At 67.5% G+C, this 56,035-nt stretch carries 54 protein-coding genes (1 of these 54 cut by a window edge); 27 read left to right on the top strand and 27 right to left on the bottom strand.

What is annotated here, in order from left to right; genetic code table 11:
* The 4 genes from gcvT to lipA form a co-directional block, all read left to right on the top strand.
* Positions 1-988, top strand: partial view of a glycine cleavage system aminomethyltransferase GcvT gene (gene gcvT, locus ACFVVC_RS14085; RefSeq protein WP_387454282.1) — the 3' portion only. 161 nt of this gene lie to the left of the window's left edge; the window shows 988 of its 1,149 coding nt (coding positions 162-1,149); its start codon lies beyond the left edge, outside the window; the stop codon is at positions 986-988.
* Positions 989-1,036: 48 nt separating this feature from the next.
* Positions 1,037-1,420: a glycine cleavage system protein GcvH gene (gene gcvH / locus ACFVVC_RS14080; RefSeq protein WP_387454279.1), complete on the top strand. Its 384-nt coding sequence runs from the start codon at positions 1,037-1,039 to the stop codon at positions 1,418-1,420.
* Positions 1,417-2,739, top strand: a complete 1,323-nt coding sequence (glyA, locus tag ACFVVC_RS14075; RefSeq protein ID WP_387454276.1) for a serine hydroxymethyltransferase — start codon at positions 1,417-1,419, stop codon at positions 2,737-2,739. The genes gcvH and glyA overlap by 4 nt, the downstream gene beginning before the upstream one ends.
* Positions 2,740-2,812: 73 nt before the next feature.
* Positions 2,813-3,826, top strand: a complete 1,014-nt coding sequence (gene lipA, locus ACFVVC_RS14070; RefSeq protein ID WP_387454273.1) for a lipoyl synthase — start codon at positions 2,813-2,815, stop codon at positions 3,824-3,826.
* 81 nt (positions 3,827-3,907) lie between these two features.
* Here the strand turns inward: lipA and ACFVVC_RS14065 are convergent, their stop codons facing one another.
* The 3 genes from ACFVVC_RS14065 to ACFVVC_RS14055 form a co-directional block, all read right to left on the bottom strand.
* Positions 3,908-6,253 carry a glycoside hydrolase family 65 protein gene (locus ACFVVC_RS14065; RefSeq protein ID WP_387454270.1) on the bottom strand — a complete coding sequence of 782 codons (2,346 nt, stop codon included), beginning with the start codon at positions 6,251-6,253 and terminating at the stop codon, positions 3,908-3,910.
* A 138-nt stretch (positions 6,254-6,391) separates the two neighbouring features.
* Positions 6,392-7,129 carry an HAD family hydrolase gene (locus tag ACFVVC_RS14060; protein ID WP_387454267.1) on the bottom strand — a complete coding sequence of 246 codons (738 nt, stop codon included), beginning with the start codon at positions 7,127-7,129 and terminating at the stop codon, positions 6,392-6,394.
* A 198-nt stretch (positions 7,130-7,327) separates the two neighbouring features.
* On the bottom strand, positions 7,328-7,945 hold the full coding sequence (locus ACFVVC_RS14055; RefSeq protein WP_387454264.1) for an alpha/beta hydrolase: 618 nt from the start codon (positions 7,943-7,945) through the stop codon (positions 7,328-7,330).
* A 174-nt stretch (positions 7,946-8,119) separates the two neighbouring features.
* Between ACFVVC_RS14055 and ACFVVC_RS14050 the strand changes: the two genes are divergently transcribed.
* The 5 genes from ACFVVC_RS14050 (at position 8,120) to ACFVVC_RS14030 (ending at position 12,848) form a co-directional block, all read left to right on the top strand.
* On the top strand, positions 8,120-8,377 hold the full coding sequence (locus ACFVVC_RS14050) for a DUF6458 family protein (RefSeq protein WP_387454261.1): 258 nt from the start codon (positions 8,120-8,122) through the stop codon (positions 8,375-8,377).
* 221 nt (positions 8,378-8,598) lie between these two features.
* Complete coding sequence (locus tag ACFVVC_RS14045) at positions 8,599-9,405, top strand: DeoR/GlpR family DNA-binding transcription regulator (RefSeq protein WP_387454258.1); 807 nt, start codon at positions 8,599-8,601, stop codon at positions 9,403-9,405.
* Positions 9,402-10,421 (top strand): 1-phosphofructokinase family hexose kinase, encoded by a 1,020-nt coding sequence (locus ACFVVC_RS14040; RefSeq protein ID WP_387454255.1) that lies wholly within the window; start codon positions 9,402-9,404, stop codon positions 10,419-10,421. Before ACFVVC_RS14045 ends, ACFVVC_RS14040 begins: the two co-directional genes overlap by 4 nt.
* 2 nt (positions 10,422-10,423) lie before the next feature.
* Positions 10,424-12,502 (top strand): fructose-specific PTS transporter subunit EIIC, encoded by a 2,079-nt coding sequence (locus ACFVVC_RS14035; protein ID WP_387454252.1) that lies wholly within the window; start codon positions 10,424-10,426, stop codon positions 12,500-12,502.
* A 67-nt stretch (positions 12,503-12,569) separates the two neighbouring features.
* Complete coding sequence (locus ACFVVC_RS14030) at positions 12,570-12,848, top strand: HPr family phosphocarrier protein (RefSeq protein ID WP_018763716.1); 279 nt, start codon at positions 12,570-12,572, stop codon at positions 12,846-12,848.
* A 172-nt stretch (positions 12,849-13,020) separates the two neighbouring features.
* Here the strand turns inward: ACFVVC_RS14030 and ACFVVC_RS14025 are convergent, their stop codons facing one another.
* The 3 genes from ACFVVC_RS14025 to ACFVVC_RS14015 all read right to left on the bottom strand — a co-directional run bounded on the left by ACFVVC_RS14025 (position 13,021) and on the right by ACFVVC_RS14015 (position 15,543).
* Positions 13,021-13,449, bottom strand: coding sequence for an SRPBCC domain-containing protein (locus ACFVVC_RS14025; protein WP_387454249.1), 429 nt, complete (start codon positions 13,447-13,449; stop codon positions 13,021-13,023).
* Positions 13,450-13,451: 2 nt separating this feature from the next.
* Entirely contained in the window at positions 13,452-14,291 is an 840-nt protein-coding gene (locus tag ACFVVC_RS14020) for a class I SAM-dependent methyltransferase (RefSeq protein ID WP_387454246.1), read from the bottom strand.
* Between the two features lie 148 nt (positions 14,292-14,439).
* The gene (locus ACFVVC_RS14015) at positions 14,440-15,543 is read right to left on the bottom strand and encodes a Ku protein (protein WP_387454243.1); all 1,104 of its coding nucleotides are present in this window, start codon (positions 15,541-15,543) and stop codon (positions 14,440-14,442) included.
* 40 nt (positions 15,544-15,583) lie between these two features.
* On the opposite strand from ACFVVC_RS14015, the gene ACFVVC_RS14010 reads away from it, so the two are divergent.
* Positions 15,584-18,091, top strand: coding sequence for an ATP-dependent DNA ligase (locus tag ACFVVC_RS14010; protein ID WP_387454240.1), 2,508 nt, complete (start codon positions 15,584-15,586; stop codon positions 18,089-18,091).
* A gap of 117 nt (positions 18,092-18,208) precedes the next feature.
* Here ACFVVC_RS14010 and ACFVVC_RS14005 read toward each other — a convergent pair whose 3' ends face one another.
* Entirely contained in the window at positions 18,209-18,466 is a 258-nt protein-coding gene (locus ACFVVC_RS14005; RefSeq protein ID WP_387454237.1) for a hypothetical protein, read from the bottom strand.
* A 433-nt stretch (positions 18,467-18,899) separates the two neighbouring features.
* On the opposite strand from ACFVVC_RS14005, the gene ACFVVC_RS14000 reads away from it, so the two are divergent.
* Entirely contained in the window at positions 18,900-20,486 is a 1,587-nt protein-coding gene (locus ACFVVC_RS14000; RefSeq protein WP_387454234.1) for an MFS transporter, read from the top strand.
* 221 nt (positions 20,487-20,707) lie between these two features.
* On the top strand, positions 20,708-21,850 hold the full coding sequence (locus tag ACFVVC_RS13995; protein ID WP_387454231.1) for an FUSC family protein: 1,143 nt from the start codon (positions 20,708-20,710) through the stop codon (positions 21,848-21,850).
* Here the strand turns inward: ACFVVC_RS13995 and ACFVVC_RS13990 are convergent.
* Genes ACFVVC_RS13990 through ACFVVC_RS13970 form a run of 5 tightly spaced genes read right to left on the bottom strand, consistent with a single transcriptional unit; the run spans position 21,800 to position 28,003 of the window.
* On the bottom strand, positions 21,800-22,579 hold the full coding sequence (locus ACFVVC_RS13990; RefSeq protein WP_387454228.1) for an SDR family NAD(P)-dependent oxidoreductase: 780 nt from the start codon (positions 22,577-22,579) through the stop codon (positions 21,800-21,802). The genes ACFVVC_RS13995 and ACFVVC_RS13990 overlap by 51 nt on opposite strands.
* A 9-nt stretch (positions 22,580-22,588) precedes the next feature.
* Entirely contained in the window at positions 22,589-24,469 is a 1,881-nt protein-coding gene (locus ACFVVC_RS13985; protein WP_387454225.1) for an IucA/IucC family protein, read from the bottom strand.
* Positions 24,466-25,053 carry a GNAT family N-acetyltransferase gene (locus ACFVVC_RS13980; RefSeq protein ID WP_387454222.1) on the bottom strand — a complete coding sequence of 196 codons (588 nt, stop codon included), beginning with the start codon at positions 25,051-25,053 and terminating at the stop codon, positions 24,466-24,468. The genes ACFVVC_RS13985 and ACFVVC_RS13980 overlap by 4 nt, the downstream gene beginning before the upstream one ends.
* Positions 25,050-26,390, bottom strand: coding sequence for a lysine N(6)-hydroxylase/L-ornithine N(5)-oxygenase family protein (locus ACFVVC_RS13975; RefSeq protein ID WP_387454219.1), 1,341 nt, complete (start codon positions 26,388-26,390; stop codon positions 25,050-25,052). Before ACFVVC_RS13975 ends, ACFVVC_RS13980 begins: the two co-directional genes overlap by 4 nt.
* The gene (locus ACFVVC_RS13970) at positions 26,387-28,003 is read right to left on the bottom strand and encodes a pyridoxal phosphate-dependent decarboxylase family protein (RefSeq protein ID WP_387454216.1); all 1,617 of its coding nucleotides are present in this window, start codon (positions 28,001-28,003) and stop codon (positions 26,387-26,389) included. The genes ACFVVC_RS13975 and ACFVVC_RS13970 overlap by 4 nt, the downstream gene beginning before the upstream one ends.
* Positions 28,004-28,459: 456 nt before the next feature.
* On the opposite strand from ACFVVC_RS13970, the gene ACFVVC_RS13965 reads away from it, so the two are divergent.
* Positions 28,460-28,780 (top strand): hypothetical protein, encoded by a 321-nt coding sequence (locus ACFVVC_RS13965; RefSeq protein ID WP_387454213.1) that lies wholly within the window; start codon positions 28,460-28,462, stop codon positions 28,778-28,780.
* 45 nt (positions 28,781-28,825) lie between these two features.
* Here ACFVVC_RS13965 and ACFVVC_RS13960 read toward each other — a convergent pair whose 3' ends face one another.
* From ACFVVC_RS13960 to ACFVVC_RS13930, 7 genes are all read right to left on the bottom strand, one after another.
* Positions 28,826-29,155 carry a GNAT family N-acetyltransferase gene (locus ACFVVC_RS13960; protein ID WP_387454210.1) on the bottom strand — a complete coding sequence of 110 codons (330 nt, stop codon included), beginning with the start codon at positions 29,153-29,155 and terminating at the stop codon, positions 28,826-28,828.
* A 15-nt stretch (positions 29,156-29,170) separates the two neighbouring features.
* The gene (locus ACFVVC_RS13955) at positions 29,171-30,526 is read right to left on the bottom strand and encodes an acyltransferase (protein WP_387454208.1); all 1,356 of its coding nucleotides are present in this window, start codon (positions 30,524-30,526) and stop codon (positions 29,171-29,173) included.
* Positions 30,527-30,635: 109 nt separating this feature from the next.
* Entirely contained in the window at positions 30,636-31,034 is a 399-nt protein-coding gene (locus ACFVVC_RS13950) for a DUF1304 domain-containing protein (RefSeq protein ID WP_387454205.1), read from the bottom strand.
* Positions 31,035-31,070: 36 nt separating this feature from the next.
* Complete coding sequence (locus tag ACFVVC_RS13945; protein WP_387454202.1) at positions 31,071-31,922, bottom strand: class II fructose-bisphosphate aldolase; 852 nt, start codon at positions 31,920-31,922, stop codon at positions 31,071-31,073.
* Positions 31,922-33,388, bottom strand: coding sequence for a GntP family transporter (locus tag ACFVVC_RS13940; RefSeq protein ID WP_387454199.1), 1,467 nt, complete (start codon positions 33,386-33,388; stop codon positions 31,922-31,924). Before ACFVVC_RS13940 ends, ACFVVC_RS13945 begins: the two co-directional genes overlap by 1 nt.
* A gap of 153 nt (positions 33,389-33,541) precedes the next feature.
* Positions 33,542-34,441, bottom strand: coding sequence for an NAD(P)-dependent oxidoreductase (locus tag ACFVVC_RS13935; protein WP_387454197.1), 900 nt, complete (start codon positions 34,439-34,441; stop codon positions 33,542-33,544).
* A gap of 93 nt (positions 34,442-34,534) precedes the next feature.
* Entirely contained in the window at positions 34,535-36,034 is a 1,500-nt protein-coding gene (locus ACFVVC_RS13930) for a four-carbon acid sugar kinase family protein (RefSeq protein ID WP_387454194.1), read from the bottom strand.
* A 173-nt stretch (positions 36,035-36,207) separates the two neighbouring features.
* Between ACFVVC_RS13930 and ACFVVC_RS13925 the strand changes: the two genes are divergently transcribed.
* The gene (locus ACFVVC_RS13925; protein ID WP_018763733.1) at positions 36,208-36,912 is read left to right on the top strand and encodes a FadR/GntR family transcriptional regulator; all 705 of its coding nucleotides are present in this window, start codon (positions 36,208-36,210) and stop codon (positions 36,910-36,912) included.
* A gap of 114 nt (positions 36,913-37,026) precedes the next feature.
* Positions 37,027-37,239: a dodecin gene (locus ACFVVC_RS13920; RefSeq protein WP_018763734.1), complete on the top strand. Its 213-nt coding sequence runs from the start codon at positions 37,027-37,029 to the stop codon at positions 37,237-37,239.
* A gap of 86 nt (positions 37,240-37,325) precedes the next feature.
* On the opposite strand, the gene ACFVVC_RS13915 is transcribed toward ACFVVC_RS13920, so the two are convergent.
* Both ACFVVC_RS13915 and ACFVVC_RS13910 read right to left on the bottom strand, forming a co-directional pair.
* Complete coding sequence (locus ACFVVC_RS13915) at positions 37,326-37,532, bottom strand: hypothetical protein (RefSeq protein ID WP_387454190.1); 207 nt, start codon at positions 37,530-37,532, stop codon at positions 37,326-37,328.
* Positions 37,533-37,682: 150 nt separating this feature from the next.
* Positions 37,683-38,600, bottom strand: a complete 918-nt coding sequence (locus tag ACFVVC_RS13910; RefSeq protein WP_387454187.1) for a helix-turn-helix domain-containing protein — start codon at positions 38,598-38,600, stop codon at positions 37,683-37,685.
* A 197-nt stretch (positions 38,601-38,797) separates the two neighbouring features.
* Here ACFVVC_RS13910 and ACFVVC_RS13905 point away from each other — a divergent pair, with 197 nt between their 5' ends.
* The 10 genes from ACFVVC_RS13905 (at position 38,798) to ACFVVC_RS13860 (ending at position 48,481) form a co-directional block, all read left to right on the top strand.
* Positions 38,798-39,619: an aldo/keto reductase gene (locus tag ACFVVC_RS13905; protein WP_387454184.1), complete on the top strand. Its 822-nt coding sequence runs from the start codon at positions 38,798-38,800 to the stop codon at positions 39,617-39,619.
* 56 nt (positions 39,620-39,675) lie between these two features.
* Complete coding sequence (locus ACFVVC_RS13900; protein WP_387454181.1) at positions 39,676-40,647, top strand: aldo/keto reductase; 972 nt, start codon at positions 39,676-39,678, stop codon at positions 40,645-40,647.
* Positions 40,641-41,663, top strand: coding sequence for an NAD-dependent epimerase/dehydratase family protein (locus tag ACFVVC_RS13895; RefSeq protein ID WP_387454178.1), 1,023 nt, complete (start codon positions 40,641-40,643; stop codon positions 41,661-41,663). The genes ACFVVC_RS13900 and ACFVVC_RS13895 overlap by 7 nt, the downstream gene beginning before the upstream one ends.
* 81 nt (positions 41,664-41,744) lie before the next feature.
* Positions 41,745-42,467, top strand: a complete 723-nt coding sequence (locus ACFVVC_RS13890; RefSeq protein ID WP_387454176.1) for a TetR/AcrR family transcriptional regulator — start codon at positions 41,745-41,747, stop codon at positions 42,465-42,467.
* 128 nt (positions 42,468-42,595) lie between these two features.
* Complete coding sequence (locus tag ACFVVC_RS13885) at positions 42,596-43,852, top strand: acyl-CoA dehydrogenase family protein (protein ID WP_387454173.1); 1,257 nt, start codon at positions 42,596-42,598, stop codon at positions 43,850-43,852.
* 48 nt (positions 43,853-43,900) lie between these two features.
* A complete protein-coding gene (locus ACFVVC_RS13880; RefSeq protein WP_387454170.1) occupies positions 43,901-45,097 on the top strand; it encodes an acetyl-CoA C-acetyltransferase in 1,197 nt (398 codons plus the stop codon).
* 40 nt (positions 45,098-45,137) lie between these two features.
* Positions 45,138-46,712, top strand: coding sequence for a long-chain fatty acid--CoA ligase (locus tag ACFVVC_RS13875; protein WP_387454167.1), 1,575 nt, complete (start codon positions 45,138-45,140; stop codon positions 46,710-46,712).
* 17 nt (positions 46,713-46,729) lie between these two features.
* Positions 46,730-47,563, top strand: coding sequence for an aldo/keto reductase (locus tag ACFVVC_RS13870; protein ID WP_387454165.1), 834 nt, complete (start codon positions 46,730-46,732; stop codon positions 47,561-47,563).
* 129 nt (positions 47,564-47,692) lie between these two features.
* The gene (locus tag ACFVVC_RS13865; protein ID WP_018763745.1) at positions 47,693-47,956 is read left to right on the top strand and encodes a GlsB/YeaQ/YmgE family stress response membrane protein; all 264 of its coding nucleotides are present in this window, start codon (positions 47,693-47,695) and stop codon (positions 47,954-47,956) included.
* A 123-nt stretch (positions 47,957-48,079) separates the two neighbouring features.
* Positions 48,080-48,481 carry a YtxH domain-containing protein gene (locus ACFVVC_RS13860; protein WP_387454162.1) on the top strand — a complete coding sequence of 134 codons (402 nt, stop codon included), beginning with the start codon at positions 48,080-48,082 and terminating at the stop codon, positions 48,479-48,481.
* 180 nt (positions 48,482-48,661) lie between these two features.
* On the opposite strand, the gene ACFVVC_RS13855 is transcribed toward ACFVVC_RS13860, so the two are convergent.
* The gene (locus tag ACFVVC_RS13855; protein ID WP_387454159.1) at positions 48,662-49,504 is read right to left on the bottom strand and encodes a putative protein N(5)-glutamine methyltransferase; all 843 of its coding nucleotides are present in this window, start codon (positions 49,502-49,504) and stop codon (positions 48,662-48,664) included.
* Positions 49,505-49,567: 63 nt separating this feature from the next.
* Entirely contained in the window at positions 49,568-51,778 is a 2,211-nt protein-coding gene (gene malQ / locus ACFVVC_RS13850; RefSeq protein ID WP_387454156.1) for a 4-alpha-glucanotransferase, read from the bottom strand.
* Between the two features lie 285 nt (positions 51,779-52,063).
* Between malQ and ACFVVC_RS13845 the strand changes: the two genes are divergently transcribed.
* Both ACFVVC_RS13845 and ACFVVC_RS13840 read left to right on the top strand, forming a co-directional pair.
* Positions 52,064-53,110 (top strand): aldo/keto reductase, encoded by a 1,047-nt coding sequence (locus ACFVVC_RS13845; RefSeq protein WP_387454153.1) that lies wholly within the window; start codon positions 52,064-52,066, stop codon positions 53,108-53,110.
* A 148-nt stretch (positions 53,111-53,258) separates the two neighbouring features.
* A complete protein-coding gene (locus ACFVVC_RS13840; RefSeq protein WP_387454150.1) occupies positions 53,259-53,555 on the top strand; it encodes a DUF3040 domain-containing protein in 297 nt (98 codons plus the stop codon).
* On the opposite strand, the gene ACFVVC_RS13835 is transcribed toward ACFVVC_RS13840, so the two are convergent.
* From ACFVVC_RS13835 to ACFVVC_RS13820, 4 genes are all read right to left on the bottom strand, one after another.
* A complete protein-coding gene (locus ACFVVC_RS13835) occupies positions 53,466-54,494 on the bottom strand; it encodes a DMT family transporter (RefSeq protein WP_387454147.1) in 1,029 nt (342 codons plus the stop codon). The two genes, ACFVVC_RS13840 and ACFVVC_RS13835, sit on opposite strands and share 90 nt — an antisense overlap.
* Positions 54,491-55,087 carry a TetR/AcrR family transcriptional regulator gene (locus tag ACFVVC_RS13830; protein WP_387454144.1) on the bottom strand — a complete coding sequence of 199 codons (597 nt, stop codon included), beginning with the start codon at positions 55,085-55,087 and terminating at the stop codon, positions 54,491-54,493. The genes ACFVVC_RS13835 and ACFVVC_RS13830 overlap by 4 nt, the downstream gene beginning before the upstream one ends.
* Before the next feature lie 71 nt (positions 55,088-55,158).
* Positions 55,159-55,701, bottom strand: coding sequence for a gluconokinase (locus tag ACFVVC_RS13825; protein WP_387454141.1), 543 nt, complete (start codon positions 55,699-55,701; stop codon positions 55,159-55,161).
* Positions 55,698-56,035: zinc-binding dehydrogenase (locus ACFVVC_RS13820; RefSeq protein WP_387454138.1), on the bottom strand; the 338-nt coding region annotated here is incomplete at its 5' end. The genes ACFVVC_RS13825 and ACFVVC_RS13820, both read right to left, overlap by 4 nt.

The raw sequence follows: 56,035 nt of genomic DNA, 5'->3' as shown, positions 1-56,035 counted from the left end.
TGAGGTCTGGGTGACCGGCCCCGACGCCGCCGCCTTCCTGGACTACGCCTTGGCCGGCAAACTGTCCGCGGTCGCCGTCGGAAAAGCAAAGTACTCGTTGATCTGCAACGCCGATGGCGGCATCATTGACGACCTCATCACCTACCGCCGACCGTCCCCCGAAGAGGGCGTGGACAGGTACCTGGTGGTGCCCAACGCGGGCAACGCCGCAGTGGTGGCGAAGGAACTCCTGAAACGCTCCGCCGCCTTCGACGTCACTGTGGAGGACGCCTCGGCAGAGACCTCGCTGATCGCCGTGCAGGGACCGAATTCCGAGGCGATCCTCCTCGCGCTGGTCCCGGCCGAACAGCACGCCCTGCTCACCGAGCTCAAGTACTACGCCGCCGTGGAGGTGGGCATCGCCGTCAACGGTACGGTCCAGGACCTGCTCGTGGCCCGGACCGGCTACACCGGCGAGGACGGGTTCGAGATCTACGTCCCCAACCTGGACGCCCCCGCACTGTGGGAGGCACTGCTCCAGGCCGGCGAAGGCTCCGGGCTGGTTCCCGCCGGACTGGCTGCACGCGACTCGCTCCGCCTCGAAGCCGGGATGCCGCTCTACGGCAACGAACTCTCCCGCCACGTCAACGCCTTCGCCGCCGGCCTGGGCCCGGTGGTGTCGCTGGCCAAGGAGAGCGACTTCGTAGGCAAGGATGCCCTGGCCGCCATCAAGGCCGCCGGAGTTGGTTCAACCATCGGGCAGAAGCTGGTGGGACTCAAGGGTGCCGGACGCCGCGCCGCCCGCGCCCACTACCCCGTCCTCAAGGACGGCAACCTGGTGGGCGAAGTGACCTCCGGCCAGCCCTCCCCCACGCTCGGATACCCCGTCGCCATGGCCTATGTCGACGTCGACTTCGCTGAGATCGGCACCGTCCTCGAGGTGGACCTCCGCGGCAAGCCCGAGCGCTTCGAAGTCGTCCCCCTCCCCTTTTACAAGCGCCAGAAGTAATTCGATTTCGCCCACCCACGACACGTTTTAAGAGAAAGAAAGTAGACAATGAGCAAGGTTGTTTCTGAACTGAAGTACTCCGCCGAGCACGAATGGGTTGCCGTTGACGGGTCCGGTCCTGCGGGGATCGGGATTTCCGCCGTGGCTGCCGATGCCCTGGGCGACATCGTCTACGTGGACCTCCCTGAGGTGGGGTCCACCGTGACGGCCGGCGAAACCTGCGGCGAGGTGGAATCCACCAAGTCCGTCTCCGACCTCTATGCCCCGGTCACCGGCGAGGTCACCGAGATCAACGATGGTGTGGTCTCGGACCCCGCCCTGATCAACAGCGATCCCTATGGAGCCGGCTGGCTCTTCAAGGTGGCCGTCACCGCAGAAGGCCCGCTCATGTCCGCCGAGGAATACGCAGCAGCAAACGGCGGCGAGCTGTGAGCGCCCCCGCAGAAGTGGGCGCCTTCACGCAGGTGGCCTCACCCAGCCTGAACGCGGACCTGTCCGCACTGGACCCCGAGATCGCCGCCACGATCGATGCGGAACTGGGCCGCCAGCGCGACGGCTTGGAAATGATCGCCTCCGAAAACCACACCGCCGCAGCTGTGATGCAGGCCCAGGGTTCGGTCCTGACCAACAAGTACGCCGAAGGCTACCCGGGCAAGCGCTACTACGGCGGCTGCGAACACGTCGACGTGATCGAGCAACTGGCGATCGACCGTGTGAAGGCCCTGTTCGGCGCGGAATACGCCAACGTCCAGCCGCACTCCGGAGCCCAAGCCAACGCCTCCGTGATGCACGCGCTGATCAAGCCCGGCGACACCATCATGGGACTGAACCTGGCACACGGCGGGCACCTGACGCACGGCATGCGCATCAACTTCTCCGGCAAGCTCTACAACGTGGTGCCCTACCAGGTCCGGGAAGATAGTCACACCATTGACATGGCAGAGGTGGAGCGCCTGGCCCAGGAGCACAAGCCGCAGCTCATCGTGGCCGGCTGGTCCGCCTACGCCCGCCAGCTGGACTTCGCCGAGTTCCGCCGGATTGCCGATTCCGTGGGCGCTTACCTGATGGTGGACATGGCGCACTTCGCGGGGTTGGTGGCCGCCGGGCTCCACCCCTCGCCGGTTCCGCACGCGCACGTCACCACCTCCACCACGCACAAGACCCTCGCCGGTCCGCGCGGCGGGATCATCCTGAGCAACGACGCCGACATCGCCAAGAAGATCAACTCGGCAGTGTTCCCGGGCCAGCAGGGCGGACCGCTCGAGCACGTCATCGCCGGCAAGGCTGTGGCCTTCAAGATCGCCGCCACCGAAGAGTTCCGCGAACGCCAGGAGCGCGTCCTTGCCGGCGCGCGCCTCCTGGCAGAACGCCTGGTCCAGCCGGACGTCACCGCGAAGGGCATCAGTGTGGTCTCCGGCGGCACCGACGTGCACCTGGTCCTCGTCGACCTGCGCAACTGCGAACTTGACGGACAGCAGGCCGAGGACCGCCTCGCCGCTATCGACATCACCGTCAACCGCAACGCCGTGCCCTTCGACCCCCGGCCGCCCATGGTCACCTCAGGCCTGCGCATCGGCACGCCCGCGCTGGCCACCCGCGGGTTCGGCGAGGACGCCTTCCGCGAGGTTGCGGACATCATCGCCGAGGCATTGACGGCCGACGCCGGCGCGGACCTTTCCGGGCTCCGTCACCGCGTCGAGGCCCTCGCCAAAGCCCACCCGCTCTACCCAGGCATCGCGCCCCTGTCCTGACCCTGGCTTCGACAGGCTCAACCACCGGTCGTTGGGCCTGTCGAAACCCTTCGAGCAAACAAAGGAAGCAACCATGACATTGGCACCTGAAGGCCGGAAGATGCTGCGGATCGAGCAGCGCAATGCTGCCGTTCCGGTGGAGCGGAAACCGGAGTGGATCAAGGCCAAAGTCCAGATGGGCCCGGAGTTCGTCGGGCTGAAGAACCTGGTCAAAAAAGAAGGCCTGCACACCGTCTGCAAAGAAGCCGGCTGCCCCAACATCTTCGAATGCTGGGAAGACAAGGAGGCCACCTTCCTGATCGGCGGCTCCGAATGCACCCGCCGCTGCGACTTCTGCCAGATCGACACCGGCAAACCCTCCCCCGTGGACGTCTTCGAACCCACCAAGGTGGCCCGCTCCGTCCAGTCCATGCAACTGCGCTACGCCACCGTCACCGGCGTCGCCCGCGACGACCTCGCAGACGAAGGCGTCTGGCTCTACGCCGAAACGGTCCGCAAGATCCACGAACTGAACCCCGGCACCGGCGTCGAGCTGCTGATCCCCGACTTCTCCGGCAACCCCGAGCACATCAAAGCGATCTGCGACTCCGCCCCCGAAGTCTTCGCCCACAACGTCGAAACCGTGCCCCGGATCTTCAAACGGATCCGGCCCGCGTTCCGCTACGACCGCTCCCTGGACGTCATCACCCAGGGCCGGAACCTGGGCATGGTCACCAAATCCAACCTCATCCTGGGCATGGGCGAAACCCGCGAGGAAATCTCCGAAGCCCTCCGCGACCTCCACGCCGCCGGCTGCGACCTGATCACCATCACCCAATACCTCCGCCCGAGTGAACGCCACCTTCCCGTGGACCGCTGGGTCAAACCCCAGGAATTCGTGGACCTCCAGCACGAAGCCCAGGAAATCGGCTTCCTCGGCGTCATGTCCGGCCCCCTGGTCCGCTCCTCCTACCGCGCCGGCCGCCTCTGGGCCACCGCCATGCGCAAAAAAGGCCGCGACATCCCCGCCGAACTCGCCCACATCGCCGACGGCATCCAAGACTCCGGCACCACCCGCCAGGAAGCCAGCACCCTCCTCGGAGGCTAGGACCGCTGGAACGCATAACGGCGGTAGGAGGCTTAGGCGGGCCGGCAACCGAAGCTGCCGGCCCGCCGTCGGACGCGTTGCCTAGCTGTTGCCGCGCACCACCGGGATGCTCGCCGTCGGCAGGCCGCTGGGGAAGACTGTAGGTTCGGGTACCGCGACCGGTTCCAGCGGTACCTGCACCGCTTGCGCCGCCACGAGGACGCGCTGGCCCCGGACGTCAATTTCCAGGGGTTCGCCCTCCTGCACGGTCAGGGTGATGGAACCGGACGCGAGCTGGACCAGCAGCAGGCGGCCCCTGATCTTCAGGTGGAAGGCCAGCGAATCCCATTCGGCCGGCAGGCGAGGATCGAAGAACGGGACCGGCCCCTGGTCCCGCATGCCCGCGAAGCCGCACACCAGGGAGGACCACACGCCGCCCGTGGAGGCGATATGGACGCCGTCGATCGTGTTGCCGTGGGTGTCATCCAGGTCGATGAACGCGGCACTGGTGAAGTGGTCCAGGGCTTCCTTCGAATACCCCACCTCGGCCGCCATGATCCCCTGCACGCAGGCGGACAGGGTGGAGTCGCCGGTGGTGATGGGATCGTAGAAGTCGAAGGCCCGCTGCTTCTCCTGCGCCGTGAAGTCCTGCCACTGGAGGAACATGGCCAGGACCGTGTCCGCCTGCTTGAGGACCTGGTGGCGGTAGATCACCAGCGGGTGGAAGTGCAGCAGCAGGGGGTACTTGGACCGCGGGGTGGTCCAGTCCCAGGCTTCCAGTGTCATGAAGTCGTTGTCCTGGGAGTGCACCTGCATCCGGGTGTCGAACGGCAACTGCATGAGGTTCGCCGCAGCCTCCCACAGCTGGCGCTCCTCCTGCGTGATTTCGGCATGCTCCAGCGCCGCGGCGGCGCGCAGGTTGAAGCGTGCCATCACGTTCGTATAGAGGTTGTCGTTCACCACGGCCGTGTATTCGTCGGGGCCGGTGACGCCGTGGATGTGGAAGAGGCCGTCCTTGCCGAAGAAGCCCAGGGAGATCCACATCCGGGCCGTCTCGATAAGCAGTTGGGCGCCCATTCCGTCCCGGAAGGCGGCATCGCCGGTGGCCCAGAGGTACCTGTTGGTGGCGAAGGCGATCGCGGCCGCGATGTGGAACTGGGCCGTTCCGGCAGCGTAGTAGGCGCTTGCTTCGAGTCCGTTGATGGTTCGCCACGGGAAGAGCGCACCGTCCACGCTCAGTTCCTTGGCACGGATCTTTGCCTCGGGCAGCATGCCGTGGCGGAACTCGAGCACCTGCCGCGCGCCGTCGGGGTTGGTGTAGGTGAGGTAGGGCAGCAGGTACACCTCCTGGTCCCAGAAGTAGTGCCCCTCGTAGCCGGAGCCGGTCACGCCCTTGGCGGGAATGCCGGCAACATCGGCGCGGGCCGTCGCCTGGGCCAGCTGGAAGAGGTTCCACCGGATGGCCTGCTGCAGGCCGGGGCTGCCGCCGCCCACCACAATGTCGGACGTGGCCCAGTAGCCGCGGTAGTGGGCCATGCTCTCGGCGAAGATCTCGTTCACCGGGCGGAGGGCTTCCTCGGCCACCGCGGCTGCATCGACGTCCGGGTCCTGGACGCGGCGGCCGGCGGCGTAGCTGACGCTCTTTTCCAGCCGGAAGGGTTCGTCCGGGTCCACTGCCAGGACATACCGGACACTGCTGTCGTCCTGGTCCACCAGGGTTTCGAAGGGCTGGTGCCCCGCAGAGGTCCAGTGGTCCACTGCCAGGCCCACCCGTTGCTTGGATTCCGCGGCCTCCCACGAGAGGCGCAGCGATCCGTCGCCGCCGTCGAGGCGTACGGGCAGCAGCACCCGCCCGGCGTGGCGGCCGGACCGGCGGGGATCGTGCACGGAGTGGTCCTCCACCGGCTGGTCCTGGCGGTTGATGACCTGGGAGGTAACGTCCAGCGAGACCTGCCGGTCCGTGGCCACTTCCAGCGAGATGCCGAGGCAGCCGCGGGATTCGAAGCCTACGGCGCGCCGTTCGGTGGTGGTCACGGCGGCCCCGGACCGGCACTGCCAGGTGATGCGGCATTCGTAGATTCCGGTGGAGAAGTCAACGGCGCGCCGGTATTCCAGGACCTCGGACTCGGCCAGGCTGAGGGTTTCGCCGTCCACCACCACCGCGAAGTTGTTGGCGTCCGGAATGTAGAGGATGCGCTGCCCGGTCCGGGCGAACCCGAAGGCGTTTTCCGCGTGCTTGATGTCCCAGATTTCATGCAACCCGTTGATGAAGCTGCCGGGCAGGCCGCCATCCGCCGCCGCCCAGTGGGCGCCGCGGATGCCCAGGTGCCCGTTTCCCAGGGCAAACAGTGTTTCTAGGGTTCCCGCGACACCTGCCTCGTGGCGGGTTTCAACGAGTTGCCAGGGGGTGTCGGGGAACCGTTCGCGGTCCGCGGTAATGACTGCCATGGTGGGGATCCTTTGGCCTTGCTGGGTGCCGCCGTGGGGCGGGCACGAGGTATTCGGGGAAAATGCGCTGCTCGGAAGGGTGCCGCGGTGGGGGGGGTTAGCGGCACCGGTTGCCCGGGGGGATCGGGCATCACCGGTTTAGGGGATGAGTTCCTGAAGGTCATTGACCACCAAGGTGGCACCGGCATCCAGGAGCGTCTGCCGACCGGCGCCCCGGTCCACCCCGATGACGGAGTGGAACGATCCGGCCCGTCCGGCCTGCACGCCGGACACGGCGTCTTCCACCACCACGCACTCAGCGCTGGAGAGGTCCAGGAGTTTCGCGGCGTATTCGTAGGTGGCAGGGCTCGGTTTGCCGGGCAGGCCCTGTTCGGCGGCAACCACCCCGTCCACCACAACGGGGAAGTGGTGGCTGAGCCCGGCCGCCTGCAGGACGGCGGGCGCGTTCCGGGAGGACGAGACGACGGCGACTTTGAGTCCCTGCGCCAGCACCGCTTCGAGGAACCGCACCGAGCCGTCAAAGGGTTCGACGCCGGCGCTGACGATGTCGTTGAAGAGCCTGTTCTTCCGGTTGCCCAGGCCTTGGACCGTTTCGTGGGCGGGGTCGTCGTCGAGCGGGCCTTCGGGCAGGCTGATACCGCGGGATGAAAGGAAGTCCCGCACCCCGTCGAAGCGGGGCTTGCCGTCAATATGGTCGAAGTAGTCGCTTTCGCGGTACCCGGGAACGTCGGGATGCGAGGCCAGGTAGCTGTCGAACAGTTCCTGCCACGCGCGCTCATGCACTGTGGCCGTGGGCGTCAGTACTCCGTCGAGGTCGAACAGGATTGCGGCGGCGCCGGTCCAGTCGGTGGTCCGGGGTGACGTGGGGTGTGTCATCAGCGGTGCGGTGTCCTTTCAGTCTGCGGACAGCCGGCCCCGCCGGTGCGGCCACAGGAGGCTCCGGCGCTTAAGCGCACGGCAGCATCTCCGTGTCCGCCCACTGCAGGACCGATCATGGCCACAGACGAGTGTAAGCGCTTGCAAATTTGACTGGCAACTGTTTTTTCCCGCGTCCCGGCAGCGCCTGCCCGCGGTTTAGCGCAGCACGTAGTGGCGCAGGAAGGCGCTGACGTCCACCATCTCGGCCTTGGACATGGCGTGCCCCATGCCCGGATAGGTCCGGGCCGTCAGCAACGTGTTCTCCGCCAGCCATTCGGCGGTGTAGGCGGTGGCGTCCTCGTTGATCACCAGGTCCGCCTTGTCCCGCCCCCAGAAGAACGGCCGCCTGGTGTCGAAGGAGTCCATGGTGGACAGGAGTTCGTTGTTGAGCACGAAGCCGGACAGCCCGACCACTGCCTTGTAGTCATCGGGGTGCAGCCGCAGGAGCGTGCTCGCCATCGCCATCCCCTGGGAATACCCCATCAGGGTGACGCTGCTGTGCTGGTCCTTGACCGAACCGATCCAGGCCCGCACGGAGGTGGCCGCGGAGATGACGTCCGCGAAGTCGTTGGCCAGGAAGTAGTCCAGCAGGAACCATCCCCAGCGGTCCCCGACAGGCATGGGAGCGCGCAGTGCGGCGCAGGTGAACTCCTGGGGCAGATACTCGAAGAGGCGCACCATCCGGGACTCGTCCGTGCCGTAGCCGTGCATCATCACCAGCAATGGGGTGCCGGCACGCAGTTCTTCCGGCTTGGACCACACAACAGTTTCCACCGGACCAGCGTAGCGAGGCATGCACGCCGCCCCGGCGCGGTGATTGAATCCGGAATCGCCGGGAGGTAGCGTGTCGCCTGACAGACAGCATGCTTAGCAATGGCACCATACGCACCACCATCACCGCAAATGCCCTACCAGCGCCGCGCAGGACGCGGCTATAAGGAGCACGTCATGAGAATTGGCTCGTCAATCTTCCTCATCGCCCTCGGCGCCATCCTTGCCTGGGCCGTGACTCCCGGGCTGATCCCGTTCGTGGACCAGCAGCTGGTGGGCTACATCCTGATCGCCGTGGGCGTCATTGGTTTGATCGCCTCGCTGATCCTGGCCTCCCCCGGCCGGAGCCGCCGCGTCAGCGAGTCCCGCTCGGTCATCGATCCCAACACGGGCGAGCGCATCACCAGGCATGAAACCCGCGACGGCGGCATCTAGCCACAGCGGAACCCGGGCGGAGCCCGGATCAAGCCACGAACCCGAAAGCCGGGCTGGACCACCACATCCAGCCCGGCTTTCGCGCGTCCGCAGGCACTTCTTCTGCCGGATTTTGTTTCGTGTGGGTTTCCATTGACAAACCAACACAAGCAAAGATAAAGTCAAGTAACTCAACATCAATGTGATGCCAGTCACGCAGGAACCTACGCAACGGAGGGTACGTGTTCGCCGAAGAGCGCCAGCAGAAGATTGCCGAGCTTGTCGCCGGCAACGGCCGGGTCAGCGTGACCCTGCTGGCAGAGCGCTTCCGCATCACCACCGAAACCGTGCGCAGGGACCTTGCCGCCCTGGAGAACGCGGGCACCGTCCGCCGGGTCCACGGCGGCGCCGTGGCTGCCGACCGCTTCAGCACCACCGAAGAAAGCGTCACCGAGCGCGCCATCCAGCGGCCGGACCAGAAGGTCCGCATCGCGGAGGCAGCACTCGCGCTGATTCCACGGAACTCGCCGGCCAGCGTCCTCATGGACGGCGGCACCACCACCGAGGTGCTCGCGGACATGCTGGCGCGCCGTACCGCCGTCGAGCCTTCCGACGGAACCGGCCCGCACCACGAACTGGTGGTCATCACCCACGCTGTTCCCATCGCCAGCAAGCTCTCCAACGTTTCCGGCGTAGCCCTGCAGATCCTGGGCGGACGCGTCCGCGGCATTACGCAGGTGGCCGTGGGGCAGGCGACGGTGGACGCCGCCGCCCGCATCCGCCCGGACATAGCGTTCATTGGCACTAACGGCATCCACGCCACCTTTGGCGTCAGCACTCCCGATCCTGAAGAAGCGGCCGTCAAGGCAGCCTTCGTCCAGTCGGCACGCCGCATTGTGGTGTTGGCCGACTCCTCCAAGCTGGACACAGAAACCCTGGTCCAGTTCGCCTCCCTGAAAGACCTGGACACCTTGATCACAGACAGTGAACCCGGGCCGGAACTCGCGGCCGCCCTGGAAGACGCCGGCGTCGACGTGGTGATCGCATGATCGTCACCTTCACGGCCAACCCAAGCCTTGACCGCACCGTTGCCCTCCCCGGCCCGCTGGCCCGCGGCGAGGTGCAGCGCGCCGTCTCCGTCCGCCAGGAGTCCGGCGGCAAGGGAGTCAACGTCTCCCGCGCCCTGGTGGCGTCCGGCCTTGATTCCCTGGCGGTCCTGCCCGGAGCGGACGGCGATCCCGTCCTGGCCGGACTGCGCGAGCAGGGGGTGCCTTTCGTCTCCCTGCCCATCGACGAGCCGCTGCGTACCAATGTGGCGCTCACCGAACCCGGCGGCGTCACCACGAAGATCAACGAACCCGGGCCGGTCCTGGCCGCAGACCAGCAGGAAGCCCTCATCAAGTTGCTGCTGGAAAGCTCACGCGGCGCCAGCTGGGTGGTCCTGGCCGGCTCGCTGCCCCCCGGATTCCCGGAAAACTTCTACGCCATGGTGGCCCGGCGGATCCGGGAGGCGGGCAACGGCACTGCGCCGCTGATCGCCGTCGACTCCTCCGGGGCTCCCCTGGCCGCTTCCCTGACCGACGCCGGAAGCTCCGACGACGGTACGGGCAGCGGCGCAACCCCAGGTTCCGGGAAACCGGACCTCCTCAAACCCAACGCCGAAGAACTGGCTGAGCTGGCAGCAGCCGCCGGTTTTGCCCCGGCCACCGGAGACGAGTTGGAAGCGGACCCGGCTGCTGCCGCAGCCGCCGCGGCCGCCGTCGTTCGTTCCGGTGTGGGTGCTGTGCTGGCAACTCTCGGTTCCAAGGGAGCTGTCCTTGTAACGGCCGACGGCGCGTGGCTGGCCACGCACCCGCCGGTCGCCGCAGTGAGCACGGTGGGCGCGGGCGACTCCGCGCTGGCCGGCTACCTGCTCGCCCACGGCCGGGGATCCGCCCCGGCCGACTGCCTTCGTCAGGCGGTGGCCCACGGTGCCGCCGCTGCCTCCCTGCCGGGTTCCACTGTTCCGGCAGTACACCAAACCACCCCGGATGCCGTAACCATCACGGCCCTTCGAAAGGATTGACAGTGACCCAGCTCATCACCACGGAACTGGTCGAGCTCGACCAGAACCTGGGTAACTCGCCCGAAGCGGTGATCCGGCATCTGGCAAGCAAGGTAGCTGCCACCGGACGTGCCTCAGAAGTCGAGGGCCTCTTCGCCGACGCCTTCGCCCGCGAGCAGAAGACCGCCACCGGCATCCCCGGCGGCATCGCCATCCCGCACTGCCGCTCGGCGGCCGTCACGGTGCCCACCCTGGCCATGGCCCGCCTGAACCCCAAGGTGGACTTCGGCGCCAAGGACGGCCCGGCGGACCTGGTGTTCTTCATCGCCGCCCCGGACGGCGCGGACCAGGAGCACCTGAAGCTGCTCTCCAAGCTGGCCCGCTCCCTGATCAAGAAGGACTTCACCGCAGCGCTGCGCAACGCCTCCTCCGAGGCCGAGATCGTGGAACTCGTTGAAGGCGCCCTGGCGGACAAGCCCGCCGCGCACGCTGCCGCCCCGGCGGACGCGGTACCGGTGGGTGCCACCGTTGGCGCAAGTGCCGCGGGCTCCGCAGCCGGTGCGGCCGGTTCCGGCGGACGCGGCCCCAAGCGCCTGGTAGCCGTAACGGCCTGCCCCACCGGCATCGCGCACACCTACATGGCGGCCGATTCCCTCGTGGCAGCCGCCCGGGAAGTGGGCGTGGACCTGCAGGTGGAGACCCAAGGCTCATCGGGCGCCAAGGCATTGGACCCCGCCGTCATCGCCGCCGCGGACGCCGTCATCTTCGCGGTGGACGTGGATGTGCGCGGCAAGGAGCGTTTTGCCGGCAAGCCCGTGATCAACGCCCCCGTGAAGCGCGGCATCGACGAGCCGGACAAGATGGTCCAGGAAGCGCTCGCCGCAGCCGACAACCCCCACGCCCGCCGCGTCCCGCACTTCGGTGCCGAGGAGCAGGCCGAGCACGAGGCTGAGGAGAAGGGCGAACACATCGGGCAGAAGCTCAAGAAGGCCCTGCTCACCGGTGTCAGCTACATGATTCCGTTCGTGGCAGGTGGCGGCCTCCTGATCGCCCTCGGCTTCCTCATGGGCGGCTACCTGATCACCAAGTACGCGGACAACATCGTGGTCCAGAACAGCCTGTTCAACCTGCCCACCGAGTTCCCTGACAACGCGTGGGGTCCGCTGGGCGCCTACCTGGGTGCGGTGCTGTTCAAGATCGGTGCGCTCTCGCTGGGCTTCCTGGTCCCGGCGCTGGCCGGCTACATCGCCTACGCGATCGCCGACCGCCCAGGCATCGCCCCCGGCTTCGTCGCCGGTGCCGTGGCCGGGTTCATGGGAGCCGGCTTCCTCGGCGGCATCGTCGGTGGCCTGCTGGCCGGTTACATCGCCCACGTGGTGGGCCGCCTGCAGGTAGCCCGCTGGCTGCGTGGCCTGATGCCCGTGGTGATCATCCCGCTGCTGGCATCGCTGGTGGCGTCCGGCCTGATGTTCCTGATCCTGGGCGGCCCGATCGTGGCCATCACCAAGGGCCTGAACGGCTGGTTGTCCGGCCTGACCGGCGCCGGTGCCATCGCGCTCGGCGTGATCCTGGGCCTGATGATGTGCTTCGACCTCGGCGGCCCGGTCAACAAGGTTGCCTACTCCTTCGCCGTCGCCGGCCTGGGTGCAGCAACCATCGACAACCAGGCGCCCTGGCAGATCATGGCCGCGGTCATGGCCTCCGGCATGGTTCCACCGCTGGCCATGGCACTGGCCTCCACCGTCCTGAACAAGAAGCTGTTCAGCCTCGCGGAGCAGGAAAACGGCAAGGCTGCCTGGCTGCTGGGGGCGTCCTTCATCTCCGAAGGTGCCATCCCGTTCGCCGCGGCAGACCCCCTGCGCGTCATCCCCGCCAGTATGCTGGGCGGCGCGGTGACCGGAGCCATCTCGATGGCGGCGGGCGTCGGATCCAAGGCACCGCACGGCGGCATCTTCGTCTTCTTCGCCATTGACAACTTCGTGATGTTCGTCGTCTCGATCGTCGTCGGTACGGTAGTTACGGCCCTGTCCGTGATCGCCCTCAAACGCTGGGCAGTCAAGAAGACCGTTGATACGGTTGAACCGGTTCCCGTAACCGTCTAAGCCGGCCCCGACCCACCTATCCTCCCGGCGCTGAACCGTCAGCACGCCGAACGCCTAAGGAGCAACAATGCCAGAACGCACCGCAACCGTCGCCAGCCGAGTGGGCCTGCACGCACGCCCCGCCGCCATCTTCGCTGAGGCGGCAGGCGAGTTCGACCTGGAGATCACCATCGCCCGTGAAGGGGAGCCTGCCGACGAGGCAATGGATGCCGCCAGCATCCTGTCCCTCATGAGCCTGGGGGCCTCGCACGGCGACGTTGTGGTCCTCCGCGCCGAGGGCGCGGGTGCGGACGACGCCCTGGAGCGCCTGGTGCAGATCCTGGAAACGGATCACGACGCCGAGTAGCAGCCTCGCTGCCCGGCAGCACACAGCCGGCGGCCGCCGTCGGGCTTCCCCAAAGAGGGGGCCCGACGGCGGCCGCTTGGCTTTAAGCTCCACCCCACCCAAGTAGGTCGCAGTTGTTGTCGTTTTGGACGCTCAAAACGACAACAATTGCGACCCAGTTGGGAGGCGGGAGTCAGCCGCGTTCGGCGATGGCCTTCACGTCCGCCACCAGCTTGTCCCACATCGCCTGGGAGTGGGCCGCGGCTTCTTCGCTGGGGTTGTTGTCCTGGGCCAGGGTCAGCCGGGTGGTGCCGCCCTGGCCCTCCAGGGTCCATTCGAGCGTGTGGTAGTTTCCGGGCTCGTCCGGCTGGCCGGACAGCGGACTGAAGTGGGTGTGGACCAATTTCCGCCCCGGTTCAACGGCCAGGATCTCGCCCTTGTCCTGGTACGGTTTCCCTTCCCACTCGCCTTCCCAGATAATCGGGCTGCCAACGTTCCAGTCCGTCTGCAGGGCGGCCCCGAACATGAACTCCTTCACCGCCGCGGGGTCGGTGATGACCTCCCACACACGGTCCGGCGGGGCGTCGATGGTGGTGACGGACGTTGCCACGTGATCGGTCATGCTCAATCCTTCCTCGCGGTAAAGACCAGGTATTCCCATTCCATCTGGAACGGGATGTCGCCGTGCGCGTCCCCGTAGGAGTCCGCCAGGTCCGTGAGGGCCTTGTCCAGGGCTTTGACCTTGTCCGGGTCATCGGCCAGTGATTTGTACACGGAGATCATGGGGCCATAATGCGATTTGAAGTACCTGACGAAGTCCGCCGGCTGGTGGAAGCTCCGGACGGCCAGGTTCTGCTTCCGGGTGCGGATACCGGCCGCCCTGTCGCCCAGGAGTTCGCGGAGGTGTTCCTCGCTCCCCCACAGCGTGGCGGGCTGCGCGCCCGGCGGGGGCGGCGGCGCGTACGGACCCAGGGCGGCAAACAGCTGTCCGATGAATCCTTCCGGGGTCCAGCAGAGCAGCCCGATGGTGCCGCCACGTTTGCAGACCCGGAGCAGTTCGTCGGCGGCAGCCTGGTGGTGGGGTGCGAACATCACTCCGATGCAGCTCATCACGGTGTCGAACTCCTCGTCCCCAAAGGGCAGGGCTTCGGCGTCGGCCTCCTGCCAGTCGAGGGTGACGCCCCGGTTCGCTGCCTCTTTCCGGCCTGCGTCGAAGAGTTCGGGGGTGAGGTCGCTGGCCACTACCTTGGCGCCCATCATGGCGGCGGGGATGGCTGCGTTGCCGGTCCCGGCCGCAACATCGAGGACCCGCTGCCGCGGGTTGATGCCGCACGCCTCCACCAGGACGGCACCCAGCTCCAGGAGCATTTCGTCCGCGAGCGCCGGGTAGTCTCCCGACGCCCACATGGCCCGGTGTTTTGCCTTGAGTTGCCGGTCCGCCTCCGCTGCTGCCTGGTCGTTCATGTCCGCGCCCCTTTACGTGTCGGTTCCCACGGATCCGTTCCGAATGGGTGACAGCGCGCTGTTGCCACAGCGGAGGCTGCGATGCGACTCATTGTGGACGCCATGGCAGCCCCTGTAAAGGCGCAGCAACTGTTCCGGGCGGGCAGGCTCAGGCAGGCTTGCGGGTCCTCGTGCTGGTCTTCGCGGCCGGTTTGCCCTCAGCTGTGCCGGTGGATTTGGTGACGGTGGATTTGGTGCCCGAGGTCTTGGCGGCGGTTGTGGCCGCCGGCTTCGCGGCAGCCTTGGTGGCAGTGGCCTTGCCGGCCTGCCTTGCGGTGGCGGACTTTGCGTCGTCGGTACCCGTCTTGGCGGCGGCTGTCCTGGTGCCGGACGCCTTGGTGCCGGCGGCCTTGCGTGCGGGCTTGGCAGGTTCTTCGTCCCCCGCGTCCGCGCCGCCGTCGGAATCCCCGCCCGCGGCGGCACCGCCGCCGCGCTTCCGGTCCAGGCTCCGCTTCAGGGCTTCCATCAGGTCGATGACCTCGCCCTTGCCGCCCTCTCCGGGCTCGATGCCGAAAGTCTCCTCCGTATCCAGCGATTCGCCTTGTTCGAGTTTTGCCTCGATGAGCTGGCGGAGCTGCACCTGGTACTCGTCGGTGAAGGACGTGGGGTCGAAATCAGCAGCCATGGACTCCACCAGGGCCGCGGACATGTCCCGTTCCTGCGCCGAGATCCTGATGTCTGCTTCCAGGGACGGGAAGCTGGCCTCCCGCACCTCGTCCGGCCAGAGGAGCGACTGCAGCACCAGCACGTCGTCCTTGATCCGCAGGGCCCCCAGCCGGGTCTTCTCCCGCAGCGCGAACTGGACCACCGCCACCCGGTCCGTGTCCTCCAGGGCCCGGCGCAGCAGCACGTAGGCCTTGGGCGACTTGGAATCCGGTTCCAGGTAGTAGCTCTTCTCGAACATCATGGGTTCAAGCTGCTCGGACGGCACGAACTGCACCACTTCGATCTCGTGGCTGTTCTCGGCCGGAATGGACTTGAGCTCTTCCTTGGACAGCACCACGGTCCGGCCGTCCTCCTCGAACGCCTTCTCAATGTCCGAGTAGTCCACCACCTCCCCGCAGACCTCGCACCGGCGCTGGTAGCGGATCCTTCCGCCGTCGGCGTTGTGGACCTGGTGCAGACTGATGTCATGATCCTCAGTGGCGCTGTAGACCTTCACGGGCACGTTGACCAGCCCGAACGCGATGGCACCCTTCCAGATGGCTCTCATCCATACAGTCAACATCAGAGCGGGCCGGAGGTGAAGACCCGTGGCCGGCGGTAGGGAGCGTGTCCGGGTGGCGGGACGCGAATTGTCGCTCACCAACCTGGACAAGATCATCTATCCGGAGACCGGCACCACCAAGGCCGACGTGCTGGCCTACTATGCCGCGGTGGCCCACGTCCTGATCCCCGCCGCCGCCAACCGCCCGGCCACCCGCAAGCGGTGGGTGAACGGGGTGGGCACGGCGGACAAGCCCGGTGAGGTGTTCTTCCAAAAGGACCTGGAAGACTCGGCCCCCGGCTGGCTGCCGCGGGCCGCGATCACCCACAAGGACCGGACCATCCACTACCCCCTGGTCAATGACGCCGCCACGCTGGCCTGGTTCGGGCAGATCAACTCACTCGAAATCCACGTGCCGCAGTGGCGGGTGGACGCGCACGGCAACCAGCTGAACCCGGACCGGCTGGTATTGGACCTGGACCCGGGCGAGGGGGCGGGCCTGCCGGAATGCCGTGAGGTGGCACTCCTGGCGCGGTCCATCCTGGAGGACGTGGGCCTGGACCCCGTGCCGGTCACCAGCGGCAGCAAGGGGATCCACCTCTACGCCGCCCTCGACGGTTCGCAGACGTCGGACCAGATCTCCGCTTTCGCCCGCGAACTGGCACGGGCGCTCGAAGCCGACCACCCCGACCTCGCCGTCAGCGACATGAAGAAGACACTCCGCAGGGGCAAGGTGCTGGTGGACTGGAGCCAGAACAACGCGGCAAAAACCACGGTGGTCCCCTACTCGCTGCGCGGCCGGCCCACGCCCATGGTGGCCGCGCCGCGCACGTGGCGGGAAATCGGGTCTCCACGGCTGAAGCACCTGGACTACCAGGAAGTGCTGCGCCGGGTGCGGGACGGCAAGGACCCGTTCGCCGTCGTCGTCAATGCTGCGGCCCGCGGGGAGCAGCTGGAGGACGGGCACGACGGCGACCCCCGCCTGGGCGCGTACCGCTCCATGCGGGATCCCCAGGCAACGCCGGAGCCTTTCGCCGGCATCCCGACGGGCGGGACCGCGTTCGTCATCCAGGAACACCACGCCAGCCGGCTGCACTGGGACCTGCGCCTGGAGCACGAGGGCGTCATGACGTCCTGGGCGTTGCCCAAAGGGGTCCCCGAATCCGGCGGCAAGAACCATCTGGCTGTCCAGACCGAGGACCATCCCATGGACTACCTCACCTTCCACGGGACCATCCCCAAGGGGCAGTACGGGGCCGGTGAAATGACCATCTGGGACACCGGCACCTACGAGCTGCACAAATGGATCAATGGCAAGGAAGTCATCGTCACCCTGACCGGGTCGGAGGGCGGCGGCCTGGGCGGCCCCACGAAACTCGCCCTCATCCACACCGGCCGGGGCCAGGGCAAGGACGCGGAAAAACAGTGGCTCATCCACCTGATGGAGCCGGAACATGCGGGCGGACCATCGCCGCACGCGGCGCAGGCAGCAGCAGAGCCTTCGCCGGAACGGGGCGAAGAAGCCGGCGCGGGTGACACGGCGACTGCGCCGGACACGCCTGCCCGGACCGCTGCCACCGCGACGTACACGCCTGCAGACCCCGAGGCGCACCGGCCGATGATGGCGACGGCGGGCACCGAGGCCGACCTGCGCGGCAGCACGTGGCAGTACGAACTCAAATGGGATGGGGTCCGGGCCATTCTGGTGGCAGACAGGGAGAAGATTCGGATCCTGAGCCGCAACGGCAACGACGTCACCAGGACCTACCCTGAGCTCACGGACCGTGCCTGCTGGCCGGAGCAGCCGTTCGTGGCCGATGGCGAGATCATCGCCGTCGGCGCTGGCGGCAGGCCCGACTTTGGGCTCCTGCAGGGCCGGATGAAACTCACCCGGGCCGCCGACGTCGCCAAAGCCCGCACCGCCATCCCGGTGCAACTGATGCTGTTCGACCTCCTCTTCGACGACGGGGAGGACCTGCGGCGCCTGCCGCTCGGCCGGCGGCGCCGCAAGCTGGAAGAGTTCTTCAGGCCGTCGGACTGCCCGGCGGACCTGTCCATGGTGCTGGACGAACCGGTGGGGCTCCTCCTCGACAGCGCCAAGGAGCTGGGCCTCGAGGGGGTGATGGCCAAACGGATGGACAGCCGGTACGTCAGCGGCCAACGGACCCGGACCTGGATCAAACTCAAGCTTGAGCAAACCCAGGAAGTGGTGGTGGGCGGCTGGCGGCCCGGAAAAGGCGGCCGCCAGGAGACGGTGGGCTCACTGCTGGTGGGGATACCGGATGGAGACAAACTGCAGTACGTGGGCCGGGTGGGCAGCGGTTTCAGTACGCGCGAACTCACGGAACTGCGGCAAACCGTGGAACGGCTGGGCCGGAAGACGTCGCCGTTCCACGACGTCCCCCGGCCCGACGCAGCGGACGCCCACTGGGTGGCCCCGGAACTCGTTGGCGAGGTGACCTACAGCGAGTGGACCGGACCGGGAAGGCTGCGGCACCCGCGGTGGCGGGGCTGGCGCGTGGACAAAGACCCGGCGGAGGTGGCCCGGGAATGATGCCCCGGTTTGCGACATCCAACGCCGTCGACGACGCACAAACCACCTGGCCCCCCGACAGTTCCGGGGCGCCAGGTAATCTGCGTGTCGATTGGTGCAGTGGCCGTCGCCAGGCCGCTACGAGGAGTGCGGCATCTGCGGCCGGCCGGTCCGGTGGACTGCCGTGACGGCGGCCTCGTGGCCCACGCGGCCGTGGCCGGCCGCCCGGTCCTTCGGATGCCGGCGTTTGCCGCCGCCGTCCGGCCAGGCATTCTGCGAGGCCAGGGGGACGGCCCCGGTTGCTGCCGGCCCCGGCGTGACCGGTGCATCCATTGCCGCAGCAAGGTGGTCCGCCACCTCCGGCCTGATGTGGAACTCGTTGGACTCTTCAGCCATGTGTTTCTTCCCTTCTTTCCGTCGTTCTTCGTTGAAACGCGGCGCCGGCTGGGCGCCCGGGCGTGCGCGGGCTATCAGCCGAAAAGAAGTGTGTTCATCGCTCTACCATAGGCACCCCGGAGGCTCCTGTGAACCCCTCCGAAGGCCGTGACCGGGCTCACTTCCACGCCCGCGATCACCCAAAAAAACGGCTTGAAACGTTTCCCGACGGAAAATTTTTGGTAACGGCGCCGTTGATCAGCCTGCTTCCCAGTAGTAGCGCGGGAATCCGTGGCGAAAAAAGGTATCGAATGCGGTGCTGCAGGGGTAGAAAAGGGAGCATGCTACGCCATTGAACCGAGCAAACGCCACAGATATCCCGTAAAATTGAAGGCCTGCCCGGAGCGGGGCAGCTACAAGTCGCAAGCAAATGACCTCCACAGGAGTTGCCCAAATGCCCACAGACCGAAGCAGTAACCACTCTCCAGCAGGCGCCACAAGCGCCCGCGGAACCGACCCGGCAGCCCCCGCGGCTGCCAAGAAGCCCAGGCTGCTGCCACGCCGCCGGCTCAAGGAATCCGACGTCAACGTGGTTGACCAGCCCATGCTTAAAAAAGCACTCGGCGGCACCATCGTTGGAAACACGATGGAATGGTACGACGTCGGCGTTTTCGGCTACCTCATCACCACCATGGGGCCGGTGTTCCTGCCGGAATCCGATCCCACGACGCAAAACCTCTTCCTGCTGGGCACGTTCGCGGCGACCTTCATCGCCCGGCCCCTCGGTGGCGTCATCTTCGGCTGGCTCGGCGACAAGGTGGGCCGGCAAAAGATCCTGGCCACCACGCTGATGATCATGGCGGCCAGCACGTTCGCCGTCGGCCTCCTGCCCGGATACGCCCAGATCGGACTGTGGGCGGCAGCACTGCTGGTGCTCCTCAAGGTCATCCAAGGTTTCTCCACCGGCGGTGAATACGCCGGCGCCACCACGTTCGTCAGCGAGTATGCCGCCGACAAACGCCGAGGCTTCTTTGCCAGCTTCCTGGACCTGGGCAGCTACATGGGCTTCGCTATCGGCGCGGCCTTGGTCTCGGTCCTGCAGTTGACCCTGGGCCAGGCCACCATGGAGGACTGGGGCTGGCGCATCCCGTTCCTGATCGCAGGCCCGCTGGGCCTGATCGCCGTGTACTTCCGGAGCAAGATCGAGGAGTCGCCGCAGTTCCAGGCAACCCTGGACGCCCAGGAGGAAAACGCCAAGAACGCCTCCGAGGGCACTGCCACAGCAAAGGGACCTGTCGGCATCGTCAAGGCCTACTGGCGTCCGATCATTGTGGCCATGGTTGTGGTTGCCGCCGCCAATACGGCTGGTTACGCCCTGACCTCCTACATGCCCACCTACCTGACCGACGCGAAGGGTTACGACGAGCTCCACGGCACGCTGTTGACCATCCCCGTGCTGGTAGTCATGAGCCTGTGCATCCCGCTGACCGGCAAGCTGTCCGACCGGATCGGCCGCCGCCCTGTGCTGTGGATCGGTGCCGTGAGCACCATCGTCCTGGCCGTCCCGGCGTTCCTGCTGATCGGTATCGGTGCCGTTTGGTCCACCCTGGCCGGCCTGGCCCTGGTTGCCTTCCCCGTCACCTTCTACGTGGCCAACCTCGCCTCGGCCCTGCCGGCCCAGTTCCCCACGTCCAGCCGCTACGGAGCCATGGGCATCGCCTACAACTTTGCGGTGGCGATCTTCGGCGGAACCACCCCCTTCATCGTGGAGCTGCTGATCAAATCGACCGGCAACGACATGATGCCGGCGTACTACCTGATGGCAACCTCCTTGGTTGGCGCCGTGGCCATCTACTTCCTGAAGGAATCCGCCAACCGCCCCCTCCCGGGATCAATGCCCAGCGTTGACACCCAGGCGGAGGCCAGGGAGCTGGTGGAGACCCAGGACCAGAACCCGCTGATCAACCTGGACGAACTGCCGTTCGACACCCAGGACGGCACGGATCCGCACGCACACCGCGGTGTTCCGGCAGGAGCGTAAGCTTCCGCCTGCCGCCCGGGCATTCTTGTAGCCCACGCTCACAGGCCCGCTCCTGTGCTTCCTGCGGGAAGTACGGGAGCGGGCCTTCGCGTGTCCGCCGGATGTCCCGGTGTGCCAGGAACCCCTGCCGGCAACATATGACTCTGCGTGATGGCTGGTGATACGTTCCCAAGGGCCCTATCAGGCGCCGGCACGGCACAAACACAGAATGGATTCGGGATATGAAGCGCGTAGTGGACCAGGTACGCGCGCTGCACCGGCTGGAACCGGCCACCAACGACCATCTGGCGGCGCTCCGGGTGGCCCTAAGCGTCGCCGCCCCCTCCCTGATCCTGTTGGCGTTGGGCCGGACTGACCTGATCATCTATGCCGTGTTCGGGGCCCTTACCGGGATGTACGGCCGCTCGGAGCCCCACCAGCTGCGCCTCCGGCACCAGGGCCAGGCCGCCCTGGTGCTGCTCAGCGGAGTGGCCGTGGGGATCACGCTGTCCATCAACCACCTCCATTCCTGGTGGCTGGTGGCCGTGGAAGCCGCCCTTGCCGGAGTGGGCTCCGTCTACTCGGACCGGGTGGGGCTGAAACCCAACGGACCGTTCTTCGGCATCCTGGCCCTCGGAGCCTGCGCGTCCGTTCCTGTCGCGGTCCCCTGGCATGTAGCGATGCTCATCGCCGGCGGGTCGGCCGTGTTCTCCATTGCGGTGGGCTTCAGCGGCTGGATTCGGCGCCGGTCCTGGGAACCCGGCGCCACCAGGTCCGTCTCCTCCCCCACCCCGGCGGGCCGGCGTGAGCTGCTGGTCCACGCCGCACGGTATGTGCTGGCCGTGGGCTCCGCGGGAACAGTGGGCGTCCTCAGCGGCAGCGGCCACCCGCACTGGGCCATGGCCGCCGCGGCAGTACCGCTCGCCGGGGCGGACCTTCCCAGCCGCGTCCGGCGCGGCATCCACCGCATCGTGGGAACGTTCCTGGGCCTGGCCGTGACCGCCGTCGTCCTCCTTCCGGCGCCCTGGACGCTGGCCGGGCTGTACCCCGCGTTCCAGGAGCCCGGGCGCCATGCCCAGGTGCTGGCCCTCCTGGTGATCCTGTTCCAGTTCGCCACCGAGCTGTTCATGACCAGGCACTACGGCTTGGCGATGGTCTGGTTTACCCCGGTGATCCTGCTCATGACCCAACTGGCTTCCCCGGCGGAACCCGGGGTCCTGATCCTGGAGCGGGCCGTGGAAACGCTGGTGGGCGCGTTGCTGGGGATCCTGGTGGTGGTGGCCGTCCGCCGCTCCGGGCCAAGGACCGACACCACCCTCACAGGGCCGGCGCCGCTACCGCGTGCTGCGCTCCGGCTTGGGTTTGCGCGCAGGTCCCGCCATTAGCCGCGCCGGCGCCAGCTTGGCCACGGCGGCCACCACCTTGTAGCGCTTGGAGGGTACGGACACGGCCTTGCCGCGCTCATTGTCCGCCAGCCCTTCCCGCACCACCCGTTCCGCGTGCAGCCACGTCCAGGACGGGACCACGGACTTGTCCATGCCCATCCGGTCGTGGAACTCGGTGTGCGTGAAGCCCGGGCACACAGCGGTGACCTTGATCCCGCGCGAGCGGTACGCCAGGTTGGCCCACCGGCTGAAACTGACCATCCACGCCTTGGCCGCGGAATAGGTGCCGCGGGGTAGGAAAGCGGCCACGCTGGCCACATTGATGATCCTGCCTTCCCCGCGTTGGAGCATTCCGCCGAGTGCCGCGTGGGTGAGCACCATGGCCGTTTCCACGTGGAGCTTCAGGTGGTCTTTCTCCGCCCCGATCAGGTTGTCCTCGAAGTTGTGCAGCAGCCCGATCCCGGCGTTGTTCACCAGGATTCCCACCGGGCGGGCAGCGTCCTGGAGGCGTTCGACGACGGCGGCGACATCGGCGTCCACCGTGAGGTCAGCGGGCAGCACCTCAGCCGTGATCCCGTAGCGTCGGTGCAGATCCGCCGCCGTTTCCTCCAGGCGGGAGGCGTTGCGGGCCACCAGGACCAGGGGGTGCCCCTGGGCCGCGAGCTGCCTGGCGAATTCGTATCCGAGCCCGGCGCTGGCTCCGGTGACAAGTGCGATTGTTGGCGTCATGCTGCCAGCCTAACCAGCCGCCGGCGCTGCACCCCCTGCGAACCGGGCCAGCGGGTTGGCCAGCCGCCCGGCCATCTGCAGGCCACCGGACGGATCGGAGAGGTCCAGCATGTGCTGGTTGTTGCGCAGCTGCAGCCGGTTGAGGCAGGACAGTGGAAAGTCCGGGGCGAACAGGTTGTGCCGGGCGAACTGGCCGGCGAGCTCTGGATGTTCCGCCTGGTATTCCTGGATGGCTGCGGCTGCGGTGCGCCAGAATTCCTCCTGCGGCAGGGTGCCGTCGCCGTCCAGCAGGGCCGCGAGGAAGCGGAAAATGCAGTCGAAGACATCGGTGAAAATCGCCAGCACCTTTTCCCCGTCCGGAATCGCGGCCTTTATCCTCGAGGCCTCCGCGGGCACTTCCAGCCGGTCCCCCATCACGACGATTTCCTCGGCAATGTCCTTCATGACGGCCCGGACGGGCACGCCGTTTTCGAGGACCAGGATGACGTTTTCGCCATGCGGCATGAACGCCAGCTCATAACGGCAGAGGCAGTGCACCAGGGGAACAAGGTAGGCCTCGAAGTACCGCCGGAGCCACGTGGCGGGGGCCAGTCCGGAACGTTCGATCAGGGCGGTGGCCATCGGCCTTCCTGCCGTATCCACATGCAGGAGCGATGCCATGGTGGCCAGCTGCTGGCCGTCGCTCAGCAGCGGCAGCGGGCTTTCCCGCCAGAGGGCGGACAGCATCTTCCGGTACGGGGAGCCCTCCGCGGAACCGGCCTCGTAATGCGGGTTGTGATAGCCGACGGCGGCCACCTCGCCGATCATGGTGAAACCGCGCCGCTGCAGCGCCTGGTCTGAGCCAATCAGGTCCCGCAACCAGTCGTTGATGGCGGGCGTCGCCTTCATGTACTGCGGGGAGAGTCCGCGCATGAAGCCCATGTTCAGCACGGACAGGGCCGTCTTGACGTAGTGCTTGGCCGGGGCATCGGTGTTGAAGAACGTCCGGATCGACTGCTGCGCCTGGTAGTGATCGGTTCCGGTACCCAGCCGGACGATGCGCTGCCGGGCGATCTCCGCCGCGAACGTGCCCGTGAGCTTGTTTTCCCACTGCCAGGGGTGCACCGGCATGAGGAAGTACTGCTCCGGCTGCAGTCCCTGCTCCGTCAGCACGGCGTGGAAAGTGCCCAGCAGCGGCCCCAGTTCGGCGCCGAGGTGTGTCCGGTAGTCCAGCCCGGCAGCGGTGGTGAAGACCGCGCAGCTGCGGTGCACGGCGACCCATTCCAAGTGCACGGGGGCACCGGTTTCAGGGGCGAAGGCGTGGTAATCTCCGATGCCGAAACCCAGCCGGCCGTTGTTGGCCACGAAGCAGGGGTGGCCCTCGGACATGCTGCGTTCGATGGCCTGGAAATCGGCGGCAGCGTCCGCGCCGCGGGTTATTCCGGCCGCCAGCTCCGCCGAATCCGGCCGGCAGGCCGCCAGTTTGTACGCGTGCCCGGCCAGCGTGCTGCTGATTTCTTCCAAGTAGACCGGAAGCATGGAGGTGGTGATGCCCAGGGTCCCGTGGAAGGCCGTGATGAACTCCATGGCGTCCAGGGGCCCTTCAGCGCCCCCGTGGAGATGCCGTATTGAACCGGCATCGATTGACCAATGGTCCAAATCCAGGATCCGCGCGTCGAAGCGGTACTCGTGGGATCCGTCGTCGCTGAGCACCCGATAGCTGGCGGCGTGTTCCATCTCCTTGAGGCGTTCCGGGACAAGGATCCGTTCGTGCGAGAACTCGGCGAGCGCCTTGCGGAGCAGGTGCCGGTTGGCCGCCTCCCAGCGGCGCGGGCTGAGGTGCGAAATGGCGGACGGCGAGGCAGTGGCGGGGGCGGACGGGGCCGCGGCAGGGTACAGGTGCGTGGTCACAGTGGCGCTCCATTGCTGTCGGAGTAGCGGGCAGGCGGGTTGGGGGCGGTGAAGGGGTTCAAAGCCCGGGCAGCCAGGTAGTCCTCCCGGCTGCAAAAGCTCAGGAGCGCGTCCTTGTCCGGGAGGGCCACCACCCCCCTTGGGCGGAAGCCGAGCCGTTCATTGAGGGCGTGGACCCGGGTATTCCGGACGTCCGGTTCCACCACGATCCGGTCCACCCCGGGCTTGGCGAACAGCCGGGCCAGCACGGCATCCATGACGGCAGTGGTGAAGCCGGCCACAGGTGCGTTCGACGGCGGGGCCACCAGCAGGTGCATGCCGGCGTCGCCGGGCCGGACCGGGTAGGCCGTGGCCAGCGGTGAGGACGCCGGCAGGTATTCCTCAACGAGGAAGGCCGGGACGCCGCCGTCGAGCCCCAGCAGGGCGTGGTGGTGTCCGCTCGCTTGGATGGCGGCGTACTCCTTTTCGATATCGTCAACGCCGGCGGCCAGCATTCCCCAGAAGGCGGCGTAGGGCCGTGTGACCCAGCTGTGCAGGAGCGGGGCGTCGGCCGCGGGGTCGACGCAGCGGAACGTAAACCTCACGCCGGCACCTCCGCAGTGATGTCCGCGGGCGCGCCGAACTGCTGGAACGCGATGCTGCGTTCCACGGGGTAGACCTCCCGGCCGGTGATCTCGCGGAGGATGCACGAGTTGCGGTAGGCACCCATGCCCAGGTCCGGGGCAGCGAACCCGTGGGTGTGCAGTTCGGCGTTCTGGACGAAGATCTCCCCCGGTTCCACGCCGGTGCTGTAGTTGCGGTCCACGGCGAAGCGGCCCGCGCTGTCCCGGGCGATCCGGTCCCGGATTCCCGTGAGGAACTCCGGTTCCCGGTAGCTGTAGCCGGTGGCGAAAACCACTGCCTCGCTGTCCAGGGTGTAGGCGGTGACCTGCTCGTCGTGGTGCAGGTGCAGGGTGTGGGTTCCGGCATCGGCGTCCCATGCGGCGGCTGTGAGCGTGGAATGGGTCAGCAGCCGCGTGTCCACCATCCCTGCGAGGCTCCGGGTGTAGAGGAGGTCGTAGATCGCGTCGATCAGGTCCGCGTTGATGCCCTTGTACAGGTTCTTCTGCGCCTTGTTGAGGTGGTCGCGGCGGTGCGGCGGGAGGCCGTGGAAGTAGTCAACGTACTCGGGCGAGGTCATCTCGAGGGTCAGTTTGGTGTACTCAAGGGGAAAGAACCGGCCGGAACGGGTCACCCAGTCCAGTCGGTAACCGTGGGCGTCCGCGTCAGTGAGGAGGTCATAGTAGATCTCCGCCGCACTCTGCCCGCTGCCGACGATGGTGATGCTGCGCCGTTGCTGCAGTATCGCCTTCTGTGCCAGGTAGTCGGCGTTGTGGCAGGCCACGCCCCCGCGGGCTGCGGCGGCCGCGGCCATGATGCCTTTGCCGGCTTCCGGTACGTAAGGGCTGCTGCCGGTGCCCAGCACCAGCCGACGGGCGGAAAGTACCTCCGTGCCGCCGGGGCCGGAGACGGTCAGCCGGTACACGCCGTCGTCGTACGCCGCATCCAGCACGGTTGTGCCAAAACGTACCGAAGGCAACTGCCCGGCCACCCACTGGCAGTACTGGTTGTATTCGGCGCGCAGCGGGTAGAAGTCCTCGCGGATGTAGAACCGGTACAGCCGGCCGGTCTGCTTGAGGAAGTTCAGGAACGAGTAGGGCGACGTGGGGTCCGCCATGGTCACCAGGTCCGCCATGAAGGGAACCTGCAGGTGGGCCGGCTCCAGCATCATTCCGGGGTGCCAGTCGAAGGATTCGCGCTGCTCCAGGAAGACGCCGGCGAGGCCTTCCACGGGCTCAGCCAGGGCGGCGAGGCCAAGGTTGAAGGGCCCGACGCCGATGGCGGCGAAGTCGAGGATGGCGCCGTTCGCGGGGGTGCTCATGCGGCGGCCCCGTCCTGCAGGAGGCGCGCGCCGGTGCGGCGCAGGAGGGTGATGATTCCGGCGATGCCCTCAAGGGTGGCCTCGGCATTGAGGAGGGTGAATTTCAGGTAGTGCCGGCCGCCCACCGTGGTCCCGGCAACCACTGCCTCGCCGGACGCGAAGACCGCGGCGCGCACGGCGGGATTGAGCACATCGGCGGCGTCCTCACTGAGCCGCCCTCCCCCATCCAGCCGCGGACGGTAGCGGAACACGAGGGTACTGAGCTGAGGCGTTGCCGCGAGCTCGAAATCGTCATCCGCGTCCAGGAGCAAGCCCACTCGTCCCGCGAGGTCGATCGCTTCGTCGAACAGCGCGCCGATGGCGTCCGCCCCCATGACGCGCAGGGTCAGCCACAGTTTCAGGGCGTCGAAGCGGCGGGTGGTCTGGAGGCTCTTGTCCACCTGGTTTGGAATGTCCGCGAGGGCGGCGCTTTCCGGGTTCAGGTAGTCGGCGTAGTAGGTGACGTGCCGCAGCATGGCCCTGTCGCGGACCAGCAGCGCGCTGGAGCTGACGGGCTGGAAGAAGGTCTTGTGGAAATCCACGGTGACCGAGTCGGCGAACCGGGTCCCGTCCAGGAGGTGCCGGTACCGGCCGGAGACCATGAGGCCGCCGCCGTAGGCGGCATCAACGTGGAGCCAGGCGCCGGAGGCGCGGGCAACGGCAGCGAGGTCTGCGAGGGGGTCCACCGCGCCAAAGTCGGTGGTCCCGGCGGTGGCCACCACCGCCATCGGGACCAGGCCGGTCCGGCGCGCGTCGGCCAAGGCATCGGCGAGGGCGTCGGGGTCCATCCGGCGGTCCGGGGTGCAGGGGACGCTGATGACGGCGTCGAAGCCGAGGCCCAGCATCGCGGCCGACTTTTGGATGCTGAAGTGGCTGTCCACGGACGTGAAGATCCGGAGCGAATCCAGCAGCGCCGGCAGGCGGAGGCTACGGCGGGCCGGGTCTTGGCGGAGGGCCGCCACGGCGTGGTTGCGGGCGATGAGCAGCGACTGCAGGTTGGACTGGCTGCCGCCGGAGGTGAAGACGCCGTCCGCGGAGGCGCCCAGGTGCAGCCGTTGCGCGGCCCAGTCGATGAGGCGGCGCTCGATCATGGTGGCCCCGGCGCTCTGGTCCCAGGTGTCCAGCGAGGAGTTGACCGCGGAAAGGACGGCCTCGCCCACCAGTGCCGGGATCACCACCGGACAGTTGAGGTGTGCCGCGTATTTGGGGTCATGGAAGTAGACGGCGTCGCGCAGGTAGACCTCCTCAAGCTCCGCCAGTGCCGCAGCGGTGTCCCTCAGCGGGGCGTCCAGGTCAACCGCTCCCACGCGGGCTTCCAGTGCTGACGGTTCGACGCCGGTGAAGGGCCGGGTGGTCCGCTCCAGCTTGGTGGCCACGGCAGTGACGCCCTGCAGGACCTGCGCCACGTACCGGGCTGAGTTCCTGGCATTGAAGAGGTGGTTGCTGGCCCCGAATGCCAGTTCCAGCCGCGAGGCGAAGTCCTGGCCGGCGGAAGTGGCTGGCGGGTTTTGTGGGGAACCGGTGGCGGGAAGCGGCGCTTCCACGTGCGGAGCAGGGTGGGGCATCAGCGGCATGGGTTTCCTTTGCTGGGCATTGCCGGAGCGGCAGTGGTCGGACCGGGCAAGCCTGGAACCGAACACTCCCGCCTGCCCTCTTGTAAGGCAAGCCTTACTTAGGTCACCCTTTTAATCAAACTTTTGTGATGTATTTCGTCTTTGACCCAAAAAGACGCGATTCCGATGCGTCGGCATACGCCCGCCGCCAGGCTTGGGGCCAGGCGGGCACTGGGGATCGCCGGCGGCTGAGGGGGAAGCATGGATTGGCAGCAGGCGGCAGTGGCAGCGCCGGCGCGATTAGGCCCAGGAGCTCGAGTCCGCACTCCGGCTCGGGGACCGGGCCTGCCGGCCGCCCTGACTTGTGCATCAATTAGTAAGCATGCTTTTCTTATGGGGTAGATGAACCTCCGCAAGCAGTTCGCGGCGGGACCGCCGCCACGGCGGTTCCGTGAAAGAAGCCCAAGGAAGAACATAATGACCACCGCAATGGATGAGCAGCTGATGGCGTTTGGGGAGCGCCGCGAACCGGCTGAGCAGTTTCTGGCCACCACGGTACCTGTCGACGCAGGCCTGCTGGTGACCCTCAATTCGCGTATGCACTGCCGCACGCCGATGCAACTTGTCGACCATGGGGAACTGCCGGTCCGGCAGCCCGTCTACGTTGACGGAACCTCTGTGGTGGCCCTGCGGCCGGACACGACCGAAACCATCACCACCTACCGTTGCGCCTGCGGCTTCACCATTGACGACCCCGGGGCCGCCCTGGCGGTCAGCGATACGGCCCTGGCCAGCTGACTTCCCGCCCGCGCAGGCGCCGGGCCCGCCGGCTCCCGATCGCGGTCAGCGCTCTGGCCAGTCCACGAACTGCTCGTAGCCCTCGTGCTTGCGGAGGTAGCTGGACATGAACGGGCAGTGCGGAATGATGCGTTTTCCGGTGGCCACCACGTCATCCAGGGCAAAATGGGCCAGCACCTTGCCAAGGCCCTGCCCGTCGAAGTCCTGGCCCGTCTCGGTGTGGGTGAAATCGATATGTCCCGGCAGGTCGTGGAAGAAGGCCTGAACGGCGAGCCTGCCGTCCACCAGGAGTTCATACCGGTGATCCGCGTCGTTGCGCCTCAGGGTGACGTTGGGGGTGAACTTATCCTCTGTGGACATGGTGTTCTCGGTCATGGTTCGACACTGGCACTACTTCACCCCGCTGGCAATGCCCCTTCGGCCGCGCCGCCGGCGGGATTTGACCCGGGCTGCAGGCCCGCCCCGGGCCCTGGTCCCGGCCCGCGGCCGGCGCCGCAGCGGAAACCCGCCCAGCAGGAGGATCGCCGCGGAAAAGCACAGGGTGCCTGCAGCCAGCAACCCCAGTGACAATCCGCTGAGGGCGGCGTCTGCCGCGGGAATAAAGACCACTACGACGGCGGCCGCCGCCAAGGCGGGCCGGCTGCGGTAGGCGTATGGCGCTGTCACCCGGTCCTCAAGGCGGCCGAAGGCGGCAGCGACGGGGAGCAGCAGGAGGATCAGCGCCAGGACCACCACGGGCCGCGACCACCACCATGCGGGGGTGCCCGCGCCGGGCTTGGGGAACGGCACCAGGAGGAGCAGCCCTGACATCGCACCCAGTAACGGCAGGTGCCACAAGTACACCGTCAGGGACCGGCTGCCCGCCACGCCCACGAGGCGGGCAATCCAGCGGACCTCGGCGAGCGCCGCCAGGACCGGCCGCGCAAGCTCCATCACGGCCAGCTGGGAAACGCCCAAAAGGACCAGGGTGAGGTTGGGTGGATTGAGGTTCACCAGCATGTTGCCGGTGTACAGCCCCAGCCCCGTTACCACTCCCAACGCAAGGTTCGCTGCCAACCCGATGGCCAGCAGCCCCGAACGGGACAGCCGGGACGTCCAGCCGTCGGCCGCCAGGAAGCCCAGTTGCTGCACTGCGCACCACACGAACACCAGGTTCGCGTAGGCAAGGTTCGGCAGCGCTGACCGGAAGCAATCCACGGCGACCACCAGGCCGAGAAGCAGGCCCAGCGCCAGCCAGGGGGAACGCGCATGGAGCGCCGCCAGGACCGGAATGTTCAACTGCGCCGCGAGGTAGGCCGCCAGGAACCACAGCGGCATGCCGGCGCCGGTGGCCATGAGCTGGACTACTTGCTGGTCCACCCCGAGGGCACGGGCCAACGACAGTCCCAGGACCATCGCCGCCAGCAGGGCGGTGGCGGGGCGGACCAGGCGAAGGAGCCGTGCACGGATGAACTGGGCCGCCGTGCCGCCCCGCGCCTTCAGGCGGCGCCAGGACTGCAGGCCGGTCACGCCCCCCGTAACGAAGAACAGTGGCATCACCATGAAGATCCAGATGACGGGGACAAACCAGTCCTGGTCGCCAAGGGTGTTCTCCGTTGTCACGGTCCCGTCCGGGTGCAGGACCGGGCTGACCATCATGGAATGCCCCACCACCACCAATGCCAGGCAGACGAAGCGGACAAGGTCGATCGCCGGATCACGGGCTGCCGTGTCCGCCTGGCCTTCACTCCCCTGCCCGCGCCGCACCGCGAGGCCTTACTGGGTCCCGACCCTGTTCACAGCACCATTCTGCGCCTGTTGCCGGAGGTGTAGAAGGGGCACGCGCGCCGGCGGCCGGCCGGGCGGGACGGTACAGCTAGAGCACTGCCACCAGGCCCAGGACGACGGCGAGCAGCGGCGTTGCGCCCTGGGTGGCGGCCGCGCGGAGGTACTTGCGGCCGCTGAGGGCCAGGACCACCGCCGCCAGGAGCATGGAGCCGCAGCTGGAAAATACCAGGGTCCAACCGGCAACGTGCTGCGCCGGCCCGGCCCCGAACACCACCAGGCCGATTCCGATCAGGGCGCCAACCGCCAGGAAGAGGTTGTAGAACCCCTGGTTGTACGCCAGCGGCCGGGTGATCTCTGCATGGTCCTGGGATCCGATGCTGAAGCGTTTCCAGGTGGCGGGCCTGGTCCAGGTCACGGATTCCATGGTGAAGATGAAAACGTGCAGCGCCGCAGCGAGGAAGGCAAAAAAGAGGGAGGCCAGGATCATGGCTTGATCCTAGCCTCCCCCGGGGTGGAGTCTTTCCTAGCGCGCCAGCGTGGCCAGCGTTGCGGTGGCGAATTCCTTGGCGGAGTGGTTCCACCGGGCCAGCAGGCCCTGCAGGTTTTCGCCGTCCGCGCGGTGGGCGGGCAGCTGGTCCTGCAGGGTGGCCAGCACGCCGGTCCGCAGTTCGGTGTTGAAGTTGACCTTGCCAACGTTCATGGCCGCGGCTTTCACCAGTTCCCCGGCCGGGATGCCGGACGCGCCGTGCAGCACCAGCGGAATGTGGACCCGGGCCGCAATGTCCTGGAGCACGTCCCAACGCAGCCGGGGCTCGCCCTTGTACTTGCCGTGGACGTTGCCCACGGCCACGGCGAGCAGTTCCGCGCCGGTGCGGGACACGAAGTCCTCCACCTGCGCCGAGTCGGTCAGGCCCGCAACGTCGGCGCCGGACTGGTCGGCGCCGAAGGCGCGGTCCTCGTCGCCGGCCAGGCCGCCAAGTTCCGCTTCAAGCACCACGTCGGAGCCCAGCAGGGCTCGGGCCGCCTTGACCAGGGCAATGTTGTCCTCGTAGGCCAGGGACGAACCGTCGGCGAGGACGGAATCCGCCCCTGCCGCGACGGCGTCGGCCATCACTTTGAGGTCGCTGGCGTGGTCAAGCTGTACAGCCACCGGCACCGAGGCGGCGTCAGCCAGGGTGCGGAGGGCCGCTATGAGCCTGAGCCCGTTTGCGGTGGCGGCGGTCTTGGGTGCCACCAGCAGGATGGCGCCGCGTCCTGCTTCTTCTGCGGCGCCCACCACGGCCAGCGCGGTGGTGAAGTCGTAGCAGGTGAAGGCAGGGACAGCGGAACCCCGTTGGAGGGCGGAGGTGACCAGGTGGTCCAGGCGGGTACGCATCAGACGCCCAGGCCTCCCACCAGGATCCAGGCCACGAAGGTCAGCAGGAAGCCGGCCACGCCCAGGATGGTGGTCAGGACGGTCCAGGTCTTCAGGCCGTCGGAGACGGTGAGGCCGTAGTAGCGCACCACAACCCAGAAGCCGGCGTCCGTGACGTGGGACAGGCCCAGGGCACCGAACCCGATGGCGATCACGATCACGGCGATCTGGGCCGGGCTGTAACCGCCGCCGCTGACTGCAGCGGACAGCAGGCCGGTGGTGGTCACGATGGCCACGGTGGCCGAGCCCTGCGCGGCGCGCAGGGCCAGCGAGATGATGAAGCCGAGCAGCAGCAGCGGAACGCCGAGGGTGTCCAGGGTCTTGGACAGCGCCGATCCGATGCCGGAGACCTGCAGCACGTTGCCGAACACGCCGCCGGCGGCCACCACCATCAGGATGGAGGCGATGGGGGGCAGGGAACCTTCGAAGATCTCGCCGGTTTCCCGGAAGGACCAGCCGCGGCGGACGGCCAGCAGGAAGAAGGACAGCGCCACGGCCACCAGCAGGGCCAGGAAGGGGTTGCCGATGAAGGCAGCGAGGCCGTACAGCGGATCGGACTTGGGGATCACGAGGGTGCCAACGGTACCCAGCAGGATCTGCACGATCGGGGCGGCGATCAGGAAAATGATCAGGCCCGGGCGGGGAGGTGCAATGGCTGCGGCACCGGGGCCATCGTGGCCCACCTTGGCCAGCGAGTCGGAGCCGAACTCCTCCACCTGGGTCTTCACGGCGGGCAGCAGTTCGTAGTCCTTGCGGTTCATGATGGACGCCACCCAGTAGGACAGGAAGCCCAGCGGAATGCAGATCAGCAGCGAGATCAGGGCGATCAGTCCAATGTCGGCACCCAGCACGCCCGCGCCGGCAACGATTCCCGGGTGCGGGGGCACGGCCACGTGGATGGCGAGCATGATGCCGGCCATCGGCAGGCCGAACTTGACCGGATGGACCTTGGCGATCTTGGCGAAGGCGTACACGATGGGCACCAGCACGATGATGCCCACTTCGAAGAACACGGGGATGGCCACCAGGAAGCCGACGGCGGTCAGCGCCACAGCCACGCGGCGTGCGCCGAGCTTGCGGGTGAAGTGGTCGGCCAGCGACTGGACGCCGCCGGAGACCTCGATCATGCGGCCCAGTACGGCGCCGAGCGCGATCAGGATGGCAACCTTGCCCATGGTGCTGCCCACGCCGCCGGACACCACGGTGAAGATGTCCTGCAGCGGGATCGTGGCGGCCACGGCAACCAGGATGCTGACGGTCAGCAGGGCGACGAACGCCTGGATCTTGAAGCGGATGATCATCACCAGCAGGATGGCGATGCCTACCGCGGCGATGGTGAGGAGCAGCGGGGTGCCCAGCTCCACGGCGGGCTTGATGGCCGGAGCATCGGCCGCCCGCTGGATCAGCGGGCTCATCAGGTGGTTCACGGGAAATTGTCTCCTTTGACGTGCCGGTCCGGGGCAGACGGGCATCAGGTATTACGGCGGGGATGGAACGCTGCGGTCACGTGCCGCAACGCTGGGAGGTACGACGACGGCGGAGGGGGGACCGCCGTCGTCGGACCGTTTGGGGGAAGACGCTTACTTGGTGCGCTTGGCGGGGGCGACCACCTTGATGACGGCGGAGTCATCAGCGGCGGCGAGGCCCTGGGCCTGGCCCAGCAGGTAGAGCTGCTCGGCGGCGGCGGCAACGGGGGCTGCCAGGCCGGCGGCGCGGGTGGCTTTGCCCACGATGCCCATGTCCTTGACGAAGATGTCCAGGCGGGACAGGACCTCGGCGCCTTCCTCGTTGTAGGCCTCCAGGATGCGGGGGCCGCGGTTGGAGAGCATGAAGGAACCGGCAGCGCCCGCTTCGAGGGCGGCGAGGGTCTTGGCCTGGTCCAGTCCGAGCGCGTCGGCCAGGGCCAGTGCCTCGGCGGCGGCGGCGATGTGGACGCCGCAGAGGAGCTGGTTGACGGTCTTCAGGGCCTGGCCGTCGCCGGGGTTGTCACCCACCACGGTGAGCGTGGAGGCCAACAGGTCCAGGGCCGGCGCGGCCTTTTCGCGGGCTTCGGGGGACGCGCCGACGACGATCAGCAGGTCTCCTTCGCCGGCGCGCTTGGGGCCGCCGGACAGCGGGGCGTCCACCAGGTCCACGCCGTATTCGGCCAGCCTGGCCACGGTGGCGGGGATGGCGTCGGTGCCCACCGTGCTGCCGAGGATGACGACGGCGCCGGGCTCCAGGACGGAGGCCACGCCGTTTTCGCCGAAGAGGACATCGTTGAGCTGCTCGCCGTTGCGGACGGCCAGGAGGACTGCGTCCGCGCCCTTGGCGGCTTCGCGGGCGGTGGTGAAGGTGGCAATGCCGGCATCCTCGGCGAGCTTGAGGCGGGGCTCGGCGATGTCGAAGCCGTGGACAGTCAGCTGCGAGGCCAGGCGGGTGGCCATGGGCAGGCCCATGGCCCCGAGGCCCAGGACGGTGACGGTGTAGTTGCTGGTCATGGTGTTCTCCGTTGAATTTTTGGGGTGTTGAGGGGACCCGGGGATTGAGCCTGTCGAAATCCGGGTTTCGACAAGCTCAACCACCGGTGGGGATCAGAACGTGTTGCTGAGCTTGCGGGTGACCTGGGCCAGGGAGTCGTCGTCGCCCACGTTGCCGGCAAACACGATGTACGGGATGCCTTTGGCGGGGCCGTCCACCGGTTCCCAGAGGCTGACGATGCCCGGGAGCATGGGGCCGCGGACAATGCCGTGCCGGATTTCCAGGCCGTGGGCTGCAACGTCGGAGGACGTGATCCCGCCCTTGGCGATGACGAACCGCGGCGGGAAGGTCTTCAGGGTGCGGTTGACCACGTCCACGACCGCGGCGGAGACGGTCCGGGCGATCCGCAGGCTTTCGGCGGGGTCATCCGTCTTGATCAGCAGGCGGCTGGTGTGGACGACCACGTCGCCGGCATGAAGGGCCTCGACGACTGCCTCGACCGTGCGGTCAAGGTGCGCCTTGGCGTCCGGCTCGGCTGTTCCGGTTTCGGCGGCAAGAAGCTTCTCGACGTCGATCTCGATGATGCGCGCAGAACTGTGTTCGGCCGTGAGGACGTTCAGCTGGCGGGTGGTGACGCCCACGTGCGAGCCCACCACGATCAGGCCGCCCGCCTCCGACGGGGTGTTGCCTGCGTAGGCCTCTTCGGAGGTCAGCGCGGTACGGACCTCCTGGCCGATGCGGCCGCGGACGAACGGCGGGCCCACGCGGTACAGGAGCTTCTTGCCACGGCGTTCAGCCTCTTCAAGGCCCAGTGCCAGGGCTCGGAAGTCGTTTTCCGTGACGATGTCCGCCACGATGGGCGTGGAGTCGGTGGCGGGTTCAATGGCGTCAGCGATGGCCTTGGCGGAGATTGCCGGGTCCTGGGCGGAGGCGCCGGCACGGATGATGTTCAGGTCCAAGACGATCACTGAGTCCGCGGGGTACCTGCCCTGGGATTTCTCAGCGACGTAGTCGGCCATGACGGACGTGCTGAAACCGAAGGAGGCGTCCATGGCGAACTCGGTCTCGGAGACGGGGACCAGGGTGCCCTTGGCGTCGCCGGTGCCGCGCATGTAGTGGATGCCGCCGATGGTGAGCCGGCCGGCGTCGGGGAATGCGGGAACCAGGACCACGCCATCGGTCTTTTCGCCGCTGACCTCGGCAACGGTGGCCGCGATGACGTCGGGCTCCAGCGGGTAGTGGCCCCTGAGGGTGGAGTCGCTGCGGCTGACGAATCCCAGCCGCAGGGAGCCGGGTGATCCTGCTGCGGCGAGGGCGTTGCGGACCACCTCCGCGTTGCGGGCAGCCGCTTCAGCGGGGTCGAGGCTTCGGGTATTGGTGAGGACGTAGACCGCGGGCTTTCCCTGCGCAAAGGCCCAGGTGAAGTCCTCCACGTCCCACCTGGTGAGCACGGGCAGGTCGGCCACGGACTGGGTGCCGGTGGGGTCGTCGTCCAGCACCACCAGGATGCGGGGGACCTCTGCATTGGAAGCGGCCAGCGAGCCGGCAACGAGCCCTGCGGGGATCTCTATGTCTGCCGGGTAGGCGGCCAGAAGGTCTGCTTCAAGCGTCACAGTGCACTCCATTGTGTAGCGATCCGGAACCCGGATACTGATGTAAAGGTAACTGTAAGATGTCTGACATCTTGCATTTGAATGTTAGTGTGGCACACGGCATAAAGACGCGCAAGTAGACTTGTCTGACATATCCGCCGGGCGTTGGCCGGAAGCAGGAAGCGGGGGAAACCATGGCAAGGAAATCGCTGGTCGGCATTGTGGCCGATGAGTTGCTGGACCGGATCATCGAAGGCGAGTTTCCGCCCGGCGCCACGGTTCCGGGCGAGCTGGAACTCAGCGCCCGCCACGAAGTCAGCCGCATGACGGTCCGCGAAGCGATGAAGACGCTCCAGGCCCAGCAGATCCTCAGCGTCGAACGCGGTCGGGGGACGTTCGTCAACCCCCTGAGCCGGTGGACATCGCTGGAAGCGGTGCTGCGGGCGGCATCAGAGGGCAAGAACGACGCCGACGCCTCCATCCAGCTCATCGAGCTCCGCCGGATGCTGGAAACCGGAGCCTGCGAACTTGCCGCCGGACGCATCTCGGAGGAGGACATTGCCTCCTTGTTCGCCTACGTTTCGGCCATGAAGGCCGCCAACAGCATCAACGACGTCGCAGCGTTCGTGGAGGCCGATCTCGGCTTCCACGACGTCATCCTGCGCGCCTCGGGGAACGTCTTCGTCTCGGTCCTGTTCGAGCCGCTGCACCGCGTCCTGGAAAAGCGCCGCGCCGAGACTTCGGCCGTTCCGGCCATCCAGGAACACGCCATCGGACACCACCAGAACATCGCCGAGGCCCTGGAGTCCCGCGACCCGGCCCGCTCCCGCACCGCCATGGACGCCCATATGCAGCAGACGCTGGACGACCTGCGGAACCTGGTCCTGCCCGCCAAGTAAGCCCACGGGCGACACGCGTGAAGGGGGCAAGCCCTCTGGTCAACGCTCTTGGAGTGCCACTAGGCTTCAGGGACGGCCCGCAACCGGGAGCAACGATGATCACGAGGAGCGAAGTTGTCCAACCACACGTACAGCATTTCTGAAATTGTCGGCACCTCCACCGAAGGCGTGGACGACGCCGTCCGGAACGGGATCGCCAAAGCCTCCCAGACCCTCCGGAACCTCGATTGGTTCGAGGTGAAGGAGATCCGCGGACACCTGGAGGAAGGCAAGGTCGCTGACTGGCAGGTAACCATCAAGCTCGGCTTCCGGCTGGAAGATCACTGAACTTTCCAGCTTTAACGCCGGGAGGTCGTGAAGCGTGGCTTCACGACCTCCTCTTTGTTAAGCGGGTTTGCTAACCGGGCGCCGGCCTAGTTCGCCGTCCCCTGGCTGCGGCGCCGCCAGACCGTTGGGACGCCGTCGAACGCGGGGAAAACCTGGCCTTCGAAGAAGGACAGGACGGTGCGGGAATCCGAGTCCGGGCTCCAGAGTCCGGAGGCCGGGCAGTGCGAACCCGTGGCCGTGGACGTGGCGCCGGCGGAAGCCTGGCGTTCCTTCAGCAGTGCGATGCGTTTCATCGTTGAGACCATCCTGGGGTGATAAGAACCGGGCGGGGAAGCTTGTTCTTCAACCCTAGGAAACAGCCGGCCGAAGCCCAATGGGCGGCTGGCCAGAATCGGCGCCCTCCGCTGGACGAATGTACAGTAACGGCACCCTTGCTGCGGCCCTTAGTCCGCCTGCCCGCCGTCGGCCACCGTGGCTGCGTCCCGCGACGTGCCCGCGTCCCTGCCGCCGACAGTGGTACTGGCGGCACCCAGGCTGCCGAGCAACGCCAATGCATCCGACGACGGCGAGCCCGGCCGGGCAGAGTACACCCGGAGCATCTGGTCGGGGTCCTCCGGCAGGACCAGGTTCTCGAAGTTCAGTTCCAGGTCGCCCACCTCGGGATGGTGCAGCCGGACAGTGCCCGCCGCCCTCGTGGCCACGCGGTGCCCGGCCCACCACTGCCGGAAATGTTCGCTGTGCACGGCAAGCTCGCCCACCAGGTGGTTGGCTTGCGGATCGTTGGGATGCCGCCCCACGTCGAGCCGAAGGGATCCGGCGGCTTCTGCAGCCACTGATTTCCAGTCCCTGAAAAGCTCCCGCGCCGCCGGGTCAAGGATGGTCCAGCGGGTGAGGTTCCGCTCCGCCGCAGGCAGTGCCGGAAAATCGGCGAACAGCAGGAACGCCATCCTGTTGCCGGCCAGGACATCGCTGCGCCGGCCCAGCACCAGGGCGGGCACCTCGCCCACCGCGTCGAGGAGTTGCCGCAGCGCGGGCCTGACCCCCTGCGCGGCGGCCGTGCCGGCCTCGCGGGGACCGCCGGCACAGTTCTCGAGCAGGTCCATCATGTGCGCGTGCTCGCTGCTGTCCAGCCGCAGCGCCCTCGCCACAGCGTCCAGGACGGTGCGTGAGGGGTGGATGTTCCGCCCCTGCTCCAGCCGGACGTAGTAATCGGTGCTGACCCCGGCCAGCCGCGCCACTTCCTCCCGCCGCAGGCCCGGAACCCTGCGGGCACCGGTGCTGGGACCCGTTCCTGCAACCTCCGGACTCAGCCGGGACCGCATGGCTTTGAGGAATTTTCCGAACTCGGCGCTTTGACCCATGCAGACCATTCTGCCCGGGAAGGGTGTGCCGCTCCACCCACAAGGTAGGACTGGGAATCCTAGGAAAAACAGGAACAGCTTTGCCTGCTGACTTGTCGGGCAAAAGTGCATAGGCTCAGGAGTGAGCCAGCGGAAACCGCTTTCTTCGTCGAGCAGCCGGCACCGATCCACATCACCATCGTCCCAGGAGCACACCCATGTCAGAGCTGACACTCAACAACGGCGTCACCGTCCCGCAACTCGGCTTCGGCGTCTTCCAGGTCCCGCCGGAAGACACCCAGCGCACCGTGGAGGACGCCCTCGAGGCCGGCTATCGCCACATCGATACCGCGGCCGCCTACCGCAACGAGGCCGGAGTGGGTGCGGCGCTGGCCGCCACCGGCATCGCCCGCGAGGACATCTTCGTAACCACCAAGCTGCGCAACGGCGAGCAGGGCCGCGCGCAGGAAGCGTTCCAAAACAGCCGCAAAGCGCTGGGCCTGGACTTCATCGACCTCTACCTCATCCACTGGCCGGTCCCCTCGCAGGGACTGTTCGTCCAGGCGTGGAAGGAGATGGAACGGCTCTACCAGAACAAGGAAATCCGCGCCATCGGAGTCTCCAACTTCTTGTCCGACCACCTGGACACCCTGCTGGCGTCCGCCGAAACCGTGCCCGCCGTCAACCAGATCGAACTGCACCCCAGCTACCAGCAGGCGGACCTCGCCGCAAAGTGCCGGGACCTGGGCATAGCTGTCGAGGCGTACAGCCCGCTTGGCCAGGGCGGGGACCTGAACGGAAATGCCGTTACCGCGATCGCCAACGCCCACGATGCCACCACCGCCCAGGTGGTACTCGCCTGGCACCTGGCCCAGGGAAACATCGTCATCCCCAAGTCGGCTAACCCCGGCCGGATCAGGGAGAACTTCGCGGCGTCATCCCTCACGCTCTCCCCCGACGAACTGGCCGCCATCACGGCGCTCGAGTCCGGCGCCCGCATCGGGTCCGATCCCGCCGTCGCGGCCTTCACCCAGATGTAGGTTTCGACAAGCTCAACCACCGGGCGGACAGGCCCAACCCCTCGAAAGGATTTTCCATGCAGTACACCCAGTTGGGCCGCTCCGGCCTGAAAGTTTCCCGCCTCTGCCTTGGCACCATGAACTTCGGGCCGCAGACAGAGGAAGCGGACGCCCACAGCATCATGGACTCCGCCCACGCGTCCGGCATCAACTTCTTCGACACCGCCAACGTGTACGGCGGGGCAGACCACCGCGGCTGGACCGAGGAAATCATTGGGCGCTGGTTCGCCAAGGGCGGCGAGCGCCGGGAGCGCACCGTCCTGGCCACCAAGCTCTACGGCACCATGACGGACCGGCCCAACGAGTCCAAGCTCTCGGCACTGAACATCCGCAGGGCCCTGGATGCGAGCCTCAAGCGGCTGCAGACGGACTACATCGATGTGTACCAGTTCCACCACATCGACCGTGACACACCGTGGGACGAGATCTGGCAGGCCATCGAGGTGGCGGTGCAGCAGGGGAAGATCCTGTACTCCGGCAGCAGCAACTTCGCCGGGTGGCACATCGCCCAGGCCCAGGAGGCGGCGCGGCGCCGGAATTACACCGGGCTGGTCAGCGAACAGTCCATCTACAACCTGTTCACGCGGCAGGTGGAGCTGGAAGTCATCCCGGCGGCGCAGCAGTACGGCCTGGGCCTGATCCCCTGGTCGCCGCTGCAGGGCGGCCTGCTGGGCGGCGTGCTGAAGAAGGAGCGCCAGGGCGTGCGGCGTACCGAAGGCCGCGCCGCCGAGACGCTGAAGAAGCATGAAGACCAGATCCGCCAGTACGAGGACTTCGCCGACGAGCTGGGGCACGAACCGGGCGACGTCGCACTGGCGTGGCTGCTGCACCAGCCCGCCGTGACCGCCCCGATCGTGGGCCCGCGCACGCAGGAACAACTGGATGCTGCCATCCGCGCCCTGGACGTCACCCTCGACGCAGACGCGCTCAAGCGGCTCGACGACATCTTCCCCGGCCACCGCACGGCACCGGAAGACTACGCGTGGTAACTCCCCTTGCGGCCGGCACCGTGGCGCCAAGGAACATCCTCTTCGTGGGCGGCACCGGGGTCATCAGCGCGGCGGCGGCAGAACACGCCGTCGCGCTGGGCCACCGGCTGACCATCCTGAACCGGGGCCAATCCACCAGGCCGATTCCGGACGGGGCTGAAGTGCTGCACGCGGACGTCCGTGATGCGGCCGCCGTCCGCGGGGTGCTGGGCGGCAGGGAGTTCGACGCCGTGGCGGACTTCATCGCCTATACCCCGGACCAGGCGCAGACCAGCATGGAACTGTTCCGGGACCGGGTGGGCCAGTACGTCTTCATCAGCTCCGCCTCCGCCTACCAGAAGCCGCCCACCAGGCTGCCCATCCTGGAGTCCACGCCGTTGAAGAACCCCTTCTGGCAATACTCCCGGGACAAGATCGCGTGCGAGGAGCTGTTGTTCCGGGCCTACCGGGAAGATGACTTTCCGCTGACCGTGGTCCGGCCGTCGCACACCTACGACCGCACCAAAATCGCCATGGTGGGCGGCTGGACGGACATCCACCGGATGCGGAGCGGGCTTCCGGTCATAGTGCACGGCGATGGCACCTCACTGTGGACGCTGACGCACAGCAAAGACTTCGCCAAGGCGTTTGTTGGGCTGCTCGGAAGGCCCCAGGCGGTGGGTGAAAGCTACACCATCACCTCCGACGAGTACCTGCCGTGGAATCAGATCTACCGGCTCTTTGCCCGGGCGGCCGGCGTCGGTGAACCCGAACTGGTGCACGTGGCATCCCAGACCATCGCCGCGCACGACCAGGAACTGGGTTCCAACCTGCTGGGCGACCGGTCCCACTCGGTGGTCTTCGACAACGCCAAGATCAAGTCCCTGGTCCCGGACTACACGGCCACCATCCCGTTCGCGGACGGAGCCCGGGAAATTGTCCAGTGGTACGACGCCCACCCGGAGCTGCAGCAGGTCAACGAGGCCTATATGCAGCTTTCGGACAAGCTCACCGGCTGGGCCCGGCAAGGCACCTGATCCGTACCTGCCGGCGTGGCCGGCCTGCCGCACCATCCCGCGGCAGGCCGGCCACATTGCCGCTGTGCTAGATTTCGGCGCATGACCTCACCCCCTCCGAGCCATCCTGCCGACGGGCCTGTCGCCGCCGCCATCGAACTCCTGGCAAAGCAGGGTTTCGATGCAACGTCTGTAGAGGAACTCGCGGAGGCCTCGGGCATGAGCCGCAGCACGTTCTTCCGGAGGTTCGGGTCCAAGGAGGATGTGGTCTTCGCTGACCATGAGCGCATCCTGCAGCAGGTGAACAACCGGCTGGCGGACTCACGGCTGGAGCCCTTGGCGGCCGTGGCGGACGCGGCACTCCTGGTGTTCGACCACCACTTGCGGAACCGCGGCACATCCCTGGCCCGGTACGGGCTGCTGCAGGCGGTGCCGGCCCTCCGGGACCGGGAACTGGTCACCTCCCACCGGTATGAGCGGGCGTTCCTGCGGTACCTCAATGACAACCTGCCCAAGGACGGCCGCCGCGAGTACGCGGCCGTTGCCTTCGCCGCAGCCGTGGTGGCCGTGCACAACGCCTTCCTCCGGCAATGGCTTCGCGCGTCCCCCGCGCCCGGGGAATCCGGGCAGCCGGACAGGGCGCGGGCGGCAGCCCTCGCCAGTGAACTCGCAGCGCTGGCCGAAACGTTCCGGCCAACCCTCCTCGGTCCTGGCGCCACTGTTGACACCACGGATCAAAACGCAGCCACCGTCGTCGTCACCGTGCTCGCCGGCCCGGCGGACAAGGATGCCATCGCCCAGGCGGTCCGCGAGGCCTTGCCCTGACGCCCGGGCGCGCATTTGGTACCGAGTTTCTTGACGTGGAACTGCGTTTCAGTGCATTCTTAGTCGGAGCGGCGTGAGCCACATCACCCGGGCGGCCCGCGGCCGCCGCTGAACCAGAGGATGCAGACATGACGACGACGTCGCCCAGCCCAGCACCCACCGTCACCGGCGGTGCGCCGGACTTCCCCACCGGAACCGTGGAACCCGAGTACCTTCTCACCGAGGCCCTCGGCACCGATCCCGCCTCGGTCTTTGCCGCCATCAACGCCGAAGACCGGAAGTACTGGGACCGCGCCCGCCGCTTCGTCCAGGAGGAAGTCCTCCCCGTCATCGACGGCTACTGGGAGCGCGGCGAGTACCCGCTGCACCTCCTCCACCGCCTCGGCGAACTGGACCTGCTCCGCGACGGCATCACCGTGGACGGCTTCGAGCCGATGAGCAGCATGGCCGCCGGACTGGTGAACATGGAAATCAGCCGCGGGGACGGATCCGTGGCCACCATGATCGCGGTCCAGGGCGGCCTCGCGCTGCGGTCCGTCGCGGAGTGCGGATCCGAGGCGCAGAAGGAGCGCTGGCTGCCGGCGATCGCCCGCGGTACGGAGTACGCCGCCTTTGCCCTCACGGAGCCCACCCATGGATCCGACTCCGTGGCCCTGGAAACCACGGCAACCCGCACGGACGGCGGTTTCCTGCTCAATGGCGAAAAGAAGTGGATCGGCAACGGCTCCGTCGGTGGCGTCAGCGTTGTCTGGGCGCGCGGCGATGGCGGCCAGGTGCACGGCTACCTGGTCCCCCAGGATTCGCCCGGCTACGCCGCCACCAGGATTGAGGGCAAGCTGGCCCTTCGCGCCATCTGGCAGGCCCACATCCGGTTGGAGAACGTCTTCGTGCCCGAAGGCAACGTCCTGCCGGGCGCACGCACGTTCAAGGACACCGCCCGCGTCCTGTTGGCGACCCGCCTCGGTGTGGCCTGGTCCGCCGTCGGGCATGCCACCGCCTGCTACGAGACGGCCGTCCAGTACGCCAAGCAGCGCAAGCAGTTCGGCCGCCCGCTGGCCGCCTCCCAGATCATCCAGGAGCGCCTCGCGCGGATGCTCAGCGAATTGGCAACCATGCAGCTGATGGTGGTCCAGATGACCCGGCTCGACGAGGCCGGCACGCTGACCCCGGAGCAGGCCTCGCTGGTCAAGTACACCTGCACCCGGACGGCCCGCGGCATCGCCTCCAATGCCCGCGACCTCCTGGGCGGCAATGGCATCCTGCTGGCCAACCGGGTGGCCCGGCACCTGGCCGATATCGAAGCAATCCATACCTACGAAGGCACCGAAACCGTGCAGGCACTGATCATCGGCCGTGGCATCACAGGCGTCTCCGCCTTCGCCTGACCCTTACCGCCCGACTTTGGCCGCCCCATCCTCCCGAAAGGACTGTTCTTGAACCAGAACGCCAACATCCCCGTCATCCTCGGCGGCGCCCGGACGCCCTTCGGCAGGTTCCGCGGTGGCCTCACCCCCTTCTCGTCGAGCGAGCTGGGCGCCCACGCGATCCGGGCAGCGCTGGAACGGACCGGTGTGGCTCCGGAGCTCATCGGAGCCGTCATCGTGGGGCAGGTTATCCAGGCCGGCGCCGGCCAGGGCCCCGCACGGCAGGCCAGCCTCGGCGCCGGCATCGGCTGGGACGTTCCCACCATCACCATCAACAAGCTCTGCCTGTCCGGGCTGACGGCAGTCATTGACGCCGCACGGATGATCCGCGCCGGCGAAGCGGACTTCATCGTCGCCGCCGGCCAGGAATCGATGACCAACGCACCGCACCTGGTCCCCGGGCTTCGCGCCGGCGTCGTCATCGGCGATGCCCCCATGCTCGACTCCCTGAACCACGACGGCCTCCAGGATCCGGTGAGCGGCAAACTGATGGGCGAGGCCACGGATGCCGGAAACGTCGAGCGGGGGATCACCCGTGCCGAGCAAGACGCCGTGGCCGCCCGGTCCCACCAGCGCGCCGAAGCGGCCCGCACTGCCGGTGTGCTCGCGGAGGAAATCGCGCCGATCCAGGTACCGCAGCGCAGAGGCCCCGCCGTGACCCTTGAGCACGACGAGGGCATCCGGCCGGAAACCACGGCCGAATCGCTGGCGCAGCTCCGGCCGGCGTTCTCCAAGGATGCCGCAGCCACCATCACCGCCGGCTCGGCGTCGCCCCTGTCCGACGGTGCGGCGGCGCTGGTGATTGCCAGCAAGGACGCCGCCATCGCCGCCGGGCTGGAATGGATCGCCGAGATCGGCGCGCACGGCCAGACTGCCGGACCGGACGGATCCCTGCACTCCCAGCCCGCCCGGGCCATCGAGCGCGCCCTCAGGGTCGAGGGCCTCAGCACGCAGGACCTCGACCTGGTGGAAATCAACGAGGCCTTCGCCTCGGTCCTGATCCAGTCCGCGAACGATCTTGGCATCGACACCGAAACGGTGAACGCCGAAGGCGGCGCGATTGCCCTGGGCCACCCCGTCGGCGCCTCCGGCGCCCGCCTGGTGCTGCACCAGGCGCTGGCGCTGAAACGGCGCGGCGGCGGCACCGGCGTCGTAGCCCTCTGCGGGGGCGGCGGCCAAGGCGACGCCCTCATCCTCAAAGCCTGACCCTCCCACCAGCGCGCCACTCCCACCAAAGAAGCAGGCCATGAACACCAACAACTCCGCTGACGGTTTCGCCACCATCTCCGTCGCCGCCATCCTGGCCGAATCGGCACACCGGACCCCGGACAGCATTGCCCTGGTCGTGGGTGAGGACAAGGTCAGCTACCGGGACCTGTGGAGCCAGACCCGCGCCTACGCCGGAGCGCTGCGGGCCCGCGGCGTAGGTCAAGGAGACGCCGTCGCCGTCCTCATTCCCAACGTTCCGGACTTCGCGCGGGTGTACTACGCCATCCTGTCGCTGGGCGCCATCGTTGTCCCTGTCCATGCCCTGCTCAAGGCCCGCGAGATCGAATATGTCCTGCAGGACAGCGGGGCCGGGCTGCTGGTCTGCGCTGCCCCGCTCCTGGCCGAGGGCGCGGCGGGCGCTGCCGCCAGCGCAGTGGACGTGGTGACGGTTTTGGCACCGGACGACGACGGGTTCCCCCGGCTGGAGGCGGAGGCCGGCGCCGCCGAACCCATCCGGACCTATGAACCCTGCCGCCCTTCGGACACGGCCACCATCCTTTACACCTCGGGCACCACGGGCAAACCGAAGGGGGCGCTGGGCACGCACTTCGCCCTGGTGGAACAGACCAGCGTCCTGCTCACCAGCGTGATGGACTTCCGGCCCGGCGACGTCCTGTTCGGTGGGCTGCCGCTCTTCCACACCTTCGGCCAGACCGTTGTCCTCAACACGGGACTCCGTGCCGGCGCCACGATCGTCCTGATGCCGCGCTTCACCGGCGCGGACGCCCTGCAGCTGCTGGCGAAGCACGACGTGAACATCTTCCTCGGCGTGCCCACCATGTACGTGGCTCTCCTGGAAGCCGCCAAGTCAGCGCCTGAACGGCCGAAGGCCCTGCGGTACGGCATCTCCGGCGGAGCCTCCCTTCCGCTGGCCGTGATGGACAGGTTCCGCGACGTCTTTGGCGTGGAAATCCATGAGGGGTACGGCCTCACCGAGACCTCACCGGTGGCGGCGTTCAACCATGTAGGCACCGCGCCGCGGCCGGGAACCATCGGGGTCCCGATCTGGGGCGTGGATATCGAAATCGCCCGCCCCGAGACGGTGGAAAGCATTGAACTGCTGCCCAACGGGGAACTGGGCGAGCTCGTGATCCGCGGACACCTGCTGATGAAGGGCTACCTCAACCGCCCGGAAGCAACGGCGGAAGCCGTGGTGGACGGCTGGTTCCGCAGCGGTGACCTTGGGACAAAGGACGACGACGGCTACCTCACCATCGTGGACCGCAAGAAGGACATGATCATCCGCAATGGGTACAACGTCTATCCGCGGGAAGTGGAGGAAGTCCTGCTGACGCACCCGGCCGTGGTCAGCGCGGCCGTTTACGGAATTCCGCACGAGACGCACGGGCAGGAGATCGCGGCTGCAATCGTGCTGGACTCGGGAGCCACCGTCACTGAATCCGAGCTGATCGAGTTCGCCAGTACCCGGCTTGCGGCCTACAAGTACCCGCGGGTGGTCAGGATCCTTTCCGAACTGCCCCTTGGACCGAGTGGAAAAATCCTCAAGCGGAAACTGGCCGAGGACCCCGCATGGGACAAGACCGGCCGATAAAGGGGGAGACTGGTGGAATGACACTCGCACCGCTCATCACCCTCAATGATGGCAACAGCATTCCCCAAATGGGCCTGGGCACCTGGCCGCTGGACGACGACCAGGTGGCGGCCGCCGTCGTACAAGCCGTGGAAGCCGGGTACCGGCACATCGATACCGCGGTGAAGTACGGCAATGAACGCGGCGTGGGCAACGGCATCCGGGCGAGCGGACTGGACCGCAGCGAACTCTTCGTCACCACCAAGCTCGACGGTGAGTTCCAAGGCCACGACCGCGCCGCAGCGGGGTTGGAGGGTTCACTGAAGCGCCTGGACCTGGACTACGTGGACCTGCTGCTGATCCATTGGCCCATGCCGGGCAGGGACCAGTTTGTTTCCACCTGGCAGACCTTTGAACGGCTGCAGGCGGAGGGAAAGGTCCGGTCCATCGGGGTGTCCAACTTCAAGCCGGCGCACCTGGAGCGCCTGCTGGCAGAGACGGACGTGGTGCCTGCGGTCAACCAGGTCCAGCTCAGCCCGGCGATTACCCGGACCGCTGAGCGCGAATTCCACGCCAGGCACGGGATCGCCACGGAATCGTACAGCCCATTGGGCGGATCCGGCGCAGGTTTGCTGAGCGCCCCCATTCTGTCGCAACTGGCCGAAAAACACGGGAAAACCCCCGGCCAGCTGGCCCTGAGGTGGCACATACAAAACGGATTGGTAACGATTCCCAAGACCTCTTCCCCGGAGCGGATGCGGGAGAATCTTGACGTGTTCGATTTCGCCCTGGACCCGCAGGATCTAGCGGAACTTTCGGCCCTGGACGAGGGTCCGGGCGCCGGCAATGATTCCGACAAAACCGGGCATTAGGAACGGCCCGAACAGCACTTTTTCCAAAACAGGTTGGCAAATAGATAGTAAGCATGATTACTATTGAGCCAGAAGGATGAAGTGCCTCCGGGACCCGGAGGCCTCCTCTACCTAGGAAGAGAGCTACAAATGGGATTTATTGCATTTCTGATTCTCGGACTTATCGCTGGTGCGATCGCTAAGGCGATCCTCCCGGGCAGGCAGGGTGGCGGCTGGGTCGTCACACTGATCCTGGGCGTTGTTGGCGCGCTCCTCGGCGGCTGGCTGGGCGGAATGATCTTCGGCAGTGGACTGCAGGAGTTCTTCTCCATCCAGACGTGGCTGCTGGCGATCGTCGGCTCGCTGATCGTCCTTGCCATCTACGGCATGGTCACTCGGCGCAGCGCCCGCTAAAAGCTCGGGCAAGCCAGGAAGCCGGCTTGGGGACACTCTCCCCAGGCCGGCTTTCATTTTCTCCGGCTACGGGTTCCCCCCCATGCCGGAACTGACAACCCTCTCGCAGAGCAGGAGTTCATCGTGAAAAACAAGCTTCTTTTGGGTGTGGGCGTGGCCGTCGGCTACGTTCTCGGCTCACGGTCCGGCCGCGCAGCGTACGAAAAGCTGAAGACCCGCGCGGTCGGCATTTGGGACAGCAAGCCGGTCCAGGACAAGGTCGCCGTGGCCACGGAGGCCGTCAAGGAAAAGGCCCCTGAAGTGGCCGACCAGCTCGGCGAAGCCGCCCGCAGGGCAGGCACTGTGATCGGCTCGGCAATGCACCGCGACGGGACGTCCGGCGGGAGCCGGACCTCCGCAGGCGTTGCCGGCACCTCCCCAAGTAACAACACGGCGGAGCTGGGCGAAGACCACATTCCCGCCCACAGCACCCACCCGGAGACCACCAACCTTGGTACCTCGGACGGTAGCGAAGGTAAGGCCTGACGCCTGGTCCATCGCCTTTCGTTTAGTGCTGCAGCCGTGTGACAAGCACACTCGACCAGTGATGTGCTACAACTGAATCGCCTTGCTGGCCGTCGCGATCCTTGGGGGACGCGGCGGCCAGCATTGTCTTAAGCGCGGCGAGGTCATTTTCAAAGGAAAATTCCTGTCCCGCGGCAGCACTTAGTCCTTGTCGATTCCGGGCAGGGCCCGGCCCACAACCACCGTCGCGTCCAGGTCCTCCGAGCGGACCGTCCGTGTCCGGAACCCGGCCGCAGCCAGGATGGCAGAAGTCCCGGCCGCCTGGCGTTCGCTGGTTTCGATGAGCACGTACGCGCCAGGCGCGAGCCACTCAATGGACCCGGCGGCAACACGTCGGTGGAAGTCCAGTCCGTCCTCGCCGCCGTCCAGCGAAATCACGGGCTCGTACAGCCGGGCTTCGGGCGGCATGGTCCTGATGGCCTCGGTGGGCACATAGGGCGCGTTGACAGCCAGCATCCCGACACGGCCGCGCAGCGCGGTGGGGAGCGCCTGGAACAAATCGCCCCGATGAACAAAGCCGCCAAGCGGCCCGATGTTTCGCCGCGCGCACCGTGCGGCTGTGGCGTCGATGTCGGCCGCATGCAACTCCACATCGGTCAACGCCTGAAGGATGGCTGCCCCCACGGCACCGGACCCGCAGCACAGGTCGACGACTACCGGAGGTACCGCCAAGGGGCTGCCGGACAGGAGTGCCACGGCCTGGTTGACCAGCAGTTCCGTGCGGCGACGGGGTACAAACACCCCGGGCTCAACGACAATGCGGCGGCCCGCGAACTCCGCCCAGCCCAGCACGTATTCCAGCGGCACCCCCTCAACGCGCCGCCGGACATTCCGCGCGAGCTCCGCAGGCCCGGGCGCCTCCGACAGCAGCAGCCGGGCCTCTTCCTCGGCGAAAACGCAGCCGGCTGAGCGCAGGAGGGCGACGATGTGGTCGAAGGCCGGGGTGGGAGGGCGGTCAACAGCGCTTGATTCAGGAACTGGCATCTCAACGCCTCTCAGTGGACCGGCTGGGAACCCGCGCCGGGGCACGTGGTCTTTGAAGACCGTTCAGGACCCGTGCAGGGCCCCCTCCACCGCCGCAAGCAGCGAGTTAAACCTCTTATTGGCGGGAAGGTCGTCGAGGTAGACGGGTTTGCCGTCAGGGCCGCCCAAGGGCACCTGCCAGTTGGGGTACAGCGCCTCGGTGGTCCCGGGCTGGTTCTGGACCCGCCGCTCCCCCACCGCATCCACCAGGGCCACGCCGAGCAGCACCGACGGCGACTGGGCCAGCAGGAGGTGCAGCGCCTCGATGGTGTGTTCCTCCGCCGACTGCCCGGAGGCAGCCACCTCGCTGAGGTACCCCCGTTCGCGCAGCAGGGCAAACATCTTTTCCAGCGATGCGTTGTGCTCGGCCCGCTCTTCCTCCTCGGAGCGCTCCAGCAGGCCAAGGCGGCTGCGCAACGCCACGTGGTCCCCGGCGAGGTAGCCGGCGGTGGGCGGGAGGTCGTGGGTATTGACGCTGGCGAGTGCCTGCGTACGGTACTTTTCCGGCGCCAGCGGGGAATCGCCGTCGTACTCAAACCATAGGATGGACGTGCCAAGGATGCCGCGGGCAGCGAGGTAGTCACGCACCCACGGTTCAAAGGTTCCCAGGTCCTCCCCGATCACCACGGCGCCGGCGCGGTGCGCTTCGAGGGCGAGGATGCCGATCAGGGCCTCATGGTCGTACCGGACGTAGGCGCCGTCCCCCGGCGCGTTGCCGGCCGGGATCCACCACAACCGGAACAGGCCCAGGATGTGGTCAACGCGAATGCCCCCGGCGTGCCTGAGCACGGTGGCGAGCATGTTGCGGAACGGCTCGTAGCCGGTTTCGGCAAGCCGGGTGGGGTGCCATGGCGGCTGGCCCCAGTCCTGGCCCTGCTGGTTGTACATATCCGGCGGCGCGCCCACGCTGGTGGCCGGCGCCAGCACGCCGCGCAGCGTCCACGCGTCGGCACTGCTGTGGTCCACCCCCACGGCGAGGTCGTGCACCACGCCCAGGCGCATACCGGAGCGCAACGCAGCCTGCTGGGCCTCCTCCAACTGTTCGTCGCAGATCCACTGCAGCCAGCGGTGGAACCCGATCCGGTCCGCCAACTTCTCCCGCAGCGCCTCCGCCTCGCGTGTTCCGATGGCGCAGGCCGGATCCGTCCAGAGCGGGTCGTCCGGCGCGAGGTCCTCGCGGATGGCGGACCAGAGGGCGAAATCGTCCAGTCCGGCGCCGGAGATCCGGCAGAACTCGTCGAACGCCGCCTCCCGGGCCGGTGAGCGCCGGGCGTGGTACAGCATTTCCAGCGCCTGCAGCTTCGCCGCGTACACGGCGTCGCGGTGCAGCCGGGCCCCGTCCTTGTTCAGCCCTGCGACTTCCTCGTGCAGCTTTTCCAGCGCCGCCCGCTTCCGCGGCCGAAGGTAGGCGAGCTCGGGAACCGCCTCAATGCGGATGTACAGCGGGTTGAAGAACCGCCGCGTAGACGGGGAGTAGGGTGAGGGCTGGACCGGCGGAACCGGCTCCGCCGCATGCAGGGGATTGACCAGCACATAATCGGCGCCGCGCTCGCCACTGATCGCCGCCAGGTCCGCCAGGTCCGCGAAATCGCCGATGCCCCACGACCGCTTGGACCGGACCGAATAAAGCTGCGTGGCCAGGCCCCAGCCGCGCCGCTCCATCAGGGGTGCCGCCGTGTCCAGCCGCGCCGGCGTCACCACCAGCGTGGCGGTGGCCGTGGCACCCTCGGAGTCGGCGTGCAGGGTATGCCAGCCCAATGGGAGGTCCGGTGGCAGGGAAAAGGTGGCACGTCCGGTGGGAATGCCGTCGACGTCCCGGGGCTGGACCCAGACGTCCTCCTGGGCCGCCTCCAGTGAGCCCGCGCCGCCTTCGAGCGTGACTGTCAGCCGCGCCGTGGCGCCGTCCCGGACATGGACCGGAACCTGGGCGGGCTCGCCCTGCTTGATGACGACGGCGGGCGGCAGCATCCGCCGCCAGGGCGCCAATTCCGCGTCCGCCAGGGCAGCTTCGATTTCCTGGTTCGTCTGGGCCTGCACACCCAGGGCGGCGAGCACCTTGATCAGCGTCGTTTCGGCAACGGAGTGTGGGAGCCCGTCCCAGCCCTGGAAGGAGGTGCCAACCCCATGCGCATCCGCCAACTGCTGGAGCAGGTGCGGATCCACCGGCGCCTGCGCGGCGGGAGGGTCTGCGGGCATGCTTGGCCGTGGTGCGTGCTGCTGGTCTGAAGCCGTCATGGGTGTCCGCCTCGTCTGTGATGGTCCCGAACTTACAGTGCTGCCTGTTGCCCCGGGAGCTGACACCCCAGTGCACAACCGTTGGTTCAGATTATTGCAGGGCGCAGCCGGGGCGAAACCCGGGCCACGGATGGCGGTGACCGCCACAAAACGTCATCCCGGCTCGCTCCGGTTACTCCATGCGACGAAAAGAGAAGGACTAAGGCGGAAATCTGCGGCGGCCCGCGGAATCTGTGTAGCGTCATGACGATCCACGGCGCGGCAACCATATGGAGGAGACCGGAGATGAGCCTTAGCGAACTGCGGGTGTTCGGACGGTCGGGAACCCCCATCAGCCCGCTCACCCTTGGCACCATGAACTTTGGCGAAGGAGCGGGCGGCCCGCAGGGTGCCCCCACCGGCGCGGATGAGGCCATCCGCATCATCCACGCGGCGCTCGAGGCAGGCATCACGGCCATTGATACCGCGGACGTCTATTCCCAGGGCGAGTCCGAACAGGTGGTGGGCAGGGCGTTGCGGGGCCGGCGGGACGACGTCTTCCTGGCCACCAAGTTCCACGGCCAGATGAGCCCCAATCCGGCACACTCGGGGAACTCCCGCCGCTGGATCACCCAGGCCGTCGAGGGCAGCCTCCGCCGGCTGCAGACGGACCGCATCGACCTGTACCAGGCGCACCGGCCGGACTACAACACCGACGTCCTGGAAACCATCACCACCCTCAACGACCTCATCCGCCAGGGCAAGATCCTCTACTACGGCACCTCGGTGTTCACGCCGGCGCAGCTCGTCGAGGCGCAGTGGCTGGCCACCACCAACCACCTGATTCCACCGCTGGGCAACCAGGTTCCCTATTCGATGCTGGTCCGCGGCAACGAACGCGACGTACTGCCCATCGCCCAGCAGTACGGCCTGGGCGTCCTGGCGTACGGACCCCTGGCGGGCGGCTGGCTCTCCGGCAGCTTCGTCCTTGACTCGGGGAAGCCGCCCACCCGGGTCCACACGCTGCCGGGCCGGTACGACATTTCCGGGCCCGCAAGCGAGCGGAAGCTGCTCGCCGCTGACTCCCTGGCCCGGCTGGCAGACAAGCTGGAGATGCCACTGGTGGACCTGGCCGTCGGCTTTGCCCTGACCCACCCCGCGATCAGCAGCGTAATCATCGGCCCCCGCAGCGAGGAACACCTCCAGGCCTACCTCCGCGCCGCGGATGTCCAGCTGGGCGAGACGGTCCTGGACGCCATCGACGACCTCGTTCCGCCGGGCACCAACTTCGTGGAGCGGGACGCCGGCGCGATTGTCCCGTCCATCGAGTTCGCTGAATTACGACGCCGGTAGCGGGCTCACGGCCCGGCAGCACAGTCACGCCCAAGGCCTCGTACGACGCCGGCGGGCGGGGCGGGACGCCCGGGAGACTCTTGACTAAGCGGTAGAAGACTCCTACGGTCGATACCGAAACCGCCTCCCAAGGAATACAGGGGCTGCCATGCCAATGTCCGATGAGGAGCGACGCCTGCTCAAGGAGCTGGAACTGGGGCTGATCGCGGACGATCCCCATCTGGCCATGGAACTGCTGTCCGGCTATCCCGCGCGCCGTTTCCCCACAGCCCTCCTCCCGGGATTGGCGGTGGCGGTCATCGGCCTGGTGCTGGTCCTGGCGGGGGCAGGACTGCCTGCGCCGGGCGCGGTGGTGCTAGGAGTCCTGCTGCTGGGGTTGGGCGCCTGCCTGTTGCTTGGCCCCATCGGGTTGAACCGGAGCGCGCGGCGGCAGCCCACCGCCTGACGGCACCGCCGTTGGGCGCGGACCCGGGATTGCTGCCGGCCGCGGCGCCAGGATGAACAGACTGGCCAGGACCGCGGCGGCGCCCAGCCAGCCGAGCGCCGGAAGCCTTTCTCCCACCACGAATACCGCCAATACGGCGGCTACCACCGTTTCGAGCAGCGAGATGCCGGTGGCCGTGCTCGCCCCCACCCGGGCAAGGCCCCAGCCGAACAGGAGATAGCCGGCGAACATCGGCACCACCGCCATGTAGGCCCCGACGCCGATGGTGGTCCACGACGCCAGGAGCGGGCCGCCCGTCAGGGCAAGGACCGGCATCAGGAAGAGCCCGCCCAGGCCAAAGACCGTTCCCATGGCCGCCCTGGGTGTGACACCGAGCCCGATCAGGCGATGGGCGGCCCAGGAATACAGGGCATAGGTACTGCCAGCCAGGAGTCCCAGGACCACTCCCGCCGTGGTGGTCCAGGAATCCGGGGCGGCGGACCCGGCCGGGCCATGTCCGGCAAAGGAAAGCAGCGCCGCTCCGCCCACCCCCAGCAATGCCCCGGCAATCCACCGCCGGCGCAGTGGATTCTTGTCCGCTGCCCGCTCGATGAGGGCCGCCGCAATGGGGGCCGAGCCGATGGAGACCACCGTTCCCACGGCCACGCCGGAGAGGTGCATTGAGCTGTAGAAGGCCAAGGGATAAACAGCCACCGCCGCTGCCCCCAGCAACACCAGTCTCCACCGCCGGAACAGGCCGGCTGGCTGGCTGGCAATGTGCCGTGCGGCGTACAGAGCCTGCAGCAACCCGCCCGCCCCCATGGCCACCGCGCCAATGGCAAGGGGGCTTACACCCGGTGCGAAGGTGGCGGCTGTCCCGGTGGTCCCCCAGAGGACGGACGCCGCCACCACGGACAACGCTCCCCACGGCAACGCCGGGCGGCGTGGAGTGGAGTTCACAGGGCGTCCAACAGTTGCGCGGCGATGGCCCGGGCTTGCCGCAGCGGCGCGTCGCCGCCCTCCAGGCCTGCCCTGGCCATGGCACCCTCGAGGAGGAAGGCCAAGTGGGCGGCAACGGCGGCCGCTTGCCCCTCCCTCCCGGGCAACAGCGCCGTGACGTGCCGGGCCAGGATTTCCTGTACCTCCTCCTTGTGGTGCCGTACCGCATCGCGGCCGGGATCCCCTGCGGGCAGTTCGGCCGCCGCGTTGAGCAGCCCGCATCCGCGGAATCCGTGTTGGTAGGCGGCGTTCGCGTGGTCCAGGTAGGCGTCGAAGACCGCCAGTGCCTGCTCCGCCGCGCTGCCTGCCTTTTCCAGCCGGGCGCGGTAAAGGCCCAGCCACTCCTCATGCCGTGCTTCCAGGTAGGCGGCCACCAGGTCCGCTTTGGATGTGAAGTTGTTGTAGAGGCTCTTCTTGGCCACGCCCGCCTCGGCCGTGATCGTGTCGATCCCGGTGGCCGCTACGCCGCGCGCATAGAAGAGGCGGGCGGCGGCATCGAGCAGCAGTTCCCGGGCGGGACGCCGGCTGGTCGCTGGGGTGCTAGGCACAGGCATGGGGCTCCTTGCGGTGGTGGTAGGTAGACCAGTCTACCTACCACCACGCGTGGGCGGAACCCGCTGGTGAATCAGGCGGTGCGGACCGCCTGTGCGGACTGGGCTTGGAGCTCCGTGGCCAGCCGTTCCACCAGGAGTTCCGGGGCCTGGGTGATATCGGCCAGGACGTGGGCCTCGTCCTCATCCAGTTCCTCCAGGGCCGCGAACTGGGTTTCCAGCAGGGTCCGCGGCATGAACTCGTGGGCGCGGGCTTCCATCCGCGCCCCGATGGTGTCTGCGCTTCCGGTCAGGTGGATGAAGACAACATCCGGCGCTGCGCTGCGCAGCAGGTCCCGGTAGCGGCGCTTCAACGCTGAGCAGGCGACGATCGGCGGGCCTGTTGTGACGCCGTCGGCCTTTCCTGCGAGCAACTCCCCCAGCGTGCCAAGCCAAGGCTCCCTGTCTGCGTCCGTGAGCGGTATGCCGGCGCCCATCTTCTGCTTGTTGGCGGCAGGATGGAAATCGTCGCCATCGAAGAACGGCATGTCCAGGCGCAGGCCCAGCAGGGAGCCCATAGTGGATTTCCCCGAACCGGACACGCCCATCACCACCAGGGGCGGCAACGGGGCGCTCACCGCTCCTCCCCGTTCCCGTCGAAGCTGAGGAGGACTTTGCCGGAGCTGGTGGAGTCCTTGGCCACCTCGAATGCGTGCAGGGCGTCCTCCACCGGGTATTGGTGGGTGATGACGGGGTCGATGTGCAGGGTGCCGTCGGCAAGGGCCGCGATGACCTCGTCGATTTCGTCGTTGAAGCGGAAGGAGCCTCTGAGGTCCAGTTCGCGGGTGATGGCCAGGGAGATGGGTAGCGGCTGCAGGCCGGTGGGCAGCAGCCCGACCATCACCACGGTCCCGCCGCGCACCGCGCCGCGGATGGCGGAGGCCAGCCCGTGGTGGTTGCCGGAGGATTCGA

This window comes from Pseudarthrobacter sp. NPDC058196 (assembly GCF_042882685.1).
Taxonomy (GTDB): domain Bacteria; phylum Actinomycetota; class Actinomycetes; order Actinomycetales; family Micrococcaceae; genus Arthrobacter.
Note: the sequence above shows the minus strand (reverse complement) of the source record. Positions and strands in the feature narration are given on the sequence as shown.

Excerpts from the sequence above, each read along its gene's own strand:
- malQ (WP_387454156.1), bottom strand. The coding sequence starts at position 51,778 with ATGACGGCTTCAGACCAGCAGCACGCACCACGGCCAAGCATGCCCGCA.
- ACFVVC_RS13900 (WP_387454181.1), top strand. The coding sequence starts at position 39,676 with ATGCAGTACACCCAGTTGGGCCGCTCCGGCCTGAAAGTTTCCCGCCTC.
- ACFVVC_RS13855 (WP_387454159.1), bottom strand. The coding sequence starts at position 49,504 with ATGCCAGTTCCTGAATCAAGCGCTGTTGACCGCCCTCCCACCCCGGCC.
- ACFVVC_RS13905 (WP_387454184.1), top strand. The coding sequence starts at position 38,798 with ATGTCAGAGCTGACACTCAACAACGGCGTCACCGTCCCGCAACTCGGC.
- ACFVVC_RS13995 (WP_387454231.1), top strand. The coding sequence starts at position 20,708 with ATGAAGCGCGTAGTGGACCAGGTACGCGCGCTGCACCGGCTGGAACCG.
- gcvH (WP_387454279.1), top strand. The coding sequence starts at position 1,037 with ATGAGCAAGGTTGTTTCTGAACTGAAGTACTCCGCCGAGCACGAATGG.
- ACFVVC_RS14015 (WP_387454243.1), bottom strand. The coding sequence starts at position 15,543 with ATGAGAGCCATCTGGAAGGGTGCCATCGCGTTCGGGCTGGTCAACGTG.
- ACFVVC_RS13925 (WP_018763733.1), top strand. The coding sequence starts at position 36,208 with ATGGCAAGGAAATCGCTGGTCGGCATTGTGGCCGATGAGTTGCTGGAC.
- ACFVVC_RS13885 (WP_387454173.1), top strand. The coding sequence starts at position 42,596 with ATGACGACGACGTCGCCCAGCCCAGCACCCACCGTCACCGGCGGTGCG.
- ACFVVC_RS13960 (WP_387454210.1), bottom strand. The coding sequence starts at position 29,155 with ATGACCGAGAACACCATGTCCACAGAGGATAAGTTCACCCCCAACGTC.
- ACFVVC_RS14060 (WP_387454267.1), bottom strand. The coding sequence starts at position 7,129 with ATGACACACCCCACGTCACCCCGGACCACCGACTGGACCGGCGCCGCC.
- ACFVVC_RS14020 (WP_387454246.1), bottom strand. The coding sequence starts at position 14,291 with ATGAACGACCAGGCAGCAGCGGAGGCGGACCGGCAACTCAAGGCAAAA.
- ACFVVC_RS14050 (WP_387454261.1), top strand. The coding sequence starts at position 8,120 with ATGAGAATTGGCTCGTCAATCTTCCTCATCGCCCTCGGCGCCATCCTT.
- ACFVVC_RS13975 (WP_387454219.1), bottom strand. The coding sequence starts at position 26,390 with ATGAGCACCCCCGCGAACGGCGCCATCCTCGACTTCGCCGCCATCGGC.
- ACFVVC_RS13830 (WP_387454144.1), bottom strand. The coding sequence starts at position 55,087 with ATGCCTGTGCCTAGCACCCCAGCGACCAGCCGGCGTCCCGCCCGGGAA.
- ACFVVC_RS13915 (WP_387454190.1), bottom strand. The coding sequence starts at position 37,532 with ATGAAACGCATCGCACTGCTGAAGGAACGCCAGGCTTCCGCCGGCGCC.
- ACFVVC_RS13950 (WP_387454205.1), bottom strand. The coding sequence starts at position 31,034 with ATGATCCTGGCCTCCCTCTTTTTTGCCTTCCTCGCTGCGGCGCTGCAC.
- ACFVVC_RS13910 (WP_387454187.1), bottom strand. The coding sequence starts at position 38,600 with ATGGGTCAAAGCGCCGAGTTCGGAAAATTCCTCAAAGCCATGCGGTCC.
- ACFVVC_RS14000 (WP_387454234.1), top strand. The coding sequence starts at position 18,900 with ATGCCCACAGACCGAAGCAGTAACCACTCTCCAGCAGGCGCCACAAGC.
- ACFVVC_RS13840 (WP_387454150.1), top strand. The coding sequence starts at position 53,259 with ATGCCAATGTCCGATGAGGAGCGACGCCTGCTCAAGGAGCTGGAACTG.
- ACFVVC_RS13965 (WP_387454213.1), top strand. The coding sequence starts at position 28,460 with ATGACCACCGCAATGGATGAGCAGCTGATGGCGTTTGGGGAGCGCCGC.
- ACFVVC_RS14040 (WP_387454255.1), top strand. The coding sequence starts at position 9,402 with ATGATCGTCACCTTCACGGCCAACCCAAGCCTTGACCGCACCGTTGCC.
- ACFVVC_RS13935 (WP_387454197.1), bottom strand. The coding sequence starts at position 34,441 with ATGACCAGCAACTACACCGTCACCGTCCTGGGCCTCGGGGCCATGGGC.
- ACFVVC_RS13990 (WP_387454228.1), bottom strand. The coding sequence starts at position 22,579 with ATGACGCCAACAATCGCACTTGTCACCGGAGCCAGCGCCGGGCTCGGA.
- ACFVVC_RS13970 (WP_387454216.1), bottom strand. The coding sequence starts at position 28,003 with ATGCCGCTGATGCCCCACCCTGCTCCGCACGTGGAAGCGCCGCTTCCC.
- ACFVVC_RS13875 (WP_387454167.1), top strand. The coding sequence starts at position 45,138 with ATGAACACCAACAACTCCGCTGACGGTTTCGCCACCATCTCCGTCGCC.
- ACFVVC_RS13870 (WP_387454165.1), top strand. The coding sequence starts at position 46,730 with ATGACACTCGCACCGCTCATCACCCTCAATGATGGCAACAGCATTCCC.
- ACFVVC_RS14005 (WP_387454237.1), bottom strand. The coding sequence starts at position 18,466 with ATGGCTGAAGAGTCCAACGAGTTCCACATCAGGCCGGAGGTGGCGGAC.
- ACFVVC_RS14030 (WP_018763716.1), top strand. The coding sequence starts at position 12,570 with ATGCCAGAACGCACCGCAACCGTCGCCAGCCGAGTGGGCCTGCACGCA.
- ACFVVC_RS13945 (WP_387454202.1), bottom strand. The coding sequence starts at position 31,922 with ATGCGTACCCGCCTGGACCACCTGGTCACCTCCGCCCTCCAACGGGGT.
- ACFVVC_RS14025 (WP_387454249.1), bottom strand. The coding sequence starts at position 13,449 with ATGACCGATCACGTGGCAACGTCCGTCACCACCATCGACGCCCCGCCG.
- ACFVVC_RS13865 (WP_018763745.1), top strand. The coding sequence starts at position 47,693 with ATGGGATTTATTGCATTTCTGATTCTCGGACTTATCGCTGGTGCGATC.
- lipA (WP_387454273.1), top strand. The coding sequence starts at position 2,813 with ATGACATTGGCACCTGAAGGCCGGAAGATGCTGCGGATCGAGCAGCGC.
- ACFVVC_RS14065 (WP_387454270.1), bottom strand. The coding sequence starts at position 6,253 with ATGGCAGTCATTACCGCGGACCGCGAACGGTTCCCCGACACCCCCTGG.
- ACFVVC_RS13890 (WP_387454176.1), top strand. The coding sequence starts at position 41,745 with ATGACCTCACCCCCTCCGAGCCATCCTGCCGACGGGCCTGTCGCCGCC.
- ACFVVC_RS13845 (WP_387454153.1), top strand. The coding sequence starts at position 52,064 with ATGAGCCTTAGCGAACTGCGGGTGTTCGGACGGTCGGGAACCCCCATC.